General features: G+C 68.2%; 56 protein-coding genes (1 of these 56 only partly in view). 19 read left to right on the forward strand and 37 right to left on the reverse strand.

The features are described 5' to 3' along the window. Positions 1-141: 141 nt before the first annotated feature. The 9 genes from ACFU5V_RS26980 to ACFU5V_RS27020 all read right to left on the reverse strand — a co-directional run bounded on the left by ACFU5V_RS26980 (position 142) and on the right by ACFU5V_RS27020 (position 8,531). Positions 142-879 carry an anti-sigma factor domain-containing protein gene (locus ACFU5V_RS26980; RefSeq protein ID WP_378703008.1) on the reverse strand — a complete coding sequence of 246 codons (738 nt, stop codon included), beginning with the start codon at positions 877-879 and terminating at the stop codon, positions 142-144. Further along, positions 872-1,450, reverse strand: coding sequence for a sigma-70 family RNA polymerase sigma factor (locus ACFU5V_RS26985; RefSeq protein ID WP_124393860.1), 579 nt, complete (start codon positions 1,448-1,450; stop codon positions 872-874). The genes ACFU5V_RS26980 and ACFU5V_RS26985 overlap by 8 nt, the downstream gene beginning before the upstream one ends. Before the next feature lie 98 nt (positions 1,451-1,548). Continuing rightward, on the reverse strand, positions 1,549-2,349 hold the full coding sequence (locus tag ACFU5V_RS26990) for a DUF1295 domain-containing protein (RefSeq protein ID WP_378703009.1): 801 nt from the start codon (positions 2,347-2,349) through the stop codon (positions 1,549-1,551). Further along, positions 2,346-3,650 (reverse strand): class I SAM-dependent methyltransferase, encoded by a 1,305-nt coding sequence (locus ACFU5V_RS26995; protein WP_378703010.1) that lies wholly within the window; start codon positions 3,648-3,650, stop codon positions 2,346-2,348. The genes ACFU5V_RS26990 and ACFU5V_RS26995 overlap by 4 nt, the downstream gene beginning before the upstream one ends. Continuing rightward, positions 3,647-5,050: a class I SAM-dependent methyltransferase gene (locus ACFU5V_RS27000; RefSeq protein ID WP_378703011.1), complete on the reverse strand. Its 1,404-nt coding sequence runs from the start codon at positions 5,048-5,050 to the stop codon at positions 3,647-3,649. The genes ACFU5V_RS26995 and ACFU5V_RS27000 overlap by 4 nt, the downstream gene beginning before the upstream one ends. Further along, complete coding sequence (locus ACFU5V_RS27005; protein WP_378703012.1) at positions 5,047-5,787, reverse strand: DUF1365 domain-containing protein; 741 nt, start codon at positions 5,785-5,787, stop codon at positions 5,047-5,049. Before ACFU5V_RS27005 ends, ACFU5V_RS27000 begins: the two co-directional genes overlap by 4 nt. Further along, on the reverse strand, positions 5,784-7,124 hold the full coding sequence (locus ACFU5V_RS27010; RefSeq protein ID WP_378703013.1) for an NAD(P)/FAD-dependent oxidoreductase: 1,341 nt from the start codon (positions 7,122-7,124) through the stop codon (positions 5,784-5,786). The genes ACFU5V_RS27005 and ACFU5V_RS27010 overlap by 4 nt, the downstream gene beginning before the upstream one ends. Next, positions 7,117-7,764, reverse strand: coding sequence for an alpha/beta fold hydrolase (locus tag ACFU5V_RS27015; RefSeq protein ID WP_378703014.1), 648 nt, complete (start codon positions 7,762-7,764; stop codon positions 7,117-7,119). The genes ACFU5V_RS27010 and ACFU5V_RS27015 overlap by 8 nt, the downstream gene beginning before the upstream one ends. 101 nt (positions 7,765-7,865) lie before the next feature. Beyond that, positions 7,866-8,531 (reverse strand): fasciclin domain-containing protein, encoded by a 666-nt coding sequence (locus tag ACFU5V_RS27020; RefSeq protein WP_095862715.1) that lies wholly within the window; start codon positions 8,529-8,531, stop codon positions 7,866-7,868. A 207-nt stretch (positions 8,532-8,738) separates the two neighbouring features. Between ACFU5V_RS27020 and ACFU5V_RS27025 the strand changes: the two genes are divergently transcribed. Further along, the gene (locus ACFU5V_RS27025) at positions 8,739-9,341 is read left to right on the forward strand and encodes a lipocalin family protein (RefSeq protein WP_378703015.1); all 603 of its coding nucleotides are present in this window, start codon (positions 8,739-8,741) and stop codon (positions 9,339-9,341) included. Here ACFU5V_RS27025 and ACFU5V_RS27030 read toward each other — a convergent pair. Beyond that, positions 9,320-10,801 carry an SDR family oxidoreductase gene (locus ACFU5V_RS27030; protein ID WP_378438405.1) on the reverse strand — a complete coding sequence of 494 codons (1,482 nt, stop codon included), beginning with the start codon at positions 10,799-10,801 and terminating at the stop codon, positions 9,320-9,322. The two genes, ACFU5V_RS27025 and ACFU5V_RS27030, sit on opposite strands and share 22 nt — an antisense overlap. A 59-nt stretch (positions 10,802-10,860) precedes the next feature. Here ACFU5V_RS27030 and ACFU5V_RS27035 point away from each other — a divergent pair, with 59 nt between their 5' ends. Continuing rightward, positions 10,861-12,213, forward strand: a complete 1,353-nt coding sequence (locus tag ACFU5V_RS27035; protein WP_378703016.1) for a TIGR01777 family oxidoreductase — start codon at positions 10,861-10,863, stop codon at positions 12,211-12,213. 13 nt (positions 12,214-12,226) lie between these two features. Here ACFU5V_RS27035 and ACFU5V_RS27040 read toward each other — a convergent pair whose 3' ends face one another. The 3 genes from ACFU5V_RS27040 to ACFU5V_RS27050 all read right to left on the reverse strand — a co-directional run bounded on the left by ACFU5V_RS27040 (position 12,227) and on the right by ACFU5V_RS27050 (position 15,270). Continuing rightward, the gene (locus ACFU5V_RS27040) at positions 12,227-13,552 is read right to left on the reverse strand and encodes an MFS transporter (protein ID WP_378703017.1); all 1,326 of its coding nucleotides are present in this window, start codon (positions 13,550-13,552) and stop codon (positions 12,227-12,229) included. 65 nt (positions 13,553-13,617) lie between these two features. Further along, positions 13,618-14,388, reverse strand: coding sequence for an SDR family NAD(P)-dependent oxidoreductase (locus tag ACFU5V_RS27045; protein WP_378439465.1), 771 nt, complete (start codon positions 14,386-14,388; stop codon positions 13,618-13,620). 30 nt (positions 14,389-14,418) lie between these two features. Continuing rightward, a complete protein-coding gene (locus ACFU5V_RS27050) occupies positions 14,419-15,270 on the reverse strand; it encodes a sugar phosphate isomerase/epimerase family protein (RefSeq protein WP_378439467.1) in 852 nt (283 codons plus the stop codon). A 170-nt stretch (positions 15,271-15,440) separates the two neighbouring features. Between ACFU5V_RS27050 and ACFU5V_RS27055 the strand changes: the two genes are divergently transcribed. Beyond that, positions 15,441-16,304 carry a LysR family transcriptional regulator gene (locus ACFU5V_RS27055; RefSeq protein ID WP_072947984.1) on the forward strand — a complete coding sequence of 288 codons (864 nt, stop codon included), beginning with the start codon at positions 15,441-15,443 and terminating at the stop codon, positions 16,302-16,304. A gap of 9 nt (positions 16,305-16,313) precedes the next feature. On the opposite strand, the gene ACFU5V_RS27060 is transcribed toward ACFU5V_RS27055, so the two are convergent. After that, entirely contained in the window at positions 16,314-16,670 is a 357-nt protein-coding gene (locus tag ACFU5V_RS27060) for an MmcQ/YjbR family DNA-binding protein (RefSeq protein ID WP_276143102.1), read from the reverse strand. Between the two features lie 77 nt (positions 16,671-16,747). Then, positions 16,748-17,863, reverse strand: coding sequence for an acyl-CoA dehydrogenase family protein (locus ACFU5V_RS27065; protein ID WP_378703018.1), 1,116 nt, complete (start codon positions 17,861-17,863; stop codon positions 16,748-16,750). A 184-nt stretch (positions 17,864-18,047) separates the two neighbouring features. Between ACFU5V_RS27065 and ACFU5V_RS27070 the strand changes: the two genes are divergently transcribed. Genes ACFU5V_RS27070 through ACFU5V_RS27080 form a run of 3 tightly spaced genes read left to right on the forward strand, consistent with a single transcriptional unit; the run spans position 18,048 to position 21,290 of the window. Further along, positions 18,048-19,280, forward strand: coding sequence for an aminotransferase class I/II-fold pyridoxal phosphate-dependent enzyme (locus ACFU5V_RS27070; RefSeq protein WP_378703019.1), 1,233 nt, complete (start codon positions 18,048-18,050; stop codon positions 19,278-19,280). Next, positions 19,280-20,827 carry an NAD-dependent epimerase/dehydratase family protein gene (locus tag ACFU5V_RS27075; protein ID WP_378703020.1) on the forward strand — a complete coding sequence of 516 codons (1,548 nt, stop codon included), beginning with the start codon at positions 19,280-19,282 and terminating at the stop codon, positions 20,825-20,827. Before ACFU5V_RS27070 ends, ACFU5V_RS27075 begins: the two co-directional genes overlap by 1 nt. Positions 20,828-20,870: 43 nt before the next feature. After that, positions 20,871-21,290, forward strand: a complete 420-nt coding sequence (locus ACFU5V_RS27080; protein ID WP_072947993.1) for a carboxymuconolactone decarboxylase family protein — start codon at positions 20,871-20,873, stop codon at positions 21,288-21,290. Between the two features lie 9 nt (positions 21,291-21,299). Here ACFU5V_RS27080 and aztD read toward each other — a convergent pair whose 3' ends face one another. The 4 genes from aztD to aztB all read right to left on the reverse strand — a co-directional run bounded on the left by aztD (position 21,300) and on the right by aztB (position 25,617). Further along, positions 21,300-22,493, reverse strand: a complete 1,194-nt coding sequence (gene aztD, locus ACFU5V_RS27085; protein WP_378703156.1) for a zinc metallochaperone AztD — start codon at positions 22,491-22,493, stop codon at positions 21,300-21,302. Between the two features lie 76 nt (positions 22,494-22,569). Next, positions 22,570-23,481 carry a zinc ABC transporter substrate-binding protein AztC gene (gene aztC, locus ACFU5V_RS27090; RefSeq protein ID WP_378703021.1) on the reverse strand — a complete coding sequence of 304 codons (912 nt, stop codon included), beginning with the start codon at positions 23,479-23,481 and terminating at the stop codon, positions 22,570-22,572. 5 nt (positions 23,482-23,486) lie between these two features. Continuing rightward, positions 23,487-24,749 (reverse strand): ABC transporter, encoded by a 1,263-nt coding sequence (locus ACFU5V_RS27095; RefSeq protein ID WP_378703022.1) that lies wholly within the window; start codon positions 24,747-24,749, stop codon positions 23,487-23,489. Between the two features lie 13 nt (positions 24,750-24,762). After that, a complete protein-coding gene (gene aztB / locus ACFU5V_RS27100) occupies positions 24,763-25,617 on the reverse strand; it encodes a zinc ABC transporter permease AztB (RefSeq protein ID WP_378703023.1) in 855 nt (284 codons plus the stop codon). A gap of 18 nt (positions 25,618-25,635) precedes the next feature. Between aztB and aztA the strand changes: the two genes are divergently transcribed. Continuing rightward, positions 25,636-26,271 carry a zinc ABC transporter ATP-binding protein AztA gene (gene aztA / locus ACFU5V_RS27105; protein ID WP_378703024.1) on the forward strand — a complete coding sequence of 212 codons (636 nt, stop codon included), beginning with the start codon at positions 25,636-25,638 and terminating at the stop codon, positions 26,269-26,271. Here the strand turns inward: aztA and ACFU5V_RS27110 are convergent. The 3 genes from ACFU5V_RS27110 to ACFU5V_RS27120 all read right to left on the reverse strand — a co-directional run bounded on the left by ACFU5V_RS27110 (position 26,252) and on the right by ACFU5V_RS27120 (position 28,512). Further along, entirely contained in the window at positions 26,252-26,644 is a 393-nt protein-coding gene (locus tag ACFU5V_RS27110; RefSeq protein WP_378703025.1) for a VOC family protein, read from the reverse strand. The genes aztA and ACFU5V_RS27110 overlap by 20 nt on opposite strands. 26 nt (positions 26,645-26,670) lie before the next feature. Continuing rightward, on the reverse strand, positions 26,671-27,144 hold the full coding sequence (locus ACFU5V_RS27115) for a VOC family protein (protein WP_124393880.1): 474 nt from the start codon (positions 27,142-27,144) through the stop codon (positions 26,671-26,673). Positions 27,145-27,234: 90 nt separating this feature from the next. Further along, positions 27,235-28,512, reverse strand: coding sequence for an MFS transporter (locus tag ACFU5V_RS27120; protein ID WP_378703026.1), 1,278 nt, complete (start codon positions 28,510-28,512; stop codon positions 27,235-27,237). 231 nt (positions 28,513-28,743) lie between these two features. On the opposite strand from ACFU5V_RS27120, the gene ACFU5V_RS27125 reads away from it, so the two are divergent. The 3 genes from ACFU5V_RS27125 (at position 28,744) to ACFU5V_RS27135 (ending at position 32,831) form a co-directional block, all read left to right on the forward strand. Further along, positions 28,744-30,807 carry an acyltransferase family protein gene (locus tag ACFU5V_RS27125; RefSeq protein WP_378703027.1) on the forward strand — a complete coding sequence of 688 codons (2,064 nt, stop codon included), beginning with the start codon at positions 28,744-28,746 and terminating at the stop codon, positions 30,805-30,807. A gap of 16 nt (positions 30,808-30,823) precedes the next feature. After that, positions 30,824-31,561, forward strand: coding sequence for an IclR family transcriptional regulator (locus ACFU5V_RS27130; protein ID WP_095862281.1), 738 nt, complete (start codon positions 30,824-30,826; stop codon positions 31,559-31,561). Positions 31,562-31,652: 91 nt separating this feature from the next. After that, positions 31,653-32,831: a 4-hydroxybenzoate 3-monooxygenase gene (locus ACFU5V_RS27135; RefSeq protein WP_378703028.1), complete on the forward strand. Its 1,179-nt coding sequence runs from the start codon at positions 31,653-31,655 to the stop codon at positions 32,829-32,831. A 54-nt stretch (positions 32,832-32,885) separates the two neighbouring features. Here ACFU5V_RS27135 and ACFU5V_RS27140 read toward each other — a convergent pair whose 3' ends face one another. The 7 genes from ACFU5V_RS27140 to ACFU5V_RS27170 form a co-directional block, all read right to left on the reverse strand. Continuing rightward, a complete protein-coding gene (locus tag ACFU5V_RS27140) occupies positions 32,886-33,500 on the reverse strand; it encodes a TetR family transcriptional regulator (RefSeq protein ID WP_378703029.1) in 615 nt (204 codons plus the stop codon). 10 nt (positions 33,501-33,510) lie between these two features. Next, positions 33,511-34,773, reverse strand: a complete 1,263-nt coding sequence (locus ACFU5V_RS27145) for an NAD(P)/FAD-dependent oxidoreductase (protein ID WP_378703030.1) — start codon at positions 34,771-34,773, stop codon at positions 33,511-33,513. Next, positions 34,770-34,955, reverse strand: coding sequence for a rubredoxin (locus ACFU5V_RS27150; RefSeq protein ID WP_012689462.1), 186 nt, complete (start codon positions 34,953-34,955; stop codon positions 34,770-34,772). Before ACFU5V_RS27150 ends, ACFU5V_RS27145 begins: the two co-directional genes overlap by 4 nt. Before the next feature lies 1 nt (position 34,956). After that, the gene (locus ACFU5V_RS27155) at positions 34,957-35,124 is read right to left on the reverse strand and encodes a rubredoxin (protein ID WP_378703031.1); all 168 of its coding nucleotides are present in this window, start codon (positions 35,122-35,124) and stop codon (positions 34,957-34,959) included. Continuing rightward, complete coding sequence (locus ACFU5V_RS27160) at positions 35,124-36,356, reverse strand: fatty acid desaturase (RefSeq protein WP_378703032.1); 1,233 nt, start codon at positions 36,354-36,356, stop codon at positions 35,124-35,126. Before ACFU5V_RS27160 ends, ACFU5V_RS27155 begins: the two co-directional genes overlap by 1 nt. Positions 36,357-36,624: 268 nt before the next feature. Then, positions 36,625-36,975, reverse strand: a complete 351-nt coding sequence (locus tag ACFU5V_RS27165; RefSeq protein WP_378703033.1) for a YrdB family protein — start codon at positions 36,973-36,975, stop codon at positions 36,625-36,627. Positions 36,976-37,049: 74 nt separating this feature from the next. After that, positions 37,050-37,934 carry an aminoglycoside phosphotransferase family protein gene (locus ACFU5V_RS27170; protein ID WP_378703034.1) on the reverse strand — a complete coding sequence of 295 codons (885 nt, stop codon included), beginning with the start codon at positions 37,932-37,934 and terminating at the stop codon, positions 37,050-37,052. 104 nt (positions 37,935-38,038) lie between these two features. Between ACFU5V_RS27170 and ACFU5V_RS27175 the strand changes: the two genes are divergently transcribed. Beyond that, complete coding sequence (locus ACFU5V_RS27175) at positions 38,039-39,121, forward strand: diacylglycerol kinase (RefSeq protein ID WP_378703035.1); 1,083 nt, start codon at positions 38,039-38,041, stop codon at positions 39,119-39,121. Between the two features lie 32 nt (positions 39,122-39,153). On the opposite strand, the gene ACFU5V_RS27180 is transcribed toward ACFU5V_RS27175, so the two are convergent. The 4 genes from ACFU5V_RS27180 to ACFU5V_RS27195 form a co-directional block, all read right to left on the reverse strand. Beyond that, a complete protein-coding gene (locus tag ACFU5V_RS27180) occupies positions 39,154-39,852 on the reverse strand; it encodes an HAD family hydrolase (RefSeq protein WP_378703036.1) in 699 nt (232 codons plus the stop codon). Between the two features lie 177 nt (positions 39,853-40,029). Continuing rightward, positions 40,030-41,634 carry a cation acetate symporter gene (locus ACFU5V_RS27185; RefSeq protein ID WP_378703037.1) on the reverse strand — a complete coding sequence of 535 codons (1,605 nt, stop codon included), beginning with the start codon at positions 41,632-41,634 and terminating at the stop codon, positions 40,030-40,032. Then, a complete protein-coding gene (locus ACFU5V_RS27190; RefSeq protein ID WP_378703038.1) occupies positions 41,631-41,978 on the reverse strand; it encodes a DUF485 domain-containing protein in 348 nt (115 codons plus the stop codon). Before ACFU5V_RS27190 ends, ACFU5V_RS27185 begins: the two co-directional genes overlap by 4 nt. After that, a complete protein-coding gene (locus ACFU5V_RS27195) occupies positions 41,975-42,454 on the reverse strand; it encodes a nuclear transport factor 2 family protein (protein ID WP_378703039.1) in 480 nt (159 codons plus the stop codon). Before ACFU5V_RS27195 ends, ACFU5V_RS27190 begins: the two co-directional genes overlap by 4 nt. Before the next feature lie 203 nt (positions 42,455-42,657). Between ACFU5V_RS27195 and ACFU5V_RS27200 the strand changes: the two genes are divergently transcribed. From ACFU5V_RS27200 to ACFU5V_RS27225, 6 genes are all read left to right on the forward strand, one after another. Beyond that, on the forward strand, positions 42,658-43,263 hold the full coding sequence (locus ACFU5V_RS27200) for a TetR/AcrR family transcriptional regulator (protein WP_378703040.1): 606 nt from the start codon (positions 42,658-42,660) through the stop codon (positions 43,261-43,263). Positions 43,264-43,395: 132 nt separating this feature from the next. Next, complete coding sequence (locus ACFU5V_RS27205; RefSeq protein ID WP_378703041.1) at positions 43,396-44,589, forward strand: acyl-CoA dehydrogenase family protein; 1,194 nt, start codon at positions 43,396-43,398, stop codon at positions 44,587-44,589. Next, the gene (locus tag ACFU5V_RS27210; RefSeq protein WP_378703042.1) at positions 44,586-45,389 is read left to right on the forward strand and encodes a hypothetical protein; all 804 of its coding nucleotides are present in this window, start codon (positions 44,586-44,588) and stop codon (positions 45,387-45,389) included. The genes ACFU5V_RS27205 and ACFU5V_RS27210 overlap by 4 nt, the downstream gene beginning before the upstream one ends. Beyond that, a complete protein-coding gene (locus tag ACFU5V_RS27215) occupies positions 45,386-46,234 on the forward strand; it encodes an alpha/beta fold hydrolase (protein WP_378703043.1) in 849 nt (282 codons plus the stop codon). The genes ACFU5V_RS27210 and ACFU5V_RS27215 overlap by 4 nt, the downstream gene beginning before the upstream one ends. After that, positions 46,231-47,937: an AMP-binding protein gene (locus ACFU5V_RS27220; RefSeq protein WP_378703044.1), complete on the forward strand. Its 1,707-nt coding sequence runs from the start codon at positions 46,231-46,233 to the stop codon at positions 47,935-47,937. Before ACFU5V_RS27215 ends, ACFU5V_RS27220 begins: the two co-directional genes overlap by 4 nt. Further along, positions 47,930-49,165, forward strand: a complete 1,236-nt coding sequence (locus ACFU5V_RS27225) for an acetyl-CoA C-acetyltransferase (protein WP_378703045.1) — start codon at positions 47,930-47,932, stop codon at positions 49,163-49,165. The genes ACFU5V_RS27220 and ACFU5V_RS27225 overlap by 8 nt, the downstream gene beginning before the upstream one ends. 4 nt (positions 49,166-49,169) lie before the next feature. Here the strand turns inward: ACFU5V_RS27225 and ACFU5V_RS27230 are convergent, their stop codons facing one another. The 4 genes from ACFU5V_RS27230 to ACFU5V_RS27245 all read right to left on the reverse strand — a co-directional run bounded on the left by ACFU5V_RS27230 (position 49,170) and on the right by ACFU5V_RS27245 (position 53,120). Next, on the reverse strand, positions 49,170-49,964 hold the full coding sequence (locus tag ACFU5V_RS27230; RefSeq protein WP_378703046.1) for an alpha/beta fold hydrolase: 795 nt from the start codon (positions 49,962-49,964) through the stop codon (positions 49,170-49,172). A 74-nt stretch (positions 49,965-50,038) separates the two neighbouring features. Continuing rightward, on the reverse strand, positions 50,039-50,887 hold the full coding sequence (gene catA / locus ACFU5V_RS27235) for a catechol 1,2-dioxygenase (RefSeq protein WP_219459498.1): 849 nt from the start codon (positions 50,885-50,887) through the stop codon (positions 50,039-50,041). 22 nt (positions 50,888-50,909) lie between these two features. Next, positions 50,910-52,526 (reverse strand): 4-hydroxyphenylacetate 3-hydroxylase family protein, encoded by a 1,617-nt coding sequence (locus tag ACFU5V_RS27240; RefSeq protein WP_378435790.1) that lies wholly within the window; start codon positions 52,524-52,526, stop codon positions 50,910-50,912. 21 nt (positions 52,527-52,547) lie between these two features. Beyond that, a complete protein-coding gene (locus ACFU5V_RS27245) occupies positions 52,548-53,120 on the reverse strand; it encodes a flavin reductase family protein (RefSeq protein WP_378703047.1) in 573 nt (190 codons plus the stop codon). A 241-nt stretch (positions 53,121-53,361) separates the two neighbouring features. On the opposite strand from ACFU5V_RS27245, the gene ACFU5V_RS27250 reads away from it, so the two are divergent. Both ACFU5V_RS27250 and ACFU5V_RS27255 read left to right on the forward strand, forming a co-directional pair. Further along, complete coding sequence (locus ACFU5V_RS27250; protein ID WP_378703048.1) at positions 53,362-54,309, forward strand: AraC family transcriptional regulator; 948 nt, start codon at positions 53,362-53,364, stop codon at positions 54,307-54,309. Between the two features lie 32 nt (positions 54,310-54,341). Further along, positions 54,342-55,434, forward strand: the 5' portion of a protein-coding gene (locus ACFU5V_RS27255; RefSeq protein WP_378703049.1) for a DUF222 domain-containing protein. It continues 449 nt past the right edge of the window; the window shows 1,093 of its 1,542 coding nt (coding positions 1-1,093); the start codon lies at positions 54,342-54,344; its stop codon lies off the right edge, out of view.

Raw genomic sequence — 55,434 nt, forward strand, 5'->3', positions numbered from 1 at the left:
CTCGACGGCACGAAGCAGCCCTCCGGCTACACCGAGCCGATCCTGCACCGCCGCCGCCGCGAATACAAAGCCGCCAACGCCTGACCCGTCCCCCAGGTGAGTGGCAAAGCGTGCCCCCCCACACGCTTTGCCACTCACGTGTCAGGTGAGGTTCACCGTCGCGAAGATGTCGCCGGTGGGCTGGGTGGAACCGCCGGGCGGTTCCACACTGAACCCGAGTGCCGTGGACTGGTCGATGTCGTTCACGACCGCGGTCGTCGACGGTGACACGTCGTCGGCCTCCATGATCCCGGCGGACACCGGTTCGTGCGACGGCCCGAGCAGCCACATCTGGTAGACCGAACCGGGCTCGGGCGGTGGGACGTCGTTCATGACCAGCAGTCCGGCGTCGACGTCCTTGGAATACACGACGGTGGCCGAACCGCCACCGGCGATCGGCGCTGCCGCCGTCCGGACGTCGTCGGCCGCGAGGATCTGCGCGGGAACGGGTTGGGTTTCGTCGCTCTGCAACTGCTGGGCGACGGTGATGCCACCGACGGCGAGCACGACCACCGCGGCCGCCGCACCCAGAGCGCCGAGGAGACGCCTGCGCCGGCGCGCACGAACCTCGTCCAGCGCCACCGGAGCGGGCGCCGAGGCGGTGCCGGGCAGGGCGTCGAGGATGCGTCCGAGCAGGTAATCGGGCGGTTCGACCGCGGTGGACGCGGACTGGGCGGCCATCGTCTCCTGCACCCCGCGCACCGCGTTGTCGAACTCGAGGCGAACGTGGGGCGGTGCGCTCTGGATCGCGGTGTCGATCTCGAGGCGCTGCTGATCGTCGACGGCGTCGAGTGCATACACCTGAGCGAGGTCGAGGATGTCGTGCTGGGACTCATCCATCGAACTGCACCCCCAGACATTGCTTGAGCCTGATCAATCCGTCGCGAATGCGTGATTTCACCGTGGGAAGCGCCACGGACAGCCGCTCCGACACTTCCCGGTAGGTCAGCCCCCCGTAATACGCGAGGACCACGGTCCGCTGCTGGACTTCGGTGAGCGTGCCGAGGCAGTCGACGACGTCGCTGGTGTCGCCCCGCCGGGTGACTTCCTCCGACACCGCGTCGAACGGTCCGTACCAACTCGAGGCGCCGTAGGCGGCTTCGCGTTCGGATCCGGACTGCTCGGACCGCACCCGGTCGACGGCGCGGCGGTGGGCGAGGGTGATCAGCCACGACAGCGGCGACCCCTGCTTCGGATCGAATTTCGCCGCGTTGTTCCAGACCTGCAGGTACACCTCCTGCGTGGTTTCCTCGCTGTATCCGGGATCGCGCAGCACCCGAAGCACCATGCCGTACACGCGCGCGCTGGTGCGTTCGTAGAAGTCGCTGAACGCATCCCGCTCACCGCGCGAGATACGCGCCAGCAACGCCGTCAGCGTCACGTTCTCCGTGTCCCTGTCGACGCCGGTCATCGGCCCATTCCGTTCATCGATCCACAGCCTAATAGCAGGCTGCGGCCGGTGTGACCAGGACAGGACCCGGGGAGGGGTGAGCGATGCCGGCACGGTGCTCACCGCTTCGGCGGCAGGGGAAGGAAGTAACTGGTTCGCTGCTGGTATTGGGGGTAGCCGGGACGCTGCGACATCGACTTCTCGAGCAGTCTCGCCCCCGTCGCGAACACCAGGAAATACGTCATGACCACGGGTGACAGCACGGTGACGGCGCCGGGCCACACGCTCGCCGCGATCAGCCACAGCCCCCACCACACGCAGGAGTCGCCGAAGTAGTTCGGGTGCCGCGTCCACGCCCACAGGCCGACGTCCATGATCTCGCCCTTGTTCGACGGGTCGGCCTTGAACGTCTTCAGCTGGTGGTCGCCCACCGATTCGAACACGACGCCGGTCGCCCACAGGAGGACACCGAGCACCACCGCCGCCGCGCCGGCTCCCGATGCCGGACCGAGCACGGCCGACACCTGGAGCGGCAGCGAGACGAACCACTGCGCGAATCCCTGGGTGAGGAAGATCTTCCTGATGACGACGCCCGGCGAGTCGCCGCCGGCCCGGTCGAGCATCTCCTCGTATCGCGGGTCCTCGCCCTTCCCGGCGGACTTCGTGTACATGTGCCAGGTCAGCCGCAGACCCCACACCGCGACGAGCACCACCACCAGCCACCGGCGCAGCGCGTCGCCGTCGCCGAGGACGGCGGCCACGAACGCGACCAGCACGAAGCCGAGGCCCCACGTCACGTCGACGACGTTGTAGCGTCCGATCCGGCGGCCGACGAGAAACGTCGCGGCCTGCAGGACGGCGAGCACGAGCAGGCTCGCCGCGGTGACGGCGCCGAAATCCGACCAGTCGAAGCCGTTCATCGGAGTACGCCGGAACCTGTGACGTCGACCCGGACGGCCGGCATCAGCGACTGGCCCGCCGCGGTCGGCCTGACGGCCAGGATCTGATCGACGCCCATGCGGCCCTGCGCGAAGCTCATCCCGCCGCCGACGAGGTACAGCCGCCACACCCGGGCCATCTCCAGCCCGACCATTGCGACGACGTCGTCCCAGCGGGACTCGAACTGCTCCAGCCACGCGTCGACGGTCCAGACGTAGTGCTCGCGAAGGCCATGCACGTCGCGCACCTCGAGCCCGGCTCGTTCGAGGTACGCGACGCTCTCGCCGACCGGACGCATGGTCATGTCGGGAGCTATGAACGACTCGATGAACGGGCCGCCGCCGGGATGGCGTCCGGTGCGCGACATCTGCTGGATCAGCACCCGCGCACCGGGCTTCGCGTTGTCGTAGAGGGCCTGCGCGTACCGGGCGTAGTTCTTCTCGCCCACGTGCTCACCCATTTCGAGGGAGGCGACGGCGTCGAACGGCCCGTCGGGAACCTCCCGGTAGTCCTGCAGACGGATCTCGACGCGGTCCTGCAACCCGCGTTCGGCGATCCGCGCGTCGATGAACGCCTTCTGCTCCCGGGAGATGGTGACCCCGACGACCCGGGCGCCGTACGCGGATGCGGCGTGCAGGCTCAGCGACCCCCATCCGCAGCCGACGTCGAGCAACCGCATGCCGGGTTCGAGCCCGATCTTGCGGCACACCAGGTCCAGCTTGTCCCGCTGCGCGTCCTCGAGCCGGTAGTCCGGATCCTGCGGCGCGCCCGGTGCGTTCCGGGTGAAGTACGCGCAGGAGTAGGCCATCTGCGGGTCCAGGATCAGCGAGTAGAAATCGTTGGAGAGGTCGTAGTGGTGGCTGATGGCGGCGCGGTCGCGCAGCAAGCTGTGCAGCCGGCCGCGGATGTTCGCCTGCGTGGCGGGTGCGGGGAGGGGTCCGCCCACGACGCCCAGTTTCGCGGCGACGCGCAGCACCTTCGCGATCGTCGACGGGCTCGGCCGCACTCCGCTCAGCCCGCGCTCGCGGGCCACCGCCCACACGTGCGCGAGGGCCTCGCCCAGGTCGCCTTCGACGTCGATCTCACCCGTCACGTAGGCCTGCGCCGCTCCGAGTTCGTCGGGGTTCCACAGCAATCGGCGCAGGGCGTCGGGACTGCGCAGCACCACCTTCGGCGCCGTCGCCGGGCCGGCGGTGCTGCCGTCCCACGCGGTCAGGTGCACGGGCAGTTCGCCGCGGACGAGCGGACGCAACGCCCTGTCGAGTTCGGCGGCCACGGTCACGGTCGTGCTCCCGTCTTGTCGAGGACGAGCTGCTGGACGTCGATGTAGCCGGAGCGGAACCCGGCCTCCGAGTAGCAGAGGTAGAAATGCCACATCCGGCGGAATGTCTCGTCGAATCCGAGTGCCTCCGCCTGCGTGCTGTGCGCGGCGAACCGCTCCTTCCACAGCCGCAGCGTCTCCGCGTAGTGCTGTCCCATGCTCAGGCGTTCCCGCACCCGCAGCCCGGTGTGTTCGGCGGTGACGGACTCGATCGCCTCGGTCGACGGGAGGAACCCGCCCGGGAAGATGTACTTGTGCACCCAGGTGTACGTGTTGCGGGTCTGCAGCATCCGATCGTGCGGCATGGTAATCGCCTGCAGCGCAACCCTTCCGCCCGGCGCGAGGAGCTTGTCGAGCACCCGGAAGTAGGTGGCCCAGTACTGGTGCCCGACGGCTTCGATCATCTCGACGGACACGATGGCGTCGTAGTCGCCGTCGACGTTGCGGTAGTCGAGCAGATCGATCTGCACGGCGTCCGAGTGCCCGGCCTCGGCGACGCGCAGGCGGGCCAGGCTCTGCTGCTCGCTGGACAGCGTCACGGAGCGGACCACGGCGCCGCGTTCCGCCGCCCGGATGCACAACTCTCCCCAGCCGGTCCCGATCTCGAGCAACCGGGTGCCCGCGCCGACACCGGCCTCGTCGAGCAGCCGATCGATCTTGCGGCGCTGCGCGTCCGCGAAGTCGTCCCACTTCGGGGTGACCTGCGGGACGGGGGCCCGCAGGACGGTCACGTCCCGGACCTGCCCCACACGCGTCGGCGTCGACAAGAACAGCGCGCTCGAGTACGTCAGCGTCTCGTCGAGGAACGTCTCGAACATCTCGTTGGACAGGTCGTAGTGCCGGGAGATGTTGGACCGGGTGTTCTGCTCGGTGTTACGTTCCTGCGCTGGGTGTTTGGCGACGTACAGTGCGCGCAACCGTTGCAGTGGGCGAGGAATGAGCGTCGCCATCCGGGAGGCGAACACGCTGAGCACCGCGGCGAGATCCGGTGACGTCCAGTCGCCGGCCATGTAGGACTCGCCGAATCCGATCAGGCCGCTCGTCCCGACCCGCCGGGCGAATGCGTCGGGATTGCGGATGATCATGCGGGGAAGGATCTCTCGCTCCCGGCGTGCCCCCACCAGGGTGCCGTCGGGATACTCGATGCGGACGTCGAGGTCGACGGCCGCGCGGCGGAACAGGCGGTCGGCGACCTTCGCCGACGCCGCGGCGCGCACACCGGTCGGCACGTCGGCCAGCCCGGGCCAGATCCGGTTGTCGATCCGCGGGTCCTCGCCGGTGAACTCCTCGTCGACGAAACCCTCACCGGCCGTGCTCACGGCTGGCGACCCGTCCGTGTCGGTGTCCTTGTTCCTTCTCACTGAACTGTCTCCTTCTGACGGCCGTCGGGCCGGGCCATGACGGGAAGTCCACGGGCCCACAACGTGATTCCCTGGATGCGGATACGAGCCGACACCACGAGAGGTGCCAGGGGAGTGCGCAGTTGAGTACTCAGAACCGTCCGGCTCGTGGCCGGTTGCCGCGTCCCCCGCACCGTCGCGGTGAACGGTCCGTGCCCGTCGCGGTGGAGAACCACGTTCAGGGAGAGGGCGTCACCGGGTTCGGGGAGCCGCATGGTGTAACGACCGCTCACGTCGTTGAACGGTGAGACGTAGAACTGCTTGTCCACCTCGGCGCGGTCGTCGCCGTCGGGCCGGATCAGGTAGCTGTGCCGCTGACCGTACGTGTTGTGCACCTCGGCGATCACGCATCTCAGGCTGCCGTCGGCGTCGTGGCACCAGTACACGCTGAGCGGGTTGAACACGTAGCCGAGCACCCGCGCGTTGAGAAGGGCCGTCACCCGGCCCCGGCAGAGGTCGACTCCCTGTCCGGCGAGGAACGCATCCACCCTGCTGCGCAGAGTGTCCGTGGCGGCGGCCGGATCCGGTTCGAGGTGGTCCTCGGCGCGGAAGCGGGCGAACGGTCCGAGCCACCGCGGGAGGCGAGGAAGGGCGTCCAGGTCGACGTACCAGCTGTAGCTCGTGTAGTCGAAGCTGTTGCGGACCGGTTCGATGCGCGTGTGCCGGATCCTCGTCGAGTAGATTGCCGGCGCGGTCACGACACCGTCTCCCGTTCGTGGGGTCGTGCCGTCTGCGCATCCCACGAGCGGCCGATGCGTTCGGCGGCGCGCAGTCCCGAGAGCGCCCCGTCCTCGTGGAACCCCCAGCCGTGGTAGGCGCCGGCGAAAGCGAACGTGCCGGAGCCGAGTTCGTGCAACCGCGACTGCGCCGCGACGGATTCGGGGGTGTAGACGGGATGTTCGTACGTCATCTCCGCGACGACCATCGACGGGTCGACGAGGTGCTTGCCGCCGAGCGTCACGAGGAACCGCCGGTCGCGCACCGTGTCGAGGCGCATGAGCCGGGTCATGTCGTAGGTGACGACGACACCCGCCGCGTCCGTGCCGTCGGCGGGAGTCAGGTAGTTCCAGGAGGCCCGGGCGTGCTCGGCGCGCGGCAGCAGCGACACGTCGGTGTGCAACTGCGCGTGGTTCACCGAATACGGCATGGCGCCCAGGACCTCCGCCTCGAGATCGGAGGCGTCGCCGAGCATGGCGAGCGCGTGACGTGGGTGCACGGCGACCACCACGGCGTCGAAATACCGGACGTCGCCGCGGCGGTCGACGACGCACGTGCCGCCGTCCGGGGTGCGCTCCACCTGCTGCACGGGGGTGTCGAGCAGAATCTCGTCGACGTGTGCCGCCACCTTCGCGACGTAGCGGGCGGACCCGCCGGTCACGGTGCGCCAGGTGGGTGAGCCGAAGACGGTGAGCATTCCGTGGTGGTCGAGGAAAGTGAACAGGTAGCGGGCCGGGTAGTGCGCGGCGGTCGCGGGATCGCACGACCACACGGCAGCGACGAGGGGGGTCATGAAGTGCTCGACGAAGTACGGGCTGAAACCGTTGCGGGCCAGGAACTCGCCCAGCGGTTCCTGCGCGCCGGACTCGCCGGCCGGGGTGTCGAGCACGGTCCGGGCACGGCGGTGGAACCGGAGGACCTCGCCGAGCATGCGCCAGTACCGTGGCCGGGCCAGGTTGCGCGCGGTCGGGAACAGTCCGCGGACGCCCTTCGCACCCGCGTACTCGAGCCCGTTCACGTCGGATCGGATAGACATCGACATGTCGGAATCCTGCGTGGCCACGTCGAGTTCGGCGAACAGGCGCAACAGGGTGGGGTAGGTGCGGTCGTTGTGCACGATGAAGCCGGTGTCGACGTCCACGTCCACACCCGAGTCCAGCGTCAGGTGGTGGGTGTGGGCGTGGCCGCCGAGGCGGGCGTCGGACTCGTAGAGGGTGACGCGGTCGTGGCGGGACAGAACGTAGGCGGCGGTCAACCCCGCGACGCCGCTGCCGATCACGGCGACGTTCCTGCGTCCGAGCTTCTCCGGATCATGCATGGCGACCTGCTTTCCGGTCTGTCGGTGCGGCGACGACACCCTCGGCGGCGAAGGCGTCGAGAACGAAATCGGCGGTGATGCGATGCCACCACCACGGCCGGGTGAGCATGAAGTGGCCGGCTCCGGAGAGCGGATGCCAGGAGGCATTCACGCCGCGCGCCAGCGCCTGTTCGGTCTGGACCCGGGAGGCGACGGGGTCCGTCCAGCGGTCGGCGGTTCCGTGCGCGACCATCAGGCTGCGGTCGGCGGGCACGAGATCGGCGTCGGATTCGGGCCACCAGGGTGCGAGGGCGGCGATCGCCCGGACATTGTCGAGGTCGGCGAGGTGTGCGGCGACGCGGCCGCCCATCGAATGCCCGACGACGGCGACGGGGACGTCCCCGAACCGCAGTCGGGCCCGCTCGAGGGCCATCCGGGCGTCGTGCACCGGGCTGGCCTCGGGGGCGTTCCATCCGCGGACCCGGTACTGCAGCCGCTGCACGGCGATGCCGTGGGGTCCGAGCGTCGACCTCAGGGACCGGGCCAACCAGATCATGCGCAGATTCGACAGGTGCCAGCAGCGTGACGGGTCCTGACTGCGTGGTTTTCCGCCGGGCAGCACGAGCACGTACGCCGGGGCGGTGGGTGAGCCTCTCTCCATATCAATCATTCGGAGCTGACTGTCCATCGGATGGGCGGACCCCACACCCGCACGTGAGTGGGAAAGCGTGCCGGACCACGCTTTCCCACTCACATGGGGGGCTACTGGGGCATCAGGACGGAGTCGACCAGGTACACCGTGGCGTTGGCGGTCTGGACGCCGCCGCAGATGACGCCTGCGTCGTTGACCTTCAGGTCGTCACCCGAACCGGTGACGGTGACCGTGCCACCCTCGACGGTCGTGTGCTCGCCGGCGATGTCACTCGGCGCGATCTGGCCGGGGACCACGTGGTACGTCAGAACCTTGGTGAGCAGGGCCGGGTCGGTCTTGAGGGTCTCGATCGTGGCCGGGTCGACCTTCGCGAACGCGGCATCCACCGGCGCGAAGACCGTGAACTGCCCGCTGTTCAGCGTGTCGACGAGGTTGACCTGCGGGTTGAGCTGACCGGACACCGCGGCGGTGAGCGTGGTGAGCAGGGGGTTGTTGGACGCGGCCGTCGCGACCGGATCCTGCGCCATGCCGCTGACCGAACCGGCGCCGTCCGGCACCGTCTTCGCGTACTCGGCGCAGCCCGGGCCGACCAGGTTGGCGGCGGGATCGGCCATCGCGGACGAGGTCATCGAACCGGACGACATCGACTCGGACGTCATCGCCTCCGAAGCGGAGCCGCTGCTGGACGAGCCGCTGTCGTCCGACGAACACGCCGCGCCCAGCAGGACCAGGGACGTGCTCGCGGCGACTGCCAGGACTCGTGTGGTGATCTTCATCAGAAATTGCCTCTCTCCGGTGTGGGTGCGGGGGCGCACCATCGACAGGCATTCGGAGCGGTCTTGGGAGCGGATGGGTCGAAAGTTCTCTCGCAGCCACCCATCCGATCCGGAATGGGCATCGAATACCCCGAGAGAGGGTGCTGCGCCGGCCCTCTGTTTCGGCTGCCCGTTTTCGTCGACCGCATGATGTGGAAAGGATTCGAGATGACATCGTCGAAGGTCCGTGGGATCGCCGCGGCACTGTCGGCCGCCGCCGCGGCTGTGCTGCTGGCGGCCGGCCCCGCACACGCTCAACCGGGTGCGCTCGCCCCGGTTCCGTCCCTCGACGTCCAGAGGTACCTGGGCACGTGGTATCAGTTGGCCGCTGTGCCACAGCCGTTCAACCTCGACTGCGCGCGGGACACGCGAGCGACGTACGGAGCAATCGACCCGTCGAACGTCAGCGTCGCCAACCGGTGCACCACGTGGGCGGGTGGAACGAACGGGATCCTGGGCAACGCGCGTGTCAACGATCCGGTGACCAATGCGCAGCTCCACGTGAGTTTCCCGGACGTGCCGTTCCAGGGTGCGGCGGACGGTCCCACCAATTACGTGGTCACCTACATCGCCGACGACTATTCGTGGGCGCTGGTCGGTGACCCGGCACGGGTGTCGGGTTTCGTGCTCTCCCGCACTCCGGCGGTCGACGACGCGGGGTGGAAACAGATCCGGCAGGTGGTGGAATCGCGGGGCTACAACTCGTGCCTGTTGCTGACGTCCCCGACCACAGGTGGCAGAGAGGGGATTCAGCCGCTCTGCACGGTCTGACGGGCCGCCGACCCGGTGATGTTCTCCATCATGCCTTTGAAGATGATTCCGTGGAACGGCAGGATGGAATACCAGTACAGCCGCCCGGCGAGACCTTTCGGGAAGAAGATGGCGCGCTGATCGAGCCGGGACCGGTCGGGGTCCACACTGTGGACGGTCCATTCGAGCCACGCCCCGCCCGGTGCCCGCATCTCGGCGCGCAGCCGGAGCAGCGTCCCCCGGTCGATGCGTTCGACCCGCCAGAAGTCGAGGGGGTCACCGGTGTTGAGCTGCTTCGGGTTCCGGCGTCCCCGCGTGAGTCCGACGCCGCCGACGACGCGGTCGAGCCAGCCGCGCACGGACCACGCGAGTGGGAACGAGTACCAGCCGTTTTCGCCGCCGATGCTCTCGACGACGGTCCACAGTGTGGCGGCGTCGGCGTCGCAGTCCTTGGTGCGTTCGTCGGTGTAGACGACCTCACCGGCCCAGTCGGGGTCGGACGGTAACGGATCGGAGGGGGCGCCGACCGGGGACGCACTGGCCCATGTCGTTTCCACCTCGCCGTTGTCGATGCGCCGCAACGCCAATCGGACGGCGTCCCGGTATGTCGTCAGGCCGGCCTTCGGCGGCGGGATCACGTCGTCGATGTCGTGCTCGCCGGCGACGGCGTCGTTGTGGAGCGATTCGATCAGGGCCCGCCCGAGTGAGCGGGGGATCGGGGTGACCAGGCCGATCCACAGACCGGCGAGTTTCGGGGTCAGCACCGGGAGGACGAGGATGCGACGCTGACGCAGCCCGGCGACCTCGGCGTACGTCTGCATCATCTCGCCGTAGCGCAGGACGTCGGGGCCGCCGATGTCGAAGGTGCGACTGCGCGGCAACGGCGCCTCGGCGGCGGCGACGAGGTAGTGCAGCACGTCGCGGACCGCGATCGGCTGGATCTTGTTGTTCACCCACCGCGGCGTGGTCATCACCGGAAGCCGGTTGGTGAGGTGGCGGATCATCTCGAACGATGCCGAACCGGAGCCGATGACCACCCCGGCCTGCAGAACCATTGTGGGGACACCGGAGTCGACGAGTATCCGTCCCACCTCGGTTCGCGACCGCAGGTGCGGCGAGAGGTCCGCCGAATCGGGATGCAGTCCGCCGAGGTAGACGATCCGGCCGACACCGGCCGTGCGCGCCGCCTCGGCCACGTTCTCCGCGCTGATCCGTTCGGCCTTCTCGAACTCGTCCGACCCGCCCATCGAATGCACGAGGTAATAGACGACGTCCATGTCCGCGAAAGCGGCAGAAAGGGATTCGGGGTCACTGAGGTCGCCGCGGGCGATCTCGACGTCGGACGCCCACGGAACGTCGGTCAGTTTCTCCGGTGAACGCACCAGTACCCGCACCCGGTGGCCGGCTTCCGCGAGCCGGGGAGCGAGGCGTCCGCCGATGTATCCGGTGGCTCCGGTGACCAGTACACGTAACTGCGTCATTCCCACACGCTACCCGTCGTTGTCACCGCCGCGCGGCCTGTCGCGACTATGGTCGGGTCATGGGCATCGTGCATTCGAGTGTGGTCGAGGCCTCGCGGGACGAGTTGTTCGCCTGGCACACCAGGGCGGGGGCGTTCACCCGGCTCTCACCGCCGTGGCAGCCGCTCGGCCTCGCGAAGGAATCCGAGTCTCTGGAATCGGGTCGTGCCGAATTGCGCATGCCCGGGGGCCTGACGTGGGTCGCGCAGCACGACGCGAAGGAGTACGACCCTCCGCACCGGTTCGTCGATTATTCGGCCGCCCTGCCGCTACGTCTGCTGGTGCCGTGGCGGCACACGCACACGTTCGACGTGGTGTCCGAGGGCCGGACCCGGGTCACGGACCGGGTCGACACCATCGTGCCCGGTCAGTTCCTCCGGTCGACGTTCGTGTACCGGCACCGCCAGCTGGCCGACGACATCTCCCGGCATCACTGGGCGTCCACGCTCCTGCCCGGTCCCCTCACGATCGCGGTGACGGGGAGTTCGGGGCTCGTCGGCTCCGCCCTGACCGCGTTCCTGAGCACGGGCGGGCATCGCGTGATCCGTCTCGTGCGCCGCGCCCCCAGCACACGAGACGAGCGGCGCTGGAACCCGGATGCGCCGGCCGCGGATCTGCTCGACGGCGTCGACGCGGTGATCCACCTGGCGGGCGCGTCCATCGCGGGACGGTTCACCGACGGTCATCGCCGGGCGATCAGGGACAGTCGTATCGAACCCACGCGGCGGCTCGCGGAGGTGGCGGCTGCGTCCGGGCAGGGGCCGAAGACGTTCGTCAGTGCGTCGGCGATCGGGTACTACGGTCCCGACCGCGGCGACGCGGTGCTGCACGAGCAGGATGAGCGGGGCGACGGCTTCCTCGCCGACGTCGTCGCGGACTGGGAGGATGCGGCGACGCCGGCAGCGGACGCCGGACTGCGGGTGGTGCAGGTCCGCACGGGGATCGTCCAGTCCCCGAGCGGGGGTGTGCTGCGACTGCAGCGGCCGCTGTTCGAGGTCGGACTCGGAGGTCGCCTGGGCGCCGGAACGCAGTGGCTGTCGTGGATCGACATCGACGATCTGATCGACGTCTACCACCGTGCCGTCGTGGATTCGGGGTTGAGCGGGCCGGTGAACGCGGTGGCGCCGAATCCTGTTCGCAACGAGGAGTACACCGCAGTCCTGGCGTCGGTGCTGCATCGCCCGGCCTTCCTTCCGGTGCCCGATTTCGGTCCGAAACTGCTGCTCGGGGAGCAGGGTGCGCGGGAGCTCGCCCTGGCCGATCAGCGGGTCGCCCCCGGCAAGCTCGAGGGCCGCGGCCACCGGTTCCGGCGGCCCGATCTCGACACGGCGCTGCGCCACCAGCTCGGCCGGTTCAGGACGGACGAGGGGTAGCGCAGCGCATCGATCAGGTGGTCGTCAGCACCTGCGGGGTGTGCACCGGAGCCTTGGTGGAGATCTTCGCTGCCGTCGCGGCGAGGAGGCAGATGCCGGCGATCGCCGTGGCGGCCAGCACCCAGTTGTCGTCGCCGCCGATCAGGGCATAGCAGATGGTGGGTGCGAATCCGGTCAGCAGGAAGCTCAACTGGGTGGACACCGCGACGCCGGTGTATCGCACGTTCGGGGTGAACATCTCGGCGAAGAACGACGGCCACAGCGCGTTCGGGGCGGAATACACGACGCCCTTGAGCGCCACCGTCGCGGTGACGATGAGAACGGTGCTGCCGGTGGCGATCGCACCGAGGAATCCGTAGACGCCGACTGCGCAGAGCAGGCAGCCGCCGGCATACACCACCTTTCGGCCGATACGGTCCGCGATGAATCCGAACAGCGGATGGAAGAACAGGGCAACCACCTGACTGGCCGCGATCGCTGAGAGCATCGTGGAGCGGTCGACGCCGTGTTCCTGCGTCGCGTAGGACAGGCCGAAGACGATGACGATCGTCGAGATGACCGTGTTGAACGCGGCGACGAAGACGATCACGGTCGCGCGGAGCTGGGTGCGGAGGAGGGTCGTCACCGGGTATTCGGCTACGTCGTCGTCCTTTTCGGCCTCGACGAATTCGGGAGACTCGTCCACTCCGCGCCGCACGAGCAGGGTGATGAACACCATGATGAAGCTGAGCAGGAACGGGATCCGCCATCCCCAGGTCAGCAATTGCTCCTCCGGGAGCGCTCCCACGGGAATGAAGATCAACGTGGCCAGGATCGAACCGGTGGCGGCTCCGTTCAGGAGCCAACTCGTGTAGAAGCCGCGGCTCTTCTCGGGGGAGTGTTCCATGGTGAGCAGGCTGGCCCCGACCTGCTCACCGCCTGCGGAGATTCCCTGCAGCAGCCGGCACACGACGAGGAGGGCCGGGGCAACGGCGCCGATGGTCGCATGGGTGGGCAGCAGTCCGATGGCGAACGTCGACGCGCCCATCAGGAGCAGTGTGAAGAGCAGGACGTTCTTGCGGCCGATCCGGTCGCCGGCGTGCCCGAACAGCAGGGCGCCGACGGGCCGCGCGATGTACGCGGCCCCGAACGTCGCGAGCGACGCGAGCGTGCCTGCGGCGGAATCGCTGTTGGGGAAGAAGATCTTGCCGAACACCAGGGCGGCGGCGGTGCCGTAGACGAAGAAGTCGTAGTACTCGACGACGCTGCCGAGGAAACTCCCCAGTGCGGCCCGGCGGGCCATCTTCTTGCTGGGGTGCGGTGTCGGTTCCGCGACGAGGGGACGTTCAGAAGGGGGCATCGGGAGTGGTCCTTCGGCTGTGTCACCCGGGGATGGGTGAGGCGGCGGGGTGGTGGCGGGGCCGGTCACGGCGCGGCGGCGAGTTGGGCTCCGCCACAGACGTGGAGGACTTCGCCCGAGACGAACCGGGCCTTGTCGGAGGCGAGGAATTCGACGGCGTCGACGATGTCGTCTGCTGTCGCGAGACGGCCGAGGGGCGACATCCTGGTGTGCTTGTCGACGAAGAGAGCGAACTCCTCGTCCGTGCGACCGCCCTTCGTGAACGGTGTGACGACCATGCTGGGGGCGACGGCATTGGCGGTCACGCCGAGCGGTCCGAGTTCGACTGCCAGCGAACGGGTGAGACCGACGACGCCGGCCTTGGACGTGACGTAGGCGGTGGGCCCGCCGCTCAACCAGGTGCGTGAGGTGATGTTGACGACCCGACCGGTTCCGGTGCGCGTCCAGATCGGGATGGCGGAGCGGCACAGCGACATCGGACCGCGGAGGTTCACCGCCATCGCAGTGTCCCATTCGGTGTCGTCGACGTCTCCGAGTCGTGCCCGCGGGTTGACGGCCGCGTTGTTGACCAGTCGGTCCAGCCGGCCGAACTCTTCGTCGATTCGCTTGACGGCGAGGCGGATCGATTCCTCGTCGGAGATGTCGGCCACCCAGCCGTGGACCTGCGCACCGGTCTCCTCGGACAGTTGCCGGGCGACGGTCTGCACGGCCTCCGCGTTGTTGTCGAGGAGGATGACGGTGTCTCCGCCCCGGGCGAATCGGCGGCTGATCGCCGAGCCGAGGGCGCCTGCGCCTCCCGTCACGACGGAGAGCGGGAAACGGTGAAGCTCGTTCATGATGGTCCTGTCGATATGTGGTGGGTGGTTTCAGAGTGAGTGCGTCAGAGGGGTTTCGAAGTCGGCGTGCTGCCGCAGGAACTCGGCGTTGAAGTGCAGCCGCTCGTGAACGGGCCGGGAGTCGCTGAAATCTTCGACGGACACCCACCCGCGGTAGCCGGCCTCGTCGAGGAGGCCGAGAACCCGGGGGATGTCGGCGACGCCGTCGTCCATGGGTGACCACCGGTGGGTCCACACCCCGCCCCCGGCCGGCCGGACGTACTGGGCGTTCTTCACGTGGACGTGGGCGAGGTGGTCGCCGAGAATCTGCAGGGCCATGCGGTGGTCTTCGTACCCTTCCACCACCAGATTCCCGACGTCGTAGATCACTCCCACCCGGTCGGGTGGCAGGTGGCCGATGAGCTGATGGGCGAGTGAGACGCTGGGGCAGAGGGAACGCTGATGGATCTCGAGCAGGGCCTGCACGTCGTACCGCGCGGCCAGGGTCGCGACGTGGTCGAAGAACTCCCGTGCGTCGGCGAACAGCCGGTGGAAACCGCTGTCGTCCATCCACGGCGCGCGTAGCCGGACGCTCGGAACCGTATTGTCCCGGGCGATCCGCATCATGTCCTCGACGCCGGCGACGTCACCGCACTCGACGTACGGGCTGAGTGCGACGACCTTCAACTCCGCGGCCCGGGTGCGCGTGCAGATGTCGGAGACCGCGCGAGGCTCGGGAGCGACGGTGCAGCGATTGTTGGTGAGGAAGTGCGGGGTGCCGGAGTTGCCGATGTCGTGTGCGACGCGCCATTCGATGCCTGCGTAGCCCGCCCCGGCCGCCGCGTCGATCGCTTCGGCCGGGGACAGGGACGGCAGGCATGCGGAATAGATCCCGAGCTTCATCGGTCTCCTACGGGTGAGTGGGGCTTCGGAGGGCGTTCGTCCTCGACTGCATTCCATTAGAGACCGCCATCACAGCCCTTGTCCAAGCCCTGTTGAGCACATCGGCTATGCCCTGAAGGCATAACCGGTGTCGTATCCTGGTCGAACGACGGCAATGGAGGAAACCGACCGTGGAGTTTCGCCATCTTCATTACTTCCTGGCTATAGCCGAGGAAGGATCGTTCAACCGCGCCGCTGACCGGTTGCGGATCTCGCAACCGTCGCTCAGCCGGCAGGTGCAGGCGCTGGAACGGGAGCTGGGGCAGTCCCTGTTCGACAGAACGGCACGCGGAGCCACCCCGACCGCCGCGGGCGATGCCCTCCTCCAGCACGCGCGGCAGCTGCTGGCGCTCGAGGCCTCGACGCAGGAGGTGGTGTCGGGTGCGACCAAGATCCGGGAAGTCGTCACCATCGGCGTCCCGCCCGGTACCTCCAGCGAATGGCTCGTGAACCTGGTCGGCCGCCTCGACGAGGAGGTGCCGGGGTGCGCGCTGCAACTCGTCGAGGCGAACAGCACGAACCAATTGCGCATGCTTCGTGAGGGGCGGCTCGACCTGTGCATGGTGCACCAGGCGCCGCCCAGCGACTGCTCCTCGTGGAAGCTCCGCGAAGAACCGTTCGGTCTCGCCGTGCGCCCCGGTCACGCCCTGGCGTCGGCGGCGTCCTGTTCGCTGCGCGACCTCGACGGGCTGCGGGTACTCGTCCACAGCCGCGACCAGGTCCCCACCCAGCAGGACGGGTTGATGAGCGCGGCGGTGGAGGCCGGTATCCGGCCGTACTGGCAGTTCGCGCAGTTCGTCGAGCACGCGCTCGCCGGTGCGGCCGCGGCGAAAGCGGACGCCGTCCTGGTGAGCCGGTACACGGCGCAGAAACAGATGCCGGGGTGGCCCTGGCACCCGTTGACCGAGTTGCCGCTGGCGATGACGACCTGGCTGGTCTGCCAGCGGCACACGAGGGCCGTGGTCAGCGACGTGACCACGGCCATCATGTCCTGAAAGTCCCTGTCAGGTCTGCCGCCCCGCGTCGTACGCCGCCACGACCCGTTTCGGGGCGGTGAGACGCCACGCCTCCTCGACGAGTTCGGCCAGTTCTTCGGAGTCGACGCGGTCGAGGACGACGTCGATCCAGCCCCACCGCCCGAAGAACGGTGCGACCAGGAACACGTCGGGATCCTCCTGCAGCAGCGCGGCCTGCGTTTCCTTCGTCGCCTTGAGGCAGACGGTGGGGGCGCCGTACCCGACGAGGCCGAACATCTTCTTGCGCACCCGGAACGTCGGTTGGTCGCCCCAGTTCGCGATCACCACCTCGTGCGCCTCCGGCAATGCCAGCATCATCGCGCGCACGTCGTGTTCGGTGGGCATCACAGCTCCTGATCCGGCGGTCGGTGGTTCGCAGACCTTTATAGCGCCGATCACCGACAGCCCGGACCGCGGCACGCTCAGACGAAGGCGAACTCGTCCCCGGCGTGGAACTTGGCGAGCGATTCGGAGACCGACCGCCGCGACGGCGGATGGAAGGCGAACGCGTGCACGGCGGCGGTGAGGTAACCGATGTCGGAGGACTTGATGAACGCGATCCCGCCGAGCGATTCGACGGCCGCCGCCGACGCGCGGACCAGCGCGTCGCGAATCGCGATGCGCGAGAGGAGGAGACGGACCGAGATGTCCTGTCCGCGTTCGCCCTCGTCCACCGCGCGGGCGATGTTCTCGACGGCGCCCATGGCGTTCTCGATGTCGGCGGCGGCGCGCACATAACCCTCGTAGTCGTCCTTGCCTGCGGCCAGCAGTCGTTCGAGCAGTGCGCTCGCCGCACCCAGGTAGTTCGCGGTGACGAGCATCCCGAACCACAGGTATCCGGTCATCTCGTGTTGCCCGTCCGGGTCGTCGGCGCCGTTGAGCAGGACGAGGTCGGCGGGTATCTCGACGTTTTCGAGGTGTACCTCGTCGCTTTCGGCGCCGGCGAGGATCCAGCTCTCCCAGAACGGCCGCACCGTGATCCCCGGTGTGTTGGCCGGGATCAGTGCGATCGCCCTCTCCCCGGTGTCGACCTCGACGCTCGCGGTGAGCAGGTCCATCGACCCCGACAGACTGCACGGCTTCTTGCTGCCGTTGACGATGTAGCTCGAGCCCTTCTTCCTCGCGGTCATGGTGGGTATGAACACGCTGCCACCGGTGACGCCCTCGGAGAAGCCGGAGGCGACGACGGCGCGTTGTTCGACGAGGCTCTTGATCAGCGCGCGGTCGTCGTCCGTGGCCTCCTGCGCGAACTCGTTGAGGGTGGCGAGCGACAGATGATGCATCGTGGTGGCGGCGCCGAGCGAGGGCGACCTGCTGCCGATGGCCCGCTGGACGCGCACGGACTCCAGCGCGGAGGCGCCCAGCCCACCGGACTCCTTCGGGATGGTCAGCGCGGTACCGCCCGCTTCCCGGAAACGCCCGATCGCCCCGCTGTCTCTGCCCTCCAGGGTGAGCAGTGGCGTCTCGTCCAGGTAGGCGGCGAGGTCGGGCAGGTAGGACTGCAGCGCTGCGTGTTCGCGGGCCATCAATGCGGTCATGACACTCCTCGAATGTATTCGCGGAAATTCCGGATTCCCCGAAACATCCATGGAACAGGGATATCCATAGGGCATTCGGAGCGAGGCGTAATCGGGTTTGGTCGGCGCCACCAAACCGCATCGGCCACCGCTCCGAATCAACGGAGTAATCCCGATCATGCACACCGCGAGGAGGTTCGTATCGATGGTTGTGAACAGATTGATCCAGAGGCTGGGTGGCGACGACCGGGTGGATCTGCTCCGGGCAGTTCGCGAGTCCGACGTGAGCCCCTATTTCCGGGTGATGGAGTCCGCCACCGCACCCGTCGTCCAGGTGGAAGGCGCCGACCGGATCATGCTCGGTTCCAACAACTATCTCGGGCTCGCGGACCATCCCGCCATTCGGCAGGGAGCGCAGGACGCCCTCGACACGTTCGGCGGCGCGGTCACCGGAAGCCGGCTGCTGAACGGCACCATGGACCTGCACCTCGACCTCGAGTCGGAGATCGCCGAATGGCACGGCACCGAGGACGCGATGGTCTTCACCACCGGCTATCAAACGAATCTGGGCACCATCAGTGCCGTCGTCGGGAAGGGCGACGTCGTCGCCGTCGACGCCGCCGCCCACGCGTCGATCCGGGACGGCTGTGCTCTGTCCGGCGCGACGATCCGCACGTTCCGTCACAACGACGTCGCCCACCTGGAAGCCATTCTCGGGGAAACGGCCGATGACGACGGCGCGGTGCTGGTGATCGTGGACGGGTTGTATTCGATGGAGGGCGATCTCGCCCCACTCGGCGCGGTCTCCGAACTCTGCGGCCGGTACGGCGCGGCTCTGATGGTGGACGAGGCGCACAGCCTCGGCATCTTCGGCGAGCAGCGAACCGGCGCCGCCGAACTGCTCGGCATCGACGGTAACACCGACATCCGGATGGCCTCGCTGTCCAAGAGCCCCAGCTCCACAGGAGGATTCATCGCGGGATCCCGCGATCTCCTCGACTCGTTGCGGGTGAACGCCCGCGCCTTTCTCTTCACGACGTCCGGTGTCCCCGCCGCGGTGGGAGCGTCCCTCGCAGCGGTGCGGCTGATCCGCAGCGAGGAGGGGGAACAACGCGCGCGGCGGGCGCTGGACAACGCCGCCGTCCTCCGGTCCGGACTCGCGGACAACGGACTCGACGTGGGCGCGCTGTCTCCACTTCCCGGCGGCCGTGAGACGGTGACGCCCATCGTGTCCGTTCACATCGGCGACGACCTCGAGGCGATGAACCTCTGGCGCACGCTGTTCGACAGGGGTGTGTTCACCAGTGCCGCACTCTATCCCGCCGTTCCCCGGTCGGGTGCGATGCTCCGGCTGTGCGTCATGGCCACCCACACCGACGCCCAGTTGCGGCGAGCGGTGGACGTGATCTCCGAGACCGTCACGGAAGCCGCGGCCTGATGAAGGTGGCGGTCACCGGGGCGACGAGCGATTTCGGCGCCGCGATCCTGCCCGTGCTGCTGGACGATCCGGAGATCGACACGGTGATCGGGCTCGGCAGGCGGGAGCTGACGATCGAACATCCGAAACTCGAGTTCGTCCGGATGGATATCCGCGACCCGGGCATCGAGGACGTGTTCCGCGGCTGCGAGGCCGTCGTGCACCTGGCGTTCGTGGTGGAGGAGATCCGGGACAAGGCGGTCACCCACGACATCAACCTGAGGGGTTCGCGCAACGTCGTCGACTCCGCCTACCGGGCCGGGGTGCTCCGCGTCGTGATCGCGTCGAGCATCAACGCATACGGACCGGAACTGCGACCGAAGCCGGTGAACGAAGACGTCTATCCAGCAGGGGATCCCGACCGGTACTACTTCCACGACAAGGCGGAGGTCGAACATTACGCCGAGTGGTGGCTGCGCCGGCATCCGGGGGAGATGGCGATCTCGATGCTGCGCCCCACCTACATCATCGGACCCGATTTCTCCAACGACGGCATCGACCAGCTCACCGGGCCGGTCGGCGCGTTCCCGCGCGCCGACGAGGCCGCGTATCAGTTTCTGCACCAGCGGGACATGGCCGACGCGTTCCACCGCGTCGTGAAGCAGGATCTGGTGGGACCGTTCAACCTCGGTCCGAAGGACTGGGTGGGTGTCCGCGAACTCGCGGCGATGCAGGGACAGCGAATGTTCGACGTGCCCGAGCGACCGGCGGTCGTGGCGGCGAATGTTCTGTTCCGGCTGGGACTCACCGCGTTCTCCGGTCAGTGGGTGACGGCGGGCGAGACCGTCGTCGATTCGACGCGCCTCACCGAGGCGACGGGCTGGGCGCCGTCGCTGACGGCCCGCGAGGCGGCGGCCGTCATGATCCTGCTGCAGGGGAAACCGTTGGTGCGCAGAGAGGATGCCCTGGAACGCCGCATCGCCTGCGAGGCGGCGCTGGAGCCGGCATCCGAATTCGTCGGAGTCGACGGCCGCGGCCTCGAACACGTCCAGATTCCCGCGGCCACCGGAGCCGTGCACGCCGAGGTCCACGCGGCCAGGCGGGGCGGTGGGACCAGCGCACGGTCGGGCGGTACAGCCACCGTGGTGCTGCCCGCGCCGCCCGGACTCCACGCGCGGTATCTCACTCCGCTCGCCGTGGAGTTGGCGGAGAACGGCGTGAACGTCGTCGTCGCGGACCTCCCCGGGCACGGGCTCAGCACCGGCAAGCGCGGTCTTGCGACGGCGGCCGGGGTGCACGACGCCCTGGCCGTCGCGCTCGGGTATGCGCGGATCCGGTTCGGCGGCACGCCGCACGGGGTCAGGGTGGGCGACGCGACCCCGCCCGTGTCGCGGCCCGGACGGTGGCGGTCGTGGGTCGCCGGATCGCGGACTCGCGCGACCGTCAACCCCACCGACGGACTCCTGCCGAGCCGACTGCGGTACGAGGGTGGGCTCGAGCACCTCCCGCACGCGTACTCCGCCCGCGGCGTCACCTCGGTCGTCCACTCCGATCGGGTCGACTCGTAGAGTGACCCCTGAACACGCGGACGCTGTGAACAGGAGTGAACCCATGACCAGTGAAGAACCCGGCAAGCGGAGCCCGGCCGTCGAAGCGGGTCTGACGGTGCGGCGTGAGGTGATGGGTCCCGATTTCGTCGAGCGGGCGCTCACCCGGACCGCGGGGACCGACAGCGAGCAGTTGCAGGAATTCGTCACCGAGCACGTGTGGGACGCCGTGTGGAATCGGCCGGGGCTGGACCGTCGCAGCCGCAGCCTCCTCAACCTCGGCATGCTCATCGCGTTGCGGGCGCACGGTGAGCTGAAGGGCCACGTGCGGGGTGCACTGCGAAACGGTCTGACCCGCACCGAGATCGTCGAAGCGGTGATCCACGCGAGCGCCTACTGCGGAGCCCCCGCCGGTCTGTCGGCGATGGCCGTGGTGCAGGAGGCGCTCGACGCGGAACTGGGACCGCTCGAATCCCAGGACTGACGACCCGGCTCAGCCCGTCACACCGGTGATCTCGTTCGGGGTCTCCGGCAGATCGGCGTGTCCGGACACGGCCCAGGTGTCGAGGTCGATCGTGTGGATCTTCTTGTTCGCGGGATCGGTCACGTAGGCCGTGTGGTCCTGCACGTACAGCGCGGGACGCGGCGACTGCCACTGGTCCGGCTCGGTCCACGGATCGAGGACGTCGACGGTGCGGCTCACAGCCTTGGTGTTCGGGTCGATCACGTGCAGGGCGCCGTCGGTGCCGAGGACGAGGGCCTCACCGTGCGGGGCGCGCCCGAGTGACCGGAACGTGTAGCTGGTGCCCAGGTCGACGAGGGTGAGCTGTCCCGTGGCGGTGTCGGTGAGGGAGACCCGTTCGGGGCGTTCGAGTTCGGCGTCCGGGTCGGTCTTGTAGTCGCCCAGCAGGATCGGGGAGTTCTCGTCGCCGGCCTGGTTGCCGATGCGCCCGTAGGGGTCGGGGCTCGTCACCTTCGTGATGACGCCGTCCCGGTAGATCAGCAGGCCGTTCTGGCATCCCACGACCACCGTCTCGTCGGCGGCGACGGCCTCCCCGTGCACGCCGGGGCAGTCCTCGTTGCGCGCGATCTCCTTGCGGTCGCGGTCGCGGTCGAGGACGACGATGCCGGTGCGCTCGTCCTCGTTGCCGACGGTGGTGAGCAGGCTGCCGTCGGAGAGTTCCACGGCCACACCGTGGTGCGCTTCAGGGGTCGTGAACTCGGTGGTGTCCGGGGCGCCCTGGGCGAGTGCGGCCGGGTCGAACACGCGCACCAGTCCGGTGCCGTCGTCGAACAGCACGGTTTTGCCGTCGTGCCGGACCACGTGCCCGGGCGTCTTCGCCTCGAACGCGACGTCGGTGAGTGCGGGTGCGGCGGTGTAGTGGCTGTCGCCGTCGGTCCAGGTTCCGGTGTCGAGGGCGGTGAAGCTGTTGCCGGTGCTGATCAGCACGTGCCGGTCGTCGCCGGCGGGGTTGAGCCGGGTGAAGCCGTCCACCTCGGCCGTACCGACCACGTCGAGGCTCTGCGCGTCGAGGACGAGCACCCCGCCGTCGTAGCTCAGTGTCAGTCGTGGCGTGGCCGCATCGGTGGTGGTCGCTTCGGCCGTGCCGGAGTCGGTGGAGCAGGACGTGAGAAGTGCCGCCGAGAGTGCCACGGCGGCAACGGTGGTGGGTCGGGGTCTACGGATAAGGGTCACCCATGAGAAGTAACCCTTTTTGCAAACGGTTGTCAAAGTCGTAAGTGTGCATGTGGCGATGCATCGACTACGACAACCCCTGCGCGATCGCCAGGGAATTGGAATCCATCATCTCGATGTACGTGCCGGCCCCCGAGTCGGGTTCACCCAGCGATTCCGTGAACAGCGAGACCACGTCCACAGGAACGCGTGCCTCCGACGCCAGCACCTGTGCGAGTCGATCGGGCTGGGAGGAGTCGACGAAGATCGCGGGCACCCTCGCAGCCGTGACGGTCGTGGCCAGGTCCGACAGGTCCGACGCGCTGGGCGACGCCAGGGTGGTCCCGCTGGGGATCACCGCCCCGATCGCGTCGAAGCCGAAACGCTGTGCCAGATAGCCGAACACGTGATGATTGGTCACCAGTTTGCGTCGATCGGGCGGGACGGTCGCGAACCTGTCGGTCATGCGGGCGGTGAGTTCCGCGAGTTCCCGGGCGTAGCCGTCCGCGTTCGTGCGGACGGCATTCGCGTCGATGTCCGGCACGTGTTCGATCACCGCGTCGCGGATCAGGGCGACCGCGTCCCGCATGCGGTCCGGATCGGTCCAGACGTGCGGATCCATGGTGCCCGAGGACTTTCCGGAGCGATACTCGATCGGCCGCACCGCCTCACCGATCTGCAGGATCGGAACTCCCTCCGCGCGCGCCGTGTCGACGGTCTTGCCGATTCCCTCCTCGAGGCCGAGCCCGTTCGACACGAGGAGGTCGGCGCCTTCCACCCGCGCGGCATCCGAGGCGGAGATCTCGAACGAATGGGGATCGGCGCCTCTCGGCATCAGCACCGTCACGTCGGCCCGGTCGCCGACGACGTTCTGCACCACGTCGCCCAGAATGTTCGTGGTCACCACGACGACGGGCCCGTCGGACGAGCCGTGCGTGCACGCGGTCACCGGCAGCGCAGCGAGTGTGGTCAGCAGGGCCAGCGGCAGCAGGCGCCGCATCCTCTTCACAGTCCGACCACGCCGAGGGTGGACGCCGCGACGCCGACGTCGAGGGTGCGCGCGACCCGGGCATTGTCCCGGAAGTCGATCTCGGCCACCGACTTCGACGCGGGATCCGACACGTAGGCTCGGGTGCCGCCGACGACGATCACCGGTGGGGTCGCGGCCGCCCCGCTCGGGTCGTAGGGGTGTGCCAGGACGCGGGACGACTCGGTCTCCGTGCCGGACTGCGCGTCGTACACGCGGAAGGTGCCGTCGGCGAGGACGGCGAACACCGAGCGTCCGTCGCCGGCGAGCGCGACGTCCAGCGCCCGGTCCGGGGTCCGGACGTGCGTCCACCCGCGGGTGCGCGCATCGAACACCAGCAGTCCGTCGTTGGTGGTGGCCGGCCCCGCGGTGGCGACGTGAAGCGGCAGTTCGGGGTGTCCGCGGAGCGCGGTGGGACGGGTGGCGGCGCCGATGCCCGCCGGGTACGCAACCTTCTCCGACGTCCAGGTGCCGTCGCCGGCGGTCGCGAGGAGCAGTCCGTCCTCGCACGCGCCCAGCACCTGGGTGTCGGATACGGCCGCGCCGTTCAGGTTCGAGCAGGCGGTGTCGAAGCGCTGCGGAACCGCACCGTCTGCGGTGTGGAATTCGAGCGTGCCGGTTCCGGTCGCGGCCGAGTGCGAGACCACGAATCCGTCGGCGATCGGCAGGGCGACCCCGTGGTGCGGGGCGTCGGCCCGGGCGACGGTGCCGACGTCGATGCTGTCCTTGCGGAGCGCGGCGAAGTCGATCACGCGGGCGACGCCGTCGCCGTCGAAGAACGTCGCGACCTTGTCGTCGCCCTCGATCACGTGCCCGGGGCCGTCGCCCTCGAGAACGCCGAGTTCGACCGGGTCCTTGGTGTACGAGTGGGTGTGGTCCCCGTGGTCGATGGTCCAGGCGCCGGCGTCCACGACGTGCACGGCGCCGCCGGTGCCGTCGACGGCGAACGCGTAGCGGTCCTTCACCGTCGTCAGCCGGACCGGGTTGTCGAACTCGAACGAACGAAGGGCCTCGGCGGTCGCGAGGTCGAGGACGGCCACACGGCCGGAGTCGGCGTCCGACACGACGAGCCGCGGTTCCGGCCCCTCCACCTCGGTGGATCCCGCCTCGGCGGCGAGGTCGCTACCCGGCCGGCTCCGGCCGCCGGGGGAGGTCGCCTCCTCCGGTGGGGACGCGCAGGCGCCGACGGTCAGCGCGGCGACCGCGGCGATCGTCGCGCGGGTGAGGGTGGTGTTCGGCATTCGGGCTCTCCATCTATCGAACGGGTATCGGAGTGGGTGACACGGCAGGTCGGAGTCGTCGCGATGCCGACCGGATGACGGCGGCGACGAAGAATTGGAGGACGGCGAGCCCGGCGATCGTCGCGCCCGCGGCGGTGTCGGCGTTCCACGACACGATCAGTCCGGTGAGTGTCGCGGACCAGCCGAGCAGTACGGCAATGGCCATCGTGGCGCCGATCGACCTGCCGAACAGCGCCGCGGTGGCCGACGGCGCGACGAGGAGTCCGAACACGAGCAGGGTGCCGACGATGCGGAACGACGCGACCACGGCGAGGACCACCAGTGCGAGCAGGACGAGGTGCGCCCACCGCGGCCGCAGCCCCAGGGTGTGGGCCTTGCGTTCGTCGAAGACGAGGGCGACGAACGGGCGGTACGCGAGCACCGAGACGATCCCGGCGACCGCGGCCGCCGCGGCGAGCCAGATCAGGTCGCCGACTGTCGCGGACAGGACGTCACCGAAGAGGAAGGCGGTGAGATCGACCGCGAACGATCGTGCGCGCGAGACGATCACGACACCCAGTGCGAGCATGCCGACGAACAGCAGGCCGATCCCGGTGTCCTCGGACAGTCGCGAGTACTTCGACACCCACGCGACGCCGAGGATCATGACGATCGCGCTGGCGGCCGCGCCGACGAGGAGATTGGCGCCCGCGAGATAGGCGACGGCCACGCCGGGCAGCATGCCGTGCGAGATGGCCTCGCTCATGAAGGCCATGCCCCGCAACACGACCCACGTGCCGACGAGTCCGCACAGGACGGACACCAGCATGCCCGCGAACAGGGCGCGCTGGACGAAGGACACCGTCAGGGGGTCGAGTAGCCATTCCACTCTGCTAATCTAACGATAATGATTGTCGTAAGCGAAATCGCGGTCCGATACGGTTCGACCCCGGCGTTGAACGGTGTGAGTGTGTGCCTCACACCGGGCACCGTCACGGCCGTGGTGGGGCACAACGGTTCGGGGAAGTCGACACTCCTGCAGTGCCTCGCCGGCATCGCGCGTGTCACGTCGGGGCGGATCGACGGCACGGACGGGCTGCGCACGGCGTATGTGCCGCAACGACATGCGGTGAGCGAACAGCTACCGCTGACCGTGCGTGAGGTGGTGGCCATGGGCGCCTGGCAACGGCGTGGAGTGTGGCGGCGGCTCACCCCCGGCGACGGCGACACCGTCGACGCGGCACTGTCCAGGCTGGGTCTCGCGGATCTCGGCGCGCGGCCGATCGGCGCGCTCTCGGGCGGGCAGCGTCAACGCGCCCTGCTCGCGCAGGCGCTCGTGCAACGCGGCGACCTACTGCTCCTCGACGAGCCCACCACCGGACTCGACGCGCACGCCCGCGCGGTGATCGGAGACGTCGTCGGAGAAGAGGCCGCGCGGGGTGCGATCGTCGTCGTGGCCACACACGACTCCGGCGACGCGGAACGCGCCGATCAGGTGCTGACCCTGTCGGCGGGGATGCCGCTCACCCCACTTCGACGATGACGAGTTTGTTGCCGTCCGGATCGCGGAAGTAGAACATGGGCGGCACGTAGTCGCCCATCCGCAGAACCTCCGCATCCACGTCGACGCCGCCTGCCGACAGGGTGGCATGGTCGGCGTCGGCGTCCGAGGTGGTGAGCCGGATGCCCGTCTCGACGCCCACCGGGACACCGTCACGGGTCCGCACGAGCGCGATCGACGTCGCCGAACCCGGCGGCGCCACCTCCACCCAGCGCTGGCCGGGGCTGAACTCCGCATCCATGCGACGCTCGAAACCGAGTGTGCCCACATAGAATTCGAGTGACCGATCCTGATCGGTCACGGGAACCGCGACCGTGTGCACCCCGTTGATGTGGGTCTTGCCGTCTTCGGTCATGCCGTCCACCTCCCCGTCGGCAGGCGTCACGCCTGCTCGGCTGCCTTCTCGAGTTCGGCGACGTCGAGCTTGCGCATCTTCAGCATCGCCTGCATGGCACGCTGCGCCTTCGCGTCGTCGGGGTCGCGCATGAGTTCGTACAGCCGCTCCGGGACCACCTGCCAGGACACCCCGAAACGGTCCTTGACCCAACCGCATTGGCTTTCCTCTCCGCCGTCGGTGAAGGCGTCCCAGTACCGGTCCACTTCTTCCTGGTCGGCGCACAGGATCTCGAAGGAGATGGCCTCGTCGAACGTGAACTGCGGTCCTCCGTTGAGCGCGATGAACGGTTGTCCGTTGATCTCGAAGGACACGGTCAGCACCTGACCCTCCGGACCAGGAGTGTTCGGGCCGTAGTGGGTGACCTCCGTGATCCGCGAGTTCGGAAACAGGGAGGTGTAGAACTTCGCGGCCTCTTCGCCTCGAGTGTCGAACCAGAGACAGGGGGTGATGGGTTTCATGGCGCGTTCCTCTCGCGGGTCCTCGTCGGTTCATCCTCGCCGATATAGACCGCGCCTGCGCCCGAAACTCATCGGACCGCCCTCAGGTGTTCAGCGCACCGTCCGGGTGGACGAGATGGCGATCGCTCCGAGCAGTCCGACCAGGGCGAAAGCGTAGAACCCCCACGGGACCGCGTAGCCGGCGCCGAGCAGGACGCCGCCGAGGATGGGGCCGCAGATCGCGCCGACCCGGCCGACACCCGCCGACCAGCCGAGGGCGGTCGCACGGATCTGCGGCGGGTGGTTGGCGCTCGTGAACGCGTAGACGAGAACCTGTGCGCTGAACACGAAGCAGCCCGCGAGGAACACCAGGGCGTAGATTCCGAACGACACCTTGACGCTGAGCAGGGCGAGGAACACGGCGGCGCCCGCGAACCAGATGACGGCCGCGGTGCGCGGGCCGATCTTGTTGGCGACGCCGCCCGCGATCAGCAGTCCGACCACCGCGCCGGCGTTGAGGATCAGCAGGAACGTCAGCGACGCGCCGAGGTTGTAGCCCGCCTCGCGCATGATCGTCGGCAGCCACGTGTTGAGGCCGTAGACGAGCAGCAGTCCCATGAACGAGGTGACCCAGATGGCGATGCTGTTGCGCAGGAACGGTCGGGAGAACAGGGCACGCACCGGGTTGGCCGCCGCCGCGACGGGAGCGTCGGCGACCGGGGCGGCCTCCAGTTCCAGGCCGTACTGCTTCGCGACGGCCTCCGCCTCGGCGCGCTTGCCGTGCGCCAGCAGGTACGACGGGGATTCGGGGAGGTAGCGCAGCATCAGCGGAATCAGGACCACCGCGGGCAGGGCGCCGACGACGAACATCGAACGCCAGCCGAACGGTTCGATCAGCACGATCGCCAGCGCCGCGGTCGCGACGGCGCCGACGTGGTAACCGGTCATCAGTAGCGTCGAGGCGGAGCCGCCGCCCTGTTTCTTCGAGAACTCGTTGACGAGGGCGAGCGCGGTCGGCAGCGCGCCGCCGAGACCGACACCCGCGAGGAAGCGGAACAACCCGAACAGGAATGGGTTGGGCGCGACCGCGCAGAGAAGGGTGAGAACGGAGAACGCGGCCACCGCGTACAGGAGGGCCCGCCTGCGTCCGATGACGTCCGTGAGCGTGCCGATGACCAGCGCGCCGATGGTCATGCCGACCAGGCCGAACGTCGAGATGAACGTGATCGTTCCGGTGGTCAGATCCCAGTCCTCGTAGTCGAGGAGGGACGGGATGACGGCGCCGAGGACGACCAGGTCGAAGCCGTCGAGCAGCACGGCCACCCAGCAGAGAGGCGCGACCCAGAGGGCGGTGGAGGCGCGGGCGGCGCTTCGTTGGGAAGTGGTCATGATGTCCTCGACATTCGGTGATCTCCACAGGGTGTTCGCGATGCGAACCCTGGTTCTATAAGCGCACTCATTGTGTGGCGCGCCATAGTTGCCTGTCAAACATGGCCACTCCACAGGCGGGCGGTCCGCCGATCCTGGGCGTGCGCCCAACATCACCGCCGGTTGGTCAAGGCTTGGTAAACCCTGTGTGGATAATCGACCGGGTACCGAGTCGATGAGCCAGGACGGACTGTGAGAACCAACCACCAGGTGGCTACCAGCCGTCCGCGCGCCGCCGCGTCCCCGTCGACGGCCGGCGGCTACCGGTACGACCTCGACGGACTGCGCGGCATCGCGATCGCCCTGGTCGTCGTCTATCACGTGTGGTTCGGGCGGGTGTCCGGCGGCGTCGACATCTTCCTGGTGCTCTCCGGGTTCTTCTTCACCGGCATGCTCGTGCGCCGCGTGGATGCGAACTCCGGTCTGTCCATCGCCGCCGTCCTGCGGCGCACCGCCCGGCGACTGCTGCCCGCGCTGGTGGTGGTGGCGGCCGCGACGGCTGTCGTCACCGTCGTGCAGCGGCCATTCACGCAGTGGTCCGGGATCGCCGATCAACTCCTCGCGTCGCTGCTGTACGTGCAGAACTGGCAGCTGGCCCGGACCGCATCCGACTACGCTGCCGCCGACGCGTCGGTCAGTCCGCTGCAGCACCTGTGGTCGATGTCCGTGCAGGGGCAGTTCTACGTGCTCGCGCTCGCGGTGGTCGCGGGGGTGGCCTGGACGTGCCGGCGCCGGACCGGTCTCGTGCGGCCCCTGCTCGGCGGCATCCTCGGTGCGGGGTTCCTGGTGTCGTTCGGCTACGCCGCGGCGCTGTCGCAGGACCGGCAGTCGTGGGCGTACTTCGACACGTTCGCGCGACTGTGGGAGTTGCTCGCGGGCGCACTGCTCGCGCTCGTCGTGCACCGGGTCGACCTGCCCCGCGGGTGGCGGGTGGCTCTCGCGGTGTCGGGGTTCGCCGTCGTGCTCGGGTGCGGATTCCTCGTCGACGGCGCCGCCCTGTTCCCCGGACCGGCGGCCCTGATTCCGGTGGGCGCGGCGGTGGCGCTGATCCTCGCGGGTGCCGGACCGTCCGAGCAGCCGGGGGTCGTGAGGATGCTGGCGTCGCGGCCGTTCGTCGAACTCGGTGGCCTGGCGTATTCGCTGTACCTGTGGCACTGGCCGATTCTCATCTTCTACCTCACGAGGCGGGAGCGGCCCGCGGTCGGAGCGCTCGGGGGGCTCGCGGTCATCCTGGTGTCGCTGGTGCTGGCATGGCTCACCCAGCGGCTGATCGAAGTGCGGTTCCAGGGCGGGGCCCGTCCGGGACGCGCGCTCACCGCGCTGATCGCGATCCTCGGCGTCGCCGTGGTCGGTTCGGCGTCCGGCTGGCACGCGTACCTCGCCCGCAACCCGGAGACCACCGCGCGGGTCGGCGAGCTGGACCCGTGGCTGTACCCGGGCGCGGCGTCGCTGACCGATGGCGCGTTCGCGCCGCGCACCGACATGCGGCCCACCCTGCTCGAGGCGCCGGGAGATCTTCCGCCGCCGACCGTCGACGGCTGTATCTCCGATCTGAGCACCCGCGACGTCGTGACCTGCGTGTACGGCGACGTCACCGCCGATCGGACGATCGCCGTGGTGGGCAGTTCCCACGCCGAGCACTGGATGCCCGCGCTCGACCGCATCGGGCAGCAGCGCGGCATCCGTGTCGAGACCTATCTGAAGATGGGGTGCCCGCTGACCGTCGCGGACGTCCCGCTGCTCGCCGGCGAGCCGTATCCCGACTGCGGCGACTGGTCCCGCGACGTCCTGGACCGGCTGCGTGACCACCGGCCGGACTGGGTGTTCTCGACGTCCTCGCGTCCCAACGAGGAGGGGGCCGGCGACGTCACCCCCACCGACTACGTGGGCCTGTGGGAGCGGCTCGCCGATTTCGGGCTCCCGTTCCTCGGCATTCGCGACACCCCGTGGCTGCACCACGACGGCGTCCCGTATTCGGCGGTCGACTGCCTGGCCGACGGCGGCGACGCCGACAGTTGCGGACTGCCCCGCGACGACGTGCTGGCCCCGGACAACCCGACGGTCGAGGCGGCCCGCGACCTGCCGTCGGTGCATCCGCTCGACCTCACCGACGCCGTCTGTGACGTGGCGATCTGCCGTGCGGTGCAGGGAAACATCCTCGTCTACCACGATTCGCACCACCTCTCGGCGACGTACGTCCGGAGCCTCGCCCCCGAACTGGACCGGCAGGTCGGCATGGCCACCCGCTGGTGGTGACCGGGATACTGGCGGCATGTCCGAAGACGACCGCAGCATGCTGGGACGGGCATTCCTGGTGCTGGGGTCGTTCACGTCGGAACGTCCGCGGCTGTCGCAGTCGGAGCTGAGCCGTCGCACCGGGCTGCCGCTGCCCACCGTGCACCGGCTGTGCCGTCAGCTCGTCGCCAACGGCGCGCTCGAACGCGTCGACGACGGGCACTACGAGATCGGGGTGCGGCTGTGGGAGTTGGGTGCGCTCGCACCCCGCGCCCACGGGCTGCGCCAGGTGGCGTTGCCGTATCTCGAGGACCTGTACGAGGCGACACGCGAGAACGTGCAACTCGTGGTCCGGGAGGATCTCGAGGCGCTCTACATCGAACGGCTGTCGGCGCGCGGGGCCGTGACCGTCGTCGGCAGGGCCGGTGGCCGGCTGCCGCTGCACGCGTCGAGCGGCGGTCTCGTGCTGCTGGCGTTCGGCGGCAAGGACCTGCTCGACGGGGTCCTCGCGGCGGGCCTCGAACGCTTCACCCCGTCGACCATCACCACCGAACATCGGCTGCGCAGCACCCTCGACGACATCCGCCGGACCGGGTGGGTCACGTGCCGTGAACACCTCAACATCGGAACGCTCGCCGTGGCCGCGCCGGTGTCGCGGTCGACGGGGGAGGTGGTGGCCGCGGTGTCCGTCGTGGTTCCGGCGGAGAAGGATCCCGCGCCCCTGATCCCGGCCGTGCGGGCGGCGGCGCGGGGCATTTCCCGTGGCGTCGCGTAGCTCGTCTTTCACTCAGTGAAAGTAGGGGTGTTGCGGGCCGCTTCTTCGAAGGACAGTGACTGGTGTCACGAACTACGCGAGGAGTCTGCTTATGAACACACAGGTCGGGATCGTCGGCGGGGGCCCCGCAGGACTGATGCTCTCCCATCTCCTGCACCTGAAGGGCATCGAATCCGTCGTGCTCGAAAGCCGCACCCGCGAGGATGTGGAGGGCACCATCCGGGCCGGTGTGCTCGAGCAGAACACCGTCGACCTCATGGTCGACACCGGACTCGGCGACCGCGTCAAGCGTGAAGGACTCACCCACCACGGCATCGAACTGCGCTTCGGCGGCCGCGGCCACCGCATCGACTTCGACGAACTGACGGGCGGCCGCGCCGTCACCGTCTACCCGCAGCACGAGGTCCTGAAGGACCTCATCGCCCGGCGTCTCGAAGACGACGGCGACATCCGCTTCGGCGTCTCCGACGTACAGGTGCACGGCCACACCACCGACAACCCGAAGATCACGTACGTCGACGCCGCCGGCAACGAGCAAACCCTGACGTGCGCACTCGTCGCCGGCTGCGACGGCTCGCGGACCACGACCCGCGGCCTCATCCCCGAAACCACCGTGCGCACCGACCACTTCCGGCAGTACCCGTTCGCCTGGTTCGGCATCCTCGCCGAGGCTCCGCCGTCCTCCGAGGAACTGATCTACGCCAACCACCCGCGAGGCTTCGCGCTCATCAGCACCCGCACCCCCGACGTCCAGCGGCACTACCTGCAGGTCGACCCCGACGACTCCGTCGACAACTGGTCCGACGACCGCATCTGGTCCGAACTGCACGCCCGCGTCGACGGCGAAGGCGCGGAAATCAAGGACGGCAAGATCTTCCAGAAGTCGATCCTCCAGTTCCGCAGCTTCGTGTGCGAACCCATGCAGCACGGCAACCTCTTCCTCGCCGGCGACGCCGCCCACACCGTGCCCCCCACCGGCGCGAAGGGCATGAACCTCGCCATCGCCGACGTCTACTTCCTGTCCGAGGCGATGTCCGAGTACTTCGCCACCCGCAGTCGCGCCGGGCTCGAGGGCTACACCGACAGCGTCCTCCCGCGCGTGTGGCGGACCCAGCACTTCTCCTGGTGGATGTCCTCTATGCTGCACCGCCTCCCCGACGACACCGGCTTCGGCCACAAGCGGCAGGTCGCCGAACTCGACATGGTCACCCGCTCCGTCGCCGGTCGCACCCTCATCGCGGAGAACTACGTCGGCACACCGTTGCGCTGACTTTGCGCTGCCGCACCCGTGAGTACTTGTTAACCGCCGGCGGTTAACAAGTACTCACGGGTGGCGGAGCCGCAAGAAGGGGGCGAAGAGCCGGGCCGTGTTCGCGGACGCCGTCGCGGTGTCGTCCGGCGGGTTGGCGATGAAACTCAACGCAAGCCGGACGATGGCGTGCGCGAGGATGTCCGCGTCTTCGGGGGAGGCGTTCACCCACGACCGCTGCAACGTCTCGGCGAGCCGCTCGGCCGCGGGCCGGATGATGATGTCGCTGTCCGTGGTGATCAGGCGCAGCAGATCCTCGGGTGCCTGCCCCTGGTGCAGCGACCTCACCAGGGGATCGGCGCCGCTGAGTGCGAAGAACGTCGCGTAGCCTTGCCGCAGAGCGGTTGTCACGTCGTCGGGGTTGTCGTACAACGCGGACTCGATGACGGTGACGAGGCTGTCGGTCAGCCGAAGGGCGTATCCCTCCGCCAGGCCGCGCCGCGAGCGGAACTCCTTGTAGATCGTCTGCCTGCTCATGCCGGCGGCGACGGCGACGTCGGTCATGGTGATCGTCGGCCACGGACGTTCGAGGAGCAGTTCCCGCAGCGCATCGAGGGTCGTCTCCCGCATCAGCGACGTCGCGGCCAGCCGGTACCGGCTCTGACGTTCGGCGCGGTCGTGTGCGGACATGACGTCGATGCTAGCGGGCGGGGGTTGCCAGGCCTTCCCGCTCGCCGGCGAGCACGTCGGCGAGGGCGACCGACTCGTCAGCCAACGCGACGCGGTCGACGGTGCCTCCCCGGGCGATCATCGTGCGCACGGTCCGGAGGTCTCTTGGACGGCCGACGGCGATGGCCCCGACCGGCGTGTCCTTGCGCACCGCGACCGCCGTGAAATCGCGATCCGCGATCGAACCGCGGACCACGTAGTCGTCGTCGACACGGGTTTCGCCGGCGAACTGCACGGTGTGGCCGTACTGCGTGGACCACCCCCACGGAACGTCCGTGAACGGCGCGGGTTTGCCGAGGATGGAGTGCGCTGCGGCAATCCCTTGTGCCTGAGCGCCGTTCCAATGTTCGGAGCGATACCGCTCGTCGCCGCGCGCCCCGGGAACGTTGGCGGCGTCACCGGCGGCGAAGACGCCGGCGGCCGACGTCCGGAACAGCCCGTCGACGGTGATGCCGTTGTGGACCCGCAATCCCGCCGCGACGGCCAGCGACACCTCGGGGACGGTGCCGACCGACACGAGGACGGTCCCCGCACTCCAGGTGCGACCATCGGCCGCGGTGGCCAGGGCGGATCCGTGGTCGCCCACGTCCAGCGAGGCGAGCGTGACGTTCGTGCAGACGTTCACGTCGTTCTCGGAGTGCAGGGCGGCGATCATCGTCGAGACGTCCGGCGGCACGATGCGACTGAGGAGCGACGGGTCCCGTTCGAGAACGGTGACGTCCGCGCCCAGCGACCGCGCCGTCGCAGCGACCTCACATCCGATGAGACCACCGCCGATCACGAGAAGGGAACCGGTGCGCCGAATCGACTCCCGAAGCGAATCCGCATCGGCCATCGACCGAAGGGTGAAGACGTCCGCGCCGGAGACGCCGTCGAGTCGGCGTGCCCGGCCGCCGGTGGCGAGCAGCAGAGCACCGAAATGCAGTGTCTCGCCGGACGAGAGCGTCAGCACCTTCCGTCCGGCGTCGAGTTCGACTGCCGTTGCACCGGTGATCAGTTCGATGTCGTGTTCTGTCCAGAACGAATCGGGCTTCAGTGCCGTCTTCTCCGCCGCGGTGGCACCCGACAGCAGATCCTTCGACACCGTCGGGCGCCGATACGGGGGCGAGGGTTCGTCGCCGATCAGGACGACGCGCCCGCGGAAACCTTCCGAGCGGAGCGTCTGCGCGGCGCTCGCCCCGGCGACCCCGGACCCGACGATGACGACCGTCGACAATTCCGTGGAAGGACTCATGCCCGGCTGACCTCGACCATGTCGAAATCGGCCTTGGCGGCCCCGCAGTCGGGGCACGACCAGTCGTCGGGAATGTCGTCCCACCGGGTGCCCGGCTCGATGCCGTCCTCCGGCCAGCCCTCGGCCTCGTCGTACTCGAATCCGCACTGGGCGCAGCGGAAAAGCTTGAAATCGGTACTCATGTCATGCCACCTTCGTTTCGAAATCGATCTTCTCGCGGACCCCGCAGTCGGGGCAGCACCAGTCGTCGGGCACGTCGGCCCACGAGGTGCCGGCGGGGAATCCTTCACGGGGTGCGCCGGATGCTTCGTCGTAGACGTAGTCGCAGACCGGGCACTGGTAGGCGGCCATCACCGAACCCCGCCGTCGTACTTGGCCAGAACCTTCTCGCGCTTACCGGGTTGGATGTTCACGCGCGTGATGTCGCCGTCGTAGTGGTCGAGCACCCGGTGGTCCATCACCTTGCGCCACAGCGGCGGGAAGTACGCGAGCGTGATCATGCTGGCGTATCCGCTGGGCAGGTTGGGGGCGCCGTCCATGCTGCGCAGCGTCTGGTACCTCCGCGTCGGGTTCGCGTGGTGGTCGCTGTGTCGCTGCAGGTGGTACAGGAAGATGTTGGTCACGATGTGGTCGGAGTTCCAGCTGTGCTCGGGTGCGCAGCGCTCGTAGCGGCCGCGGGCCGTCTTCTGACGCATCAGGCCGTAGTGCTCGAGGTAGTTGACCGTTTCGAGGAGCGAGAAACCGTAGACGGCCTGGATGATCAGGAACGGGATGACGACCGGGCCGAATATCGCGATGAGCGCGCCGAACAGCACCACCGACATGAGCCACGCATTGAGAACGTCGTTGTGAATGCTCCACGTGCTCTTGCCGAGTCGGTGCATCCGGGTCTTCTCGAGCTCCCACGACGACTTCAGGCTTCCCCACACGCTGCGGGGCAGGAACGCCCAGAAGCTTTCTCCGAATCGTGAACTCGCCGGGTCCTCGGGTGTCGCGACCCGGACATGGTGTCCGCGGTTGTGCTCGATGTAGAAGTGGCCGTAAAAGGTCTGCGCGAGAGTGATCTTGGCCAGCCAGCGTTCGAGGTCGGTCTTCTTGTGACCCATCTCGTGGGCGGTGTTGATGCCGATGCCGCCCATGACGGCGACGCTGAACGCGACACCGATCTTCGACCACAGCCCGAGGCCGCCGTCGATGCCGAGCCAGGACAGGCTGTCCGCCGACCAGAGGTAGCACGCGAACACCAGGCTCGCCAGCTGGAACGGGATGAACACGTACGTGCAGTACCGGTAGTACCTGTCGTTCTCGAGCTGTTCCATCACTTCGTCGGGCGGGTTCTGGCCGTCGGGTCCGAAGAACCTGTCGAGCACCGGGAGCACGATGAACAGCAACAGCGCGCCGATCCACCACCACACCGGCGCCACCGCCGACCATCCGAGTTGGGTGAAGGCCCACACCAGTCCCGCGGCGAGGAACAGCGCGGTCGGGGGGATCAACCCCATCAGCCACAGGTAGCGCTTGCGGTCTCGCCAAGCGTCCGGGGGTGCTTCCTCTGTCGTCCTGCCGATATCCGACGTCGTCACGGTCCGAACCTCCTCGTTCAGTAGCTGTCGCGGTATGAACCAGCTCACTCTCATTTGGACAGTACACGTACTTCGATCCAAGATCTAGACAAAACTAGTGATTTGTAAATCCTGAGATGAGCAGTGCTCTAACACCGGGGTCACCCCGGCCGATAGAAAGTGCGACACCGTTTAATCATGTGGAGGAGGCACTCGATGTTCCGCGACCCCGGACTGCCCGACTGGCTCGAATTCGTTCTCGGCCTGCTCGGGTACCGCTGGTAGTCCTCTACTCCGGCGAGCGTGAGCGCGCCGCGAACGTCGCCGTCGACACGACGGTGAAAGCCAGCCCCCACCATTGGTGACCTGCGAATGCGACGAGCACGCCGGTCGCCGTGAACAGCACGGTCTGGGCGACCAGTCGCGCGGGGTTGGGTAGTCGTCGGGTCGATTTCGGGGCCATCGCGACGCCCCAGATCACGGCCGCTGCCACCGGGAGGAGCACCGCGAGTGCCACCTGCACGACCGTCGAGTTCGCGAGCGACCACCCCGCGACGGCGAGCAGGACCAGCATCGCGATCTCACAGGCGAACGCCACGACGTCGAGTACACCCACTCGTTGCGCGCCGGCTTCGCTCATCGGCCCAGCTTAGATGCGTGCGCTGCAGGCCGGGGCCCGTGAGTACTTGTTAACCACGGGCGGTTAACAAGTACTCACGGACGAAGCAAGGCGGCGACGCGGGAGAGCCGCGGCTCGTCGATCGAACCCTCCACGCAGCGTGCGAACAGCCACAGGTGTAGCCGCTCGCGGTCGAGGTCGAGCAGGCCGGCCATCCGGTTCGAGAATCCGACGGGGTCGGCGACGAGGCGGTCGACATGGTCGAGCATGTGCTGCAGCACGTCGTACGTCGGATCCCCCACATACGGTTTGGGATCGATCATCAGCCACGGCTCACGAGCGGCGGACAGCACGTTGTCGGGGTGAAGGTCCGTGCACAGCAGCCGCGACTGCGTTGCCGTCCGCGGTAATTCGCGGAACAGGTCCATACCGGTTCGCGCGAGGCCCGGGTCCAGGCGCGGTGCGCGGGCGAGTTTCTCCTCGAACTCGTCGGCCCACACGTCGCACATGCCGGCAAGCGGGCGGAACGGGTTGTCGGCGGCTGGTTCGATCCACAGCCCGCGCAGCAACCCGGCAATCACGACGTCCTGTTCCTCGGGCGGCCGGACGTCGGACAGCGGGGTGCCCGGTTCGCAGGATTCGAGGAGCAGCGCCGTGGTGTGGTCGAGCACGCGGTGGTCGAGCAGTCGGACGGCGCCGCAACCGTTCCACGCCGCGAGTCCGTCCGCCTCGTGCAGCGCCTCGTCGTGTCGCCAGCCGATCTTCAGCACCACGCGTTCGCCAGCGGTGGTGTGTGCCGGCGCCGTCCAGGACGTCACGCCGCCGGGTTGGAACGGGCGACCGACGTCCAGTGACCACGCTCGACTCACCGTTTCGACGACGGCAGGGAGGTCGGCCAGCCACGTTCGGCGCGGCGCGTCGGGGGCGTCGAACTCGGCCATCTCTCGCACGAGATTCGTCGGCAGTTCCAGATCCGGCACACCCGCATTGTGCCTCGCGCACTGTTCTGCAATCGCGCACCAGCGCAAACTAGAACCTGTTACATTCGCGGGAGGGGTGCTGCTTCTGGAACGAGGAGAGAGCCATGAGCTACCGCGTCGTCGAATGGTCCACCGGTACGGTCGGGCGTCACGCCATCGCAGGCATCGACGCCCGCGACGACCTCGAACTGGTCGGCGTGTGGGTGTCCGACCCGCAGAAGGTCGGGAAGGACGCCGGCGAACTGGCGGGGCTCGGCCGGGACCTCGGGGTGACGGCGACCGACGACAGGGCTGCGCTTCTCGCGTTGAAGCCGGATTGCATCGTGCACACCGCGATGACGGACGACCGCATCTTCGACGCCATCGAGGACCTGATCTCCTTCCTCGAGGCGGGCATCAACGTCGTGTCTTCGGGTCCGGTTCTGTTGCAGTACCCGATCGGGGTGGTCCCGGACGAACTCGTCGACCGCATCCGCAGTGCCGGCGAGCGGGGAGGTGCGAGTCTCCACGTGAACGGCATCGACCCCGGGTTCGCGAACGACGTTCTCCCGCTGGCCATGACGAGCCTGTCGCAGCGGATCGACGAGGTGCGATGCTCCGAAATCGCCGACTACTCCACCTACTACCAGCCGGTGGTGATGAGCGAGATCTTCGGCTTCGGCAAACCCGTCGAGGAGACGCCGATGCTGTTCCATCCGGGCGTGCTGTCGCTGGCATGGGGGAGCGTCGTCCGCCAGATCGCCGCCGGACTGGACCTCACCCTCGACGAACCGCTGGTCGAGAAGTTCGAACGGATCCCCGCCGAGGACGACCTGGACATCCTGTCGTGCCACATCGCGAAGGGGACAGTGGCGGCGGTGCGGTTCGAAGTCGTCGGCACCGTCGACGGAGTGCCGCGTGTTGTCCTCGAGCACGTCACCCGCACCCACCCCGACCAGCAACCGGACTGGCCGAAACCCACCCGCGGCGACGGGTGCTACCGCATCGACATCACGGGCGAACCGGTGATGACCGTCGAATTCAACCACCACGGCGAGCACGGCGACCACAACGTGTCGGGGATGATCGTCACCGCGATGCGCCTGGTGAATTCGGTGCGGGCGGTGGTCGAGGCGAAGCCGGGGCTGGTGACCGCACTCGACCTGCCGCTCGTGACCGGTCGCGGGTTGTGCGCTCCGCACCCGTGAGTACTTGTTAACCGCCCGACGTTAACAAGTACTCACAGGCCGAAGGCACGCAGCGCATCTCGGAGGCCGCTCGGGCGCTCCGCGAGGGGGACGGGTTCGACGAGCGCGAACGCGCAGCCCACGTTGCGGGCGGCGCCGTCGGCTTCCTCGCTGTCGCCGATCATCAAGGTGCGTCCGGGCTCGGAACCGAGTGCGGCGAGGGCGTGCTCGAAGATCTTCGGGTTCGGTTTGATCGCCCCCACCTCGAACGACAGCACGAACGCGTCGACGAGATGCTCGACTCCCAGGTCCGCGAACGCGGGCCGGATGTCGAACGCGATGTTGCTCAGCACCGCGACCTTCACTCCGCGGTCTTTCAGTGACGCAAGCACTTCCGCGGCGTCGGGATACGGGCTCCAGCAGCCCGGGTCGATCAGCCGCTCGTACAGCCCGACCGCCTGGTCCTCGTGCGCGACCCCCGACTTGCGGAGCACGTCGAGGTACGCCTGCCGGTGGAACCGTGGGTCGAGGTCGCGGTTGGTCCATGCGTGGTGTTCGGCGGCGTCCATCTCGACGGTTTGACCGACCGGTGCGGTCATGCGCCGCATCAATTCGGCCTGCTGGTGGAGGTCGAACGGTTCACCCTCGTGGTCGGTGAGGTCGGCCATCCAGCTGTCGTCCTCCTCCAGCCGGAACAGGGTGCCGGAGAAGTCGAAGATCACTGCGTCGAGTTCGGTGAGATCGGGAGCCACGTTGTCCAGGCTAACGCGCGTTGCGCGCGGTTTCAGGGTGAAGCCGGCGGGGTCAGCCGACGTCGAACTCACCCATCAGTGACCAGTCGGTGCCGTCGATCGAGGACGTACAGGTGCGGATCCTCCACGAGCCGATGCCCCCGCCGTGTCGGCGAGGGCATCGGGCGAGCGTGAAATCTAGTGCGTTTCGGCGAGTTCTGCGCCGATGCCGGTTTCGGCACGGACCAGCATTTCGGCGAACTTCTCGTCCCGGTCGGCCGACCGTCCGTGACGGCGTTCGGCGGCGAGCGAGCCGATCACGGCCGCGGCCAACCCGAGCGGCATCGTGATGATCACCGGCAGCTGAATGGTCAGCGGCGCGGGTCCACTGCCCAGCCAGAGCGCCTCGGTGAACATCAGGCTGACGACGGTGGATGTCAGTCCCACCGAGATTCCCCAGATGGCGCCGGTGCTGTTGAATCGCCGCCAGCCCAGGCTGAGCAGAAGGCTCGGCAGGTGCGCACTGCCTGCGACCATGAAGGCCATTCCCATGAAATAGGTGATGTTGGTGCTGTCGCCGATCGCCATCGTCAGTCCGATCGCGGCGACGCTGAACGCGACCGCCGCGTACCGGGCGACCTTGGCCTCGCGGGCGTCCTCCGTCTCCGTGTTCGCGTCGGCGGACTTCCGGCGGGTGAGCGTGGGCCACACGTCGTGGGCGAACGTTCCCGCGGCCGAGATCACGACGCCCGCGACGACGGCGACGATGCTCGCGAATGCCACGGCCGCCACCATGGCCAGTGCGATGGAACCGCCGATGGTGCCGACGCCTCCGCCGAGTTCCGTGACCAGCGTGGGTGCCGCGAGATTGCCGCCGGCGCCGACGCGATCCGCCCCGTCGGGACCGAGGAGCGCTGCGGTGCCGAAGCCCATCACGATGACGATCAGATAGAAGATGCTGCACAGCGCGACGGTCCAGCCGAGCGACTTTCGCGCGGTCGCAGCCTCGGGGACGGTGAAGAAGCGGATCAGGATGTGCGCCATGCCGGCCGTTCCGAGCGCGAACGCCAGGGAGTACGAGATCAGGTTGATCGCGCCGGTCTGCCCGAAGATCAGACCCGGCGAGAGGATTGCGTCTCCGGCGGCAGCGTTCGACGTGGCCGCCCCGAGCATGCCGGGGAAGCTGAAACCGAACTTCGCCAGGATTCCCAGGCACACCACGACCGCCAGGATCGACAGGATGGACGACTTGATCACCTGAACCCACGTGGTCGCGAGCATGCCGCCGACGAAGACGTAGATGCCCATGAGCGAACCGGCCACCACAACGGACAGGCCGAACGGGATCCCCGACACCGACTCGAGCAGCACCCCTGCCGCCACGAGTTGGGCGAGCAGCACGAAGGTGCCGGTGACGATGGTACTGAGCGCGACCACCACCCGGACCCGTCGGGCGCCGGTCCGGAACACCAGAACGTCGGCGAGAGTGAACTTTCCGACGTTGCGCATCTTCTCGGCGAGGAGGAAGAGGACGGGGAGGAACGAGACCACCGACGTGCAGAGAATGACGGCACCGTCGACGCCCTTGTAGAAGATCAACCCCGTGGTCCCGAGGAAACTGCCCGCGGAAATGAATTCGCCGGCGATCGCGAAACCGTTCTGCCACCCGGTGATCGAGCGGCCCGCGGCGAAGAACCCGGTGGCGCTGCGACTTCGGCGCGACGCAGCGAACGTCACCCACAACGTGAGGGAGATGACGGCGGCACAGATGCCGATGGCGAGGAAATCGGCGTCGCCGGTCATGAGGCATGCTCCTGATCACGTTGTGCGATGGCCAGGACGGCGGCATCGGCGGCGGGTTGGATGTAGGTGCGGGAGAGTCGGAAGTATGCGTACACCAGCACCCAGGTGCCGGCGAACTGGGAGAACACCACCCACAGCGACAGCGGAATGCCGAATGCCGTGTTGTCGCCCAGGAACTCGGGGAAGTAGGCGAATCCGACGAGGAAGCCGGCGAACATTACGATCGCGATCAGGCCGAGTGCGGTGGTGACGGCACGCCGCCGACGCCGCAGTTCGACGAACTCCGGCAGTGCGAGGATCGGCGACCATGCTCTCGCTGTGGTGGTGGGCGACTCGGTGGTCATGCGTTCACCGCCGCGCGCCGTGCCGAATCCAGGGCGAACCGATTCTCGTCCCAGCCCTCGGCCAGCGGCCCGAAGTAGTGGAAACGCACCTGCTTGACGCGATACAACCAGCGACCGTCGATCTTGACGGCCTCGTCGGTGTAACGGCCTGCGGCGATCGAGGCGGTGCCGTCGGTCACGCACGGCTGCCACAGGAACGAGCGGACGGTAGCGCGATCTCCGTCGAGGTCGATTTCCAGGTTGGTGATGAAGTGCCAGAACGCGGTGAGCCCACCGGGGGCGAGTCCGGCGAAGAACTCCCGCATCTCGATCTTGCCCTTCGGGTTGGACAATCCGTCGAATTCGCCGTCGTCGGTGAACAGGTCCATCAACGCGTCCCAGTTGCCGTCGTCGAGATGGCGGCAGTACTGCGCATCGAGGTATCGGATGGCCTCCAGGTCTTCCAGTCGGCCAATTCGTTCTTCGAGGGTGCTCAAGGCGGCATACCTCCACGGTGCGATGTGCGGAATGTGGGAAGCAGTCATTAACGACCGTTCATGTGATGGGGACCATAATCGACGTTGTGTCGCGGGTCAAGGGCGAGCGTCGCTCACGCGATTCCCGTCCGTCGAGGGTTGCTGAACAGCGATTTCCGGCCGGATCGTTGCCCGCGTCGCGTGCTGCCTCTACCCTCCGAGGGATGAACACTCGGTCAAGTAGTGCGGTGATTCCCCACGTCAGGCAGCGGATTCTGGACGCGGCGTTGGAGGAGTTCTACACCGCCGGCTTTCATGCCGCGACCATGCGAACCATCGCCAAACGTGCCGGGTGCAGCGCCGCCAACGTCTACAACCACTTCGACAACAAGGACGAACTCCTCGTCGAGATCCTGCGCGCCGCCAGCGACGAGCAGTTCACCGCCACCAGGAACGCCCTGCGCAAGGCGGGTGCCGCGCCCGCGGAGCAGTGGACGGCCGCGGTGGTCGCGCACTCGCTGTACACCGCACGCAACCAGCGCGCGTGCCTCGTGGCCAACACCGAACTGCGCTATCTCGACGAGGTCGACCGGAAACGGGTGGTGGGCTCGCGCGACGCCCAGGAGCACCTGTTCGTCACCATCGCCGAGGCGGGGGTGACGAGCGGTGACTTCGACGTCCCGCACGTCCACCAGGCGGTGACCGCGGTGCTGACCATGTGCGCAGGCATCGCGCTCTGGTACCGGCCGGACGGCACCCTGTCCGCGCAGGCGGTAGCGGATTCGTACGGCATCTACGCGCTCAACCTGGTGGGGTACCGCCCCGCCTGATTCAGGCAGGTTCGGCATTGACGGTGTGCTCCCGGCCGTGCTCTACTGGGTGAACAAGCGTTAATGTGATCCGAGTGCGGAACCGCGAGTTCCCCGTTTCACGCGCCCCGTAGTTCGAGTGGAGGAGTATCCATGACGCATCGGCCGTCGCAGCCGCGGACAGATTCACCGCGGTATCTCACCGAGGACCGTCTGGCGATCCGGGACCTGGCTCGCGAGTTCGCGATGACGCAGGTGCTGCCGGTCGCGAACGAGTTGGATCCGGTGCAGGGCACCATCCCGGACACGTTGAAGAAGGCGATGGCCGAGGTCGGGTTCTTCGGGATCATGATCCCGGAGGAGCACGGTGGTCTCGGGTTGGGGGTGTTCGAGTACTGCCTGGTCGCGGAGGAGTTGTCGCGGGCGTGGATGAGCGTGTCCGGGCTGCTGGCCCGCGGCAACGGGATGGGCGGCGGCTTCACCGCGGAGCAGGAGGCGGCGCTGCTGCCGAAGGTCGCGCGGGGTGAGTATCTGGGGGCGTACGCGTTGTCGGAGGCCGAGGCCGGATCGGATGTGGCGAACATTTCCTGCCGCGCGACCCGCGACGGCGACGAGTGGGTGGTCAGTGGTACGAAGATGTGGTGCACGTACGCCGACGAGGCTGATTATCTGGTGTTGTTCGCGCGCACCGATCCGAACAAGGATCCGGCGAAGCCGCACCGGGGGATCAGCGCGTTCCTGATCGACAAGCAGCGCGGTGGGTTCCCGGCGGGGATCAGCGGGACGAAGATCCGCAAGATCGGGTACTTCGGGTGGAACACGTGGGAGCTGTCGTTCGACAATTTCCGAGTCCCGGCGTCCGCGATGCTCGGGGAGGAGGGCAAGGGTTTCTACCTGGCGGTGTCCGGCCTGGAGGTGGGGCGGGCGCATACCGCGGCGCGGGCGATCGGGTTGGCGCGGGCGGCGTTGGAGGATTCGATCGCGTATCTGCACACCCGGCGTCAGTTCGGGCGCGAGTTGGCGGATTTTCAGCATCTGCGGTTCAAGGTTGCGGCGATGGCCGCCGATATCGAGGCGGCGCGGCAGTTGATGTATGCGGTGGCCACCGATATCGGTACCGGTCGGCGGTGTTCGCTGGAGGCGTCGATGTGCAAGTTGGTGGCGACGGAGATGGCGGAGCGGGTGACCAGTGAGGCGGTGCAGATCCACGGCGGTGCCGGGTACACCACCGATTTCCAGGTGGAGCGGCACTGGCGCGATGCCCGGTTGACGAAGATCTTCGAGGGCACCAGCGAGATCCAGATGCGGATCATCTCCGACGAACTGCTGGGGAGGGCGGCCGAATGAGCACACTCACCACGAGCATCGCTGTCGGCGATCGCACTGTGAGCGAACCAAGGCGAGTGTCCGAACTCGCACTGTCCCTGCCGGAACCGTCGTTGACGGGAATCGTTCTCGCGGGAATGCTCACTCCCCGGCCGACCGCCGAAGCCACCCGCACCGGGCTGCAATGGAATGCGGAGTGCGCGGTGACGGGTCCCGACGTCGTCCACGTCGAGTCCGTTGTCACGCGGGTCGAGCAGTCGGCGGACGGAGCAGTTCTCGACCGCCACGTGCGGCTGGTCGACCACGGTGGGTCGGTCCGCGAGCAGGGTATCGAGACGTGGCGCCTGCCCGACCCCGCCGGCGTCCGATACGACCCGGCGGTGGACTTCTGCACCCCCGTCTGGGGAGAGGTTCTCCGAGAATCGCTCTCCGCCGATCCTGCCTTCGCGTCCGCGCTGGCGACGTGGGACGGCACGGTGGGTCTGCGCTGCACCGACGCCTCGGGCGGGCCCCGGGAGGTGCACCTGCGGATCTACCGCGGCCGGATCATCGACGTCGCGCGCCGCGTCCCGGGTGGGGCCACGTTCACGCTCGTCATCCCGGCCGTGACGTGGGTCGACCTGGTGGTCGCCGAACACAACGACTTCATGCGCCGCGCGATCAGCGGTGAATTCTCCTCCAGCGGTGATGGGTACGAGTACCTGCGACTCACCAAGCCGCTCGACATCGTCATCGCCCATGCCCGCGCCGCCGCACGTGAGTGGCAAAGCGTGTCGGGGCACACTTTGCCACTCACGTGCGGAAGGGAGGCCCGGTCATGATCGAGGCCCGGTACCTGGACATCGACGGCGCGCTCGGCTTCGTCGAAATCGTCACCCCCGACAATCGTCGGGACATCGAAACACCCACCGTCCTGTGCCTGCACACCGCCGGGCAGAGCGGAGTCCAGTGGCGCCACGCCGCATCCGCACTGGCCGACCGCGGCTACCGGGTGATCGTCCCCGACCTTCCGGGCCACGGGCGTTCCGAGCCCGCCGTCGACGGCCCGATCACCAGCATCGTGGTGTTCGCGGACTGGCTCGGGAAGGTCCTCGACGCCCTCGCCGTCGAACGGCCGTTCGTGATGGGATGTTCCATCGGGGGCAAGCTGACCCTCGAACTCGCGACACGGACATCCAGGCCGCTCGCCGGAGCGATCGCGATGGAGGCGGAGGCAGGCCCGGGCCGCGTCAACGTCGGCGGATTGCGTCGCGAACTCGAGGACGTCGCCGGACCCAGCCGCGCCGACCGCACGTATCTGGGCACGCTGGCGTCCATCGGGCGCTCCGTGCCCGAAGCGCAGGCCCGCCTGATCGCCACGATGCACAAGCGCGAGGATCCGGAGATCTCGTCCTCGGACCTCATCGCCTGGGGAACGCACGACGTGCGGGACCGTCTCGCCGACATCACGTGCCCCATCAGGCTCGTCGCCGGTGCGCAGGACCCGTGGATCCAGGCCGGACTCGTCGAGCAGGCCGCCACGCGAATCGAAGCCACTCGGCCGGGATCGACGGCGTTCACCCTGCTCGACGACATCGGTCACTACCCCATGGAGGAGATCGACGATTTCGCGTCGGTGGCGGACGACTGGCTGACGGAACTGCGCGCCGCGGCGGTGCTCTCGTGACGGCGCACGACACGGCCACGCGCCGTGACACTCTCGCCGCGCTGCTCGACGAACTCGTGACGGCCGACCCGACGGCCCCCGCCACGATCGACGTCGTCGACGGCGAACCGATCGTCTCGGGCCGCGCCGACCTCCGCGACCGCGTCGATACACTGAAGTCGGAACTTGCAACGGTCGGTGTGCGCCGCGGCCAGTGCGTGGCTGTACTGCTGCCGAACTGGTCCGATGCCATCGTCTGGCAGCTCGCCTCGTCGGCGGTCGGAGCACACGTCATCGGTGTGAACACCCGGTACAACACGCACGAGATCGCGCACATCCTCACCTCCGCGCGACCCGCGGTGGTGGCCGTGGCCGACCACTTCCACGGCCTCGACCTGTTCGGGCGGCTCGAAGAGGCGCAGCAGTCCGTCGACCTGCCGGCACCGGCGGTCGCGGTGGTGCGCGGCCCCGCGGCCGCGGGCGAGGCTCCCGATCCGACGCGATTCGACCTCGGCGGCGGCGCCTGGACCGCGGGCAGCGCGGACGCCGGCGATGTTCGGGCGCCGGAGACACCCGACATGGCCACCACGACCGCCGCGGGCGGGCGGGCGGACCTCGGCGACCCGCTCGCAGTCGCGTTCACCACGTCCGGCTCCACCGGCGTTCCGAAACTCGCGGCCCATCGGGAATCCGCGGTGGTCCGGCACGCCCGCGCCGACGCCGTCGTCCTCGACGTCGAGCCCGGCGACGTCACGCTCTGTGTGCTGCCGGTGTCGGGCGTGTTCGGATTCAGCACGGCCCTGGCGACTCTCGCCGGCGGCGGCGCCCTGCTGATGGAACCCGTCTTCGAGGCCGCGTCCACGCTGGGCCGCATGCAGTCGCTGAAGGTGACACACGTGGTCGGCGGCGACGACCTCTTCACCCGTCTCCTGGACACGTGGCAGGGGGGTGACCGCGCCGACCTGTCGTCGTTGAAGCGGCTCGGGATCGCCGACTTCCTCGGCCGTTCGCACGAGGTGGCCGCATGGGTCCGGGACGAATTCGACGCCGTCACCACGGGTGTCTTCGGGTCCTCCGAGGTGTTCGCCCTGATGCTGCTGTGGGATGTCACCGATCCGGAAGCCGTGCGCTGGAACGGCGGCGGGCGTCCGGTGGGCCCCGCCATCGAGATCCGGATAGCCGACCCCCTGGACGATTCCGTTCTCCCCGACGGCGAGCAGGGCGAGCTTCAGGTGCGCGGACCGAACGTCGTCGACGCGTACCTCGGCAATCCGGATGCGGCCGCGCGAGCATTCACGTCGGACGGATGGTTCCGCAGCGGCGACCTGGCCGTCGCGACCGGCGACGGCGGCTATACCTACGTGTGCCGGATGGGGGATGTGCTCCGGCTGCGCGGATTCCTCGTGGATCCGGCCGAGATCGAGCACCGGATCGCCGAACACGACGGCGTCCACCTCACGAAGGTCGTGGGCATCACCGGGACCCGCGGATACACCGAAGCCGTCGCGTTCGTCGTCCCGGCCGAGAACACCGACGTCGACGCCGCCGAGCTCAAGTCGTGGTGCGCAGAGTCGTTGGCGGCGTTCAAGGTTCCCGCCGCCGTGCACATGATCGAGGAAATGCCGACCACCGTGGGCGGCAACGGAGCCAAGATCCGAGCGGTCGAACTGCGCGAATGGGCGCAGCGCTGGACCGATCACGAAAGGGATTTCCGCAGTGCCTGAAAACTCGAACACGAAGGCGACCGATGTCGTCGTCTGTGAGCCCCTCCGCACCCCCGTCGGCAGATACGGCGGCCAGTTCACGGACGTTCCCGCCGCCGACCTCGGCGCCCGTGTGGTGTCCGAACTGCTCGACCGCACCGGAGTGGATCCGGGCAGCATCGACGACGTGATCTTCGGTCAGTGCTACCCGAACGGCGAGGCACCCGCCATCGGCCGCGTCGTGGCCCTCGATGCGGGGATGCCGGTGACGGTTCCCGGTCAACAACTCGACCGTCGCTGCGGATCGGGTCTGCAGGCCGTGCTCGACGCAGCGATGCGGGTACAGACGGGGATCGCCGAACTGGTGATCGCCGGCGGCGTGGAGTCGATGAGCCGCGCCGAGTACTACACCGAGGCGATGCGCTGGGGAGCCAAGGGCGCCCCGGCCGCGCTCCACGACCGGCTCGCCCGCGGTCGCGTCACCGCAGGTGGCCGCAACTACCCGGTGCCGGGCGGCATGCTCGAGACGGCGGAGAACCTGCGCCGCAGGTATGGCATCAGCCGCGGGGAACAGGACGAACTCGCGGTGAGTTCCCATCACCGGGCGGTCGCCGCCATCGACTCGGGAACGTTCGCCGAGGAGATCGTGCCGGTGGAAGTTCCTGTCCGCAAGGGTGATCCGCGGGTCGTCGACCGGGACGAGCATCCCCGAGCCGACACGACGATCGAGTCGCTCGCTCGGCTGCGACCCATCATGGGCAGCACCGACCCCGACGCGACCGTCACCGCAGGCAACGCCAGCGGACAGAACGACGGTGCGGCGGCGTGCCTCGTCACCACCCGGGCACAGGCGGAACGGTTGGGACTCCGGCCGCTCGCCCGCCTGGTCACCTGGGCGGTGGCCGGCGTGGAGCCGTCCGAGATGGGAATCGGACCGGTGCCGTCCACCGAACGGGCCCTGAAACGCGCCGGGCTGACGCTCGCCGACATCGACCTCATCGAACTGAACGAGGCCTTTGCAGCGCAGGCGCTGGCCGTCACACGCGAATGGAATTTCGGTGCACAAGATTTCGACCGCACCAACGTCAACGGTTCGGGAATCTCGCTCGGGCATCCCGTCGGCGCTACGGGAGTGCGGATCCTCACCACACTCCTGCGCGAGATGGACCGTCGCGGAGTCCGTTACGGTCTCGAGACGATGTGTATCGGCGGCGGCCAGGGGCTGACCGCGATCTTCGAGAGGGTCTGACCCCTCAGCTGTCGAGACCCCGGATCCAGTCGGTGAGCGCCCGCACAACCTGTGCGGGCGCTTCCGGCATCAGTGCATGGCTGGCGTTCGGGACGACGCTCACGGTGACCAATTCGCCGAACCGGTCCCGCAATTCGTTCGCCGTCTCGCGCGGCCGGAACGGGTCGAGAGCGGACTGCAGATCGAGAATCGGCTGGTGCGCGACCGCCCACCATTCGTCCTTGGGTGTGGCGGCCGACGCGGCGAGCTGCCGCGTCGACACGTCCGGATACCAGCCGCTGAGCCATTCCGCCGGGTCGTTGCCCGGCGCGAAGAATCCGGTCTGCAGGTAACCGATCCGCTCCGCGTCGGGAAGTGAGGGATCGGCGCACTTCACCGCCAGCGCGGTCAGCGCGGCCGGGTAGTTGCGGGCGCCCGCGGCGGCGACGACGACGCCGCGCACCAGGTCCGGCCGGTCGGCGGCGAGCATTCGTGCGACGTAGTGCCCGAAGGCGTGACCGACGACGACGGCCGCGCCGTTGTCCTGTGCTTCGATCACCGCTCCGACGTCGGCGGCCAGGTCGTGCAGCGTGATGTCCTCCAGTGAACCCACGCTGCGACCGATGCCGCGCGGTTGCGGACGGGAGACCCGGAACCCGTTGTGCGCGAGCCCACTCGCGACGTCGTCGTAGTCGTACGACTCGCGGCCGAGCGAGGGTAGCAGGATCACCGAGGGGCCGCTGCCCTCGACGACGACCTCGATCACGGCCGACGCGGTGTGCACGAATTCCGTCGTCCGCGATTCGGATGGGTTCGCCATGATGATTCCTCCACCAACGTCGAGACCCCGGGCGACGCGATCTCTCGCGTCGCCCGGGGGTATGGGGCCGCGGCTCAGTCCGCGGCGGGATCGAGCGCGAAGTCGTAGGTGACGACCTTACGCCCGGTGTCGTCGAGCTGCGGATCGAGGAGCAGTTCGGGTTTCGTCGCGCCGGCGACGTCGTCGTCGATCCAGTCGCCGCCCGCGAAATACAGCTGCGTGATGATCGGCTGCTTGCCCGGGGACGTCACCCGCAGGTGCAGGTGCGCCGGACGCCACGGGTGCCAGCCGGCGGACTCGATGAACTGACCGGTGGGGCCGTCGGTCGGGATCTGATACGGCGCAGGCTCGATGGTGGTGATCTCGTACCGACCCTCCGCGTCGGTGACGATCGTTCCGCGCAGGTTCCATTCGGGCAGGTGGGGAGCGAACTGCGAGTAATAGCCCTCGTCGTCGGCATGCCACAGCTCGATAATGGCGCCGCCGAGCCCGGTGCCGTCCAGGTCGGTGACCTGGCCCCGGAGAACGAGCGCGGTGTGTGCCCGGTCCTCGTCGCGCATCGGAAGGGTGCACCGCGCGGGGAGATCCGGCGCACCGGGGACGTAGTACGGTCCCTCGATGCTCCCCTTGGTGCCCTGGAAGTTCCGGGAGTTCACCTCTTCGATCTCGTGCTCGACGAACACGTCGAGGAGTAGCGGCCACTCGCCGCCCTCGCCGACGTCGATGAGCCACTGCTTGAGGACCCGGTATTCCGGGTAGGTGACGGCGTGCTTCCGGATCAGCGCGCCCAACCCGGCGAGCGCCTCGGTGGCGATGGCGGACAGGCGTTCCGGTGACGTGTCGGCGGTGAATCTGGCGCCCTTGAACTTGTCGGTGGCGGCGTTGCCGGAGCCGACCGCGGTGGGGCTTTCGATGGTGGTCATGATTCTCCCGGGTCTCGAGGGGCTAGCTGCGGCCGAAGTAGGAGACGTCGTCGTTGCCGATGAGGTCGGGCACCGTCCAGCCGTCCAGGTCGTACTCGGCCAGGCACTGCTCGGCCAGACCCTTCATCGAACTGACCGTTCCCCGGTTCTCCGCGAACATCAGCAGTTCCGCCTTCACACCCTCGTGGTTGCCGGCGTAGTTGCGCTCGTACAGCTCGTGGCGGCCACCGAACTCGCTGCCCACCGAATCCCACAGGGCCTTCATGATCTTCACCCGCTCGACGGCGGGCATGCCCTCGGAGCCGCGCACGTACTTGTCCAGGTACGGCCGGACCTCGGGGCTCTTGAAGTCCGCCGACGACGACGGCAGGTAAATCAGGCCGGACGCGACGTCCTGCTCGATGATCTCCTTGATCCGCGGGTACCCCTGCTGCATGAACATCCGGTAGGTGAGGCCGTATTCGAGCTTGGGGATGACGGTGTCTCCCACCCACGGCTCGGGGTCGCGGATCATTGATTCGGTCAGCGACCAGAACAGGTTTCGCCAGCCGATCACTTCACCGACACGGGTCTGCACGCCGCGGAACCCGCCCGCTCCGGTGGCGTCGAGGGCCTTCATGAGCAGGCCGGCGATGAAATCGAGCTTCACGGCCAGCCGGGTGCAGCCCTGCAGCGTGAAGCGGGGCAGGAACCCCGACTGTGGGAAGAAGGCATTGATCTTCTCCACGTCGCCGTACATGAAGACGTTCTCCCACGGCACGAGCACCTTGTCGAAGACGAAGATGGTGTCGTTCTCGTCCATCCGCGACGACAGCGGGTAGTCGAACGGGCTGCCCATCACCGCGGCCTGCTGGGTGTAGGACGTGCGGCAGATCAGCTTCACACCCGGGGCGTCCATCGGGACGGTGCAGATGAGGGCGAATTGCTTCTTCTTGATCGGCAGGCCGTAGTGGGCGATGAAGTTGTAGTTGGTGATCGCCGAACCGGTGGCGACGACCTTGGCGCCGGAGACGATGAGGCCGGCGTCGGTTTCCTTCTCCACCTTCATGAACACGTCGCCGACCTCGTCCGGGGGAAGCTGCCGGTCTACCGGGGGGTTGATGATCGCGTGGTTCCAGTACAGGACCTTCTCCTGCGATTCCTTGTACCAGCGTTCCGCGTTGGCCTGGAACGGTGAGTACAGCTCTTTGTTCGCATGCAGGGTGCCGAGGAACGACGCCTTGTAGTCGGGGCTGCGGCCCATCCAGCCGTACGTCATGCGCGCCCAGGTGGCGATCGCGTCGCGGTCCTTCAGCAGGTCGTCCGACGTCTTGGACGCCCGGAAGAAGGGCATCGTCACACCACCGTTGCCGGTGTCGGTGGGCGTGGTCAGGGTCTCGACGTGCTCGCCGGTGTGCATCGCGTCGTACAGGCGGGCGGTCATCCGGATCGGGTTGCGGAACGCCGGATGCGTCGTGACATCCTTGACACGCTCGCCGTGCAGGTAGATCTCCCGGTCGTCGCGCAGCGACTCGATGTACTCGTCACCGGTCATGGGGCGCGACGCGAAGTTGGCGGTGCGGTTCGCTTCGCAGTCCGCAGCGACATTGACCTTGCTACGGTCGACGACGGAATCGGGGGCAGCTTCGGTGGTGGTCATGGTGTTTCCCTTCGGTCAGGATTACGAGGCAGCCTGGGCGAGCTGCAAGTGGAGGGGCGTGAACGACGCGGCGGCGTCGAACCATCCGCTGTGGGGGTCGTCGAGGCAGCCGTTCCACGCCGTGGTGCCGGATGCGGCCCCGAGGTCATGGAAGGTGCTGCGGTAGAACAGCAGTGGGTCCTTGGCCGAGTCGACGGACGCGTCGACGATCTCCCCGATGAAGATGACGTGATCGCCTCCGTCGTAGGACGCCCACGGCGAACACGTCAGAGTCGCCGCGTTGCCGGACAGTGCGGGAGCGATGCCGGAGTCGTCCCACACCGGTTCCGTCCGTTGTGGTTTGCCTGCGAAATGCATCGCGGTATCGAGCTGATCGGCGGCCAGGATGTTCACCGCGAACGGCGCGTCATTCAGGTAGTTGCACGCCTTCGACTTCCGGGTCAACGTCACCTGGCACAGCCGAGGTTCGATCGAGATCGCGGTGAACGCGGTGACGGTGGCCCCGTGCGGCTCGCCGTCGGAGTTGGCGCACGTGATCACGGTGACGCCACTGGCGAACTGGCCGAAAATGTTACGGAGAGTGCGCTGATCCATTTTTCGTGACCGCCTTTCTGCACGATTCGTGCGATCACCCCTGCGTTTGGGGGCACCTGCACAACGTATGACGGGCATCACAGTCCGTCGATCCGCATTGCGAACCGCCGATCCGGAACGCGAAACGGGATTGGCGGAGGCGCGGCGCAGGGCCTTGCAGTGACGTGAGTCACAGGTGATGCTAGGGTCGGGAGTTGCTCGAACGCCGCCGAAGCGCGAGGTGAGAGGTCTGGACGTACGTATGCGAGGACGGTTGGAGGGTCCCGGTTTCACCGACTGGGACGAGGTTCACGAGGTGGTCGCGGACGCGTACTTCCCCCATGAACTGCGTCCGCTGTCGAGTGACAACGCCGCGCGATCGTCGCTGGAATCGTCCGACGTGGGGGCGTCGCGGCTCGCCCGGATCGGATTCGGGGCAGCCGTGGCCATCGAGTCCGACCATCCCGGCGCGTACGGCATCAACATCCCCCTGACCGGTCGCATCGTGTCCGTCACCGGCGGCACGGAAGTGACGTCGACGCCGGGACTCGCGACCATCTGTCCGCCCGACACCCGGACCGTGATCACCAACTGGAGCAGTTCCTGCGAGATCATCGGCTTCAAGGTGGACCGGGACTACCTGCAGCGGGAGATGGACCGCGTGCTCGCCAAGCCGGGTCAGATGTTGCCGCGGCAGCTCGACCTGCGCGCGGGCGCCGGAGCGGAGTGGCTCAGGCTCGTCCGTTCCGTCGCCGACCAGGCATTGCACGACGGCGTCCTCCTGCGCAGTGAGATGGTGTCGCAGCAATTGTGTGGTGCCCTGACCACTGCTCTCGTGCTCACCGCGATGCCGGACGACGACACCGGCTCGTCGGGAATCCGCCCCCGCATCGTCAAGCGGGTCATCGACGCGATCCACGAGGATCCGGCACGCCCCTGGACGGCCGGCGAGATGGCCGAACTCGTCGGGGTGAGCGTCCGGCGCATGCAGCAGGGGTTCCGCGAATACGTGGGCATGACGCCGATGGAGTTCCTCGTCGACGTGCGGCTCGAACGTGTGCACGCCGATCTGACCGGAAGTTCTTCCTGTGCAACTGTTTCCGAAGTCGCCACTCGCTGGGGGATCATGCACACCGGCAGATTCGCCGCCGCCTACCGCCGTAAGTATGGTGTGACGCCGTCCGAATCGCTGCGGGACCGCGGCCTCTGAAACGTGTCGGACCCTCGCGATAGTATTCGCACATGAGTTCGACTGGGGGGTCGGTGGGGAGCCGGGTGACGGAGCATCTGTCGATGCTCGCTGCCGCGGTGGACGGTTTGCTCGATGCCGGGCTGGCCGAACTGTCGGACGGCGAGGTGGTCGAGGTGATGCGCGGGGTGGAGCAGTCGCTTCGCCGCGCGGAGGCGGTCTCCCACCGATTGGTGGTGGAGACCGTGGAGCGCTCGGTTCCGGCGAGTCTGGGGTATACCTCGCCGAAGAAGCTGCTGATCGAGGTACTCCGGATCTCGGGCGCCGACGCGTCCGCTCGGGTCACCGCCGCTCGTGAGCTGGGGGTGTGGCACACCCTGGCGGGCGATCCGATGCCACCCGTCCTGCCGGAAACCGCTGCGGCACAGAGTGACGGCGACATCGGACCGGATCATGTGCGGGCGATCGCGAAAGTGATGCGCAAGATTCCCCATGCCGTCGACAACGACGCGGTAGCCGACGCCGAGGCCGTCCTGGCCACCTTGGCGCGAAGCGCAACTCCCGAGGACGTGGAACAGGCCGGGCACCGGCTGCTGGCCTACCTGAATCCGGACGGAAGTCTCGGCGACGACCGCGACCGGAAACGCCGGCGTGGCATTTCGATCGGTCGGCAGGACACAGAACTGATGTCGAGAATCTCCGGCGAACTCGATCCCGTCGCACGGGCGATGCTCGATCCGATCCTCGCCAAGTGGGCACGACCCGGCATGAACAATCCGGACGATCCCGACTCGCCAGCCGGTGACGGCGAAAACCCGGCGATCGATCGTGACGTGCTGGCGGCCGCGGCCGCACGCGATACCCGCACCGCGGCGCAGCGCAATCACGACGCGTTCAGCGCGGTGTTCCGGACACTGCTCGAATCGGGGGTGCTCGGCCGGCACCGGGGCCTGCCGACGACGGTGATCGTCACCATGACCCTCGAGCAGTTGGAGAAGGCGACCGGCGGGCTGGCCACGACGGCCACCGGTGGCCTGCTCCCGATCGAGGACGCACTGGCCCTGGCAGAGAATGCGCATCCGGTGCTCGCCCTGTTCGACCATGCGGGTCGTCCGTTGCACCTGGGTCGACGGCGCCGTCTGGCCA

This window comes from Rhodococcus sp. NPDC057529 (assembly GCF_042802055.1).
GTDB lineage: Bacteria > Actinomycetota > Actinomycetes > Mycobacteriales > Mycobacteriaceae > Rhodococcus_F.

What these genes read in the sequence shown, in the direction of transcription:
- ACFU5V_RS27250 (WP_378703048.1), top strand. Translation starts at nt 53,362, where the DNA reads ATGCGAGGACGGTTGGAGGGTCCCGGTTTCACCGACTGGGACGAGGTT.
- ACFU5V_RS27110 (WP_378703025.1), bottom strand. Translation starts at nt 26,644, where the DNA reads ATGACCGAAGACGGCAAGACCCACATCAACGGGGTGCACACGGTCGCG.
- ACFU5V_RS27210 (WP_378703042.1), top strand. Translation starts at nt 44,586, where the DNA reads ATGAGCACACTCACCACGAGCATCGCTGTCGGCGATCGCACTGTGAGC.
- ACFU5V_RS27165 (WP_378703033.1), bottom strand. Translation starts at nt 36,975, where the DNA reads ATGAGCGAAGCCGGCGCGCAACGAGTGGGTGTACTCGACGTCGTGGCG.
- ACFU5V_RS27070 (WP_378703019.1), top strand. Translation starts at nt 18,048, where the DNA reads ATGGTTGTGAACAGATTGATCCAGAGGCTGGGTGGCGACGACCGGGTG.
- ACFU5V_RS27010 (WP_378703013.1), bottom strand. Translation starts at nt 7,124, where the DNA reads ATGCATGATCCGGAGAAGCTCGGACGCAGGAACGTCGCCGTGATCGGC.
- ACFU5V_RS27135 (WP_378703028.1), top strand. Translation starts at nt 31,653, where the DNA reads ATGAACACACAGGTCGGGATCGTCGGCGGGGGCCCCGCAGGACTGATG.
- aztC (WP_378703021.1), bottom strand. Translation starts at nt 23,481, where the DNA reads ATGCGGCGCCTGCTGCCGCTGGCCCTGCTGACCACACTCGCTGCGCTG.
- ACFU5V_RS27025 (WP_378703015.1), top strand. Translation starts at nt 8,739, where the DNA reads ATGACATCGTCGAAGGTCCGTGGGATCGCCGCGGCACTGTCGGCCGCC.
- ACFU5V_RS27175 (WP_378703035.1), top strand. Translation starts at nt 38,039, where the DNA reads ATGAGCTACCGCGTCGTCGAATGGTCCACCGGTACGGTCGGGCGTCAC.
- ACFU5V_RS27120 (WP_378703026.1), bottom strand. Translation starts at nt 28,512, where the DNA reads ATGACCACTTCCCAACGAAGCGCCGCCCGCGCCTCCACCGCCCTCTGG.
- ACFU5V_RS27145 (WP_378703030.1), bottom strand. Translation starts at nt 34,773, where the DNA reads ATGAGTCCTTCCACGGAATTGTCGACGGTCGTCATCGTCGGGTCCGGG.
- ACFU5V_RS27215 (WP_378703043.1), top strand. Translation starts at nt 45,386, where the DNA reads ATGATCGAGGCCCGGTACCTGGACATCGACGGCGCGCTCGGCTTCGTC.
- ACFU5V_RS27130 (WP_095862281.1), top strand. Translation starts at nt 30,824, where the DNA reads ATGTCCGAAGACGACCGCAGCATGCTGGGACGGGCATTCCTGGTGCTG.
- catA (WP_219459498.1), bottom strand. Translation starts at nt 50,887, where the DNA reads ATGACCACCATCGAAAGCCCCACCGCGGTCGGCTCCGGCAACGCCGCC.
- ACFU5V_RS27245 (WP_378703047.1), bottom strand. Translation starts at nt 53,120, where the DNA reads ATGGATCAGCGCACTCTCCGTAACATTTTCGGCCAGTTCGCCAGTGGC.
- ACFU5V_RS26980 (WP_378703008.1), bottom strand. Translation starts at nt 879, where the DNA reads ATGGATGAGTCCCAGCACGACATCCTCGACCTCGCTCAGGTGTATGCA.
- ACFU5V_RS27030 (WP_378438405.1), bottom strand. Translation starts at nt 10,801, where the DNA reads ATGACGCAGTTACGTGTACTGGTCACCGGAGCCACCGGATACATCGGC.
- ACFU5V_RS27095 (WP_378703022.1), bottom strand. Translation starts at nt 24,749, where the DNA reads ATGCCGAACACCACCCTCACCCGCGCGACGATCGCCGCGGTCGCCGCG.
- ACFU5V_RS27150 (WP_012689462.1), bottom strand. Translation starts at nt 34,955, where the DNA reads ATGAGTACCGATTTCAAGCTTTTCCGCTGCGCCCAGTGCGGATTCGAG.
- ACFU5V_RS27040 (WP_378703017.1), bottom strand. Translation starts at nt 13,552, where the DNA reads ATGCCCCCTTCTGAACGTCCCCTCGTCGCGGAACCGACACCGCACCCC.
- ACFU5V_RS27060 (WP_276143102.1), bottom strand. Translation starts at nt 16,670, where the DNA reads ATGCCCACCGAACACGACGTGCGCGCGATGATGCTGGCATTGCCGGAG.
- ACFU5V_RS27155 (WP_378703031.1), bottom strand. Translation starts at nt 35,124, where the DNA reads ATGGCCGCCTACCAGTGCCCGGTCTGCGACTACGTCTACGACGAAGCA.
- ACFU5V_RS27065 (WP_378703018.1), bottom strand. Translation starts at nt 17,863, where the DNA reads ATGACCGCATTGATGGCCCGCGAACACGCAGCGCTGCAGTCCTACCTG.
- ACFU5V_RS27045 (WP_378439465.1), bottom strand. Translation starts at nt 14,388, where the DNA reads ATGAACGAGCTTCACCGTTTCCCGCTCTCCGTCGTGACGGGAGGCGCA.
- ACFU5V_RS27200 (WP_378703040.1), top strand. Translation starts at nt 42,658, where the DNA reads ATGAACACTCGGTCAAGTAGTGCGGTGATTCCCCACGTCAGGCAGCGG.
- ACFU5V_RS27080 (WP_072947993.1), top strand. Translation starts at nt 20,871, where the DNA reads ATGACCAGTGAAGAACCCGGCAAGCGGAGCCCGGCCGTCGAAGCGGGT.
- ACFU5V_RS27115 (WP_124393880.1), bottom strand. Translation starts at nt 27,144, where the DNA reads ATGAAACCCATCACCCCCTGTCTCTGGTTCGACACTCGAGGCGAAGAG.
- ACFU5V_RS27050 (WP_378439467.1), bottom strand. Translation starts at nt 15,270, where the DNA reads ATGAAGCTCGGGATCTATTCCGCATGCCTGCCGTCCCTGTCCCCGGCC.
- ACFU5V_RS27205 (WP_378703041.1), top strand. Translation starts at nt 43,396, where the DNA reads ATGACGCATCGGCCGTCGCAGCCGCGGACAGATTCACCGCGGTATCTC.
- ACFU5V_RS27140 (WP_378703029.1), bottom strand. Translation starts at nt 33,500, where the DNA reads ATGTCCGCACACGACCGCGCCGAACGTCAGAGCCGGTACCGGCTGGCC.
- ACFU5V_RS27020 (WP_095862715.1), bottom strand. Translation starts at nt 8,531, where the DNA reads ATGAAGATCACCACACGAGTCCTGGCAGTCGCCGCGAGCACGTCCCTG.
- ACFU5V_RS27190 (WP_378703038.1), bottom strand. Translation starts at nt 41,978, where the DNA reads ATGACCACCGAGTCGCCCACCACCACAGCGAGAGCATGGTCGCCGATC.
- ACFU5V_RS27015 (WP_378703014.1), bottom strand. Translation starts at nt 7,764, where the DNA reads ATGGAGAGAGGCTCACCCACCGCCCCGGCGTACGTGCTCGTGCTGCCC.
- ACFU5V_RS27075 (WP_378703020.1), top strand. Translation starts at nt 19,280, where the DNA reads ATGAAGGTGGCGGTCACCGGGGCGACGAGCGATTTCGGCGCCGCGATC.
- ACFU5V_RS27240 (WP_378435790.1), bottom strand. Translation starts at nt 52,526, where the DNA reads ATGACCACCACCGAAGCTGCCCCCGATTCCGTCGTCGACCGTAGCAAG.
- ACFU5V_RS27185 (WP_378703037.1), bottom strand. Translation starts at nt 41,634, where the DNA reads ATGACCGGCGACGCCGATTTCCTCGCCATCGGCATCTGTGCCGCCGTC.
- ACFU5V_RS27035 (WP_378703016.1), top strand. Translation starts at nt 10,861, where the DNA reads ATGGGCATCGTGCATTCGAGTGTGGTCGAGGCCTCGCGGGACGAGTTG.
- ACFU5V_RS26985 (WP_124393860.1), bottom strand. Translation starts at nt 1,450, where the DNA reads ATGACCGGCGTCGACAGGGACACGGAGAACGTGACGCTGACGGCGTTG.
- ACFU5V_RS26990 (WP_378703009.1), bottom strand. Translation starts at nt 2,349, where the DNA reads ATGAACGGCTTCGACTGGTCGGATTTCGGCGCCGTCACCGCGGCGAGC.
- ACFU5V_RS27230 (WP_378703046.1), bottom strand. Translation starts at nt 49,964, where the DNA reads ATGGCGAACCCATCCGAATCGCGGACGACGGAATTCGTGCACACCGCG.
- aztA (WP_378703024.1), top strand. Translation starts at nt 25,636, where the DNA reads ATGATTGTCGTAAGCGAAATCGCGGTCCGATACGGTTCGACCCCGGCG.